The organism is Pseudomonas sp. SC11, assembly GCF_047039205.1.
Taxonomy (GTDB): Bacteria; Pseudomonadota; Gammaproteobacteria; order Pseudomonadales; family Pseudomonadaceae; genus Aquipseudomonas; species Aquipseudomonas boreofloridensis.
In genome coordinates, this window is record NZ_CP178183.1 from 1,139,693 (window position 1) to 1,195,633 (window position 55,941).

Sequence of the window (55,941 nt, forward strand, 5' to 3'; positions counted from 1 at the left end):
AGTGGACGGCGCTGCTCATGGCCGGTCTGACCCTGTGGGTGTTCGGCCTGCCCTACCTGCCGCGCGTGCTGCTGGGCCTGGCGGGCGCCAGCCTGGTGCTGGCGCCGCTGCTGGCGGTGTTCGCCGCGTGAGCGAGCCGGAACTCGACGAGGCCGGTGGTCGGGCGCGCTTCGTTCAGGTGTTCCTGGCCCAGCGTGGGCGCATGGAGGCCTTGGTCAGTCGACGCGTGGGCTGTCGCGCCACGGCTTCGGACCTGGTCCAGGAACTGTTCCTGCGCTTCTGGCGCCGACCTACGGTCAAGGTCGAAGCGTTGGACACCTACCTGCTGCGCTGCGCGGGTAACCTGGCCATCGACCACTTGCGCAGCGAAGGCAGTCGCGGGCGGGTGGCCGAGGGGCTTTATCTGGACGATGAAGAGCCGTCGGCCCAGGCGCCCGAGCAGGCGCTGGAGGTCGATCACGACCTGCGCCGAATCGAACAGGCCCTGCGCAATCTGCCCGAGCGCACCCGGCAGATTTTCCTGCTCAACCGTATTCACGGCTGCAAGTACGGCGAGATCGCCAAGGCCATGCAGCTGTCCCAGAGTGCGGTGGAAAAGCATATGATGCGCGCCCTAGAAGCGTGCAAGGCGAGTGTCGCCGAGCCCGCCACCGCAACGCGCAGGCCAGGGAGCGAGCGCCGATGAGTCCGTCCGAGCCGATCACCGCCGAGCAGTCGCGCATGGCCCTGGGCTGGCTGAGCCGTATCAACGAGCAGCCGGCCGCCGCCGACGGCGCAGCGTTCAAACGCTGGTTGCTGGCGCACCCGGCGCACCGTGACGCCTACGCCGAGGCCCAGGCACTGTGGCACCAGAGCGAGGGCCCGGCGCTGCGCCTGGCCGAAGAGGAGCAGGCGCAACTGCAGCAGTATCTCCAGGCCATGCGCCCGTCATCGACGCGTCGGCGCTGGCGGGGAGCCGCGCTGGCGACGGCGGCCTGCCTGGTGCTGGCGCTGGGCAGCCTGGCCGGCTGGCAGCCGCAGTTCTGGCTGCAGGATCTGCGCGCCGATTACCGCAGCGCGGCGCAGGTGCGGCAGGTCACGCTCAGCGACGGTTCGCGCCTGACCTTGGATGCCGGCAGCGCCGTGGCCCTGGACTTCGCCGCCGGCCAGCGCCGTGTGCGCCTGTTGCGCGGTGCGGCGTTCTTCGAGGTGACCCACACCGGCGCGCCATTCCTGGTGCAGGCCGCTGGCGGCGAAGTACGGGTGCTGGGCACGCAGTTCGAGGTGCGCGAGCGCGGCGACAGCGCCGAGGTCACCGTGCGCAGCGGACGCGTGGCGGTGACGCCGGCGCCGGGCGCGACACCGCGCGAACTGGTCGCCAATCAGCAACTGCGTTATGCCGATGGTCACGCCGGAGAAATGCAGACGGTGGACAGCGACAGCCGGCTGGCGTGGCGTCAGGGCTGGCTGAACTACTACCAAGTGCCGTTGGCGCAGGTGGTCGACGACCTGCAGCGCTATTACCCAGGACGCCTGCTGCTGCTCGACGACGCGTTGGCGCAGCGCCCGGTCAGCGGCAGTTTCCCGGTGCAGGAGCCGTTGCAGGCCCTGGCGTCGCTGGGCAAGGTGCTGGGTTTCACGCCGCAGACCTTCTTGGGCCGGGTGACGATCATTCGCTGAGTGCAGCAGGCCCGGGGCGCCGACGAAAAATATTTTCAAAAGCGGGTGAGGTGAAACGGGCTCGCATCCGTGTAGTGAGTGAAAGTGCGATTCATTCGCAACCAACCCGTTTCCTCACAGGTCTGCGTCCATGAAGTTCACCCCGCGTTGCGTCCCTCTCTGGTTCGGTCTTTGCGCCTCGTCCCTGCTGACGCAGGCGCCACTGGCCCGTGCGGCCGAGCAGGTCCAGCTGTTCACCTTCGCCCAGCCCGCCCAGCCTCTGGCCCAGGCACTGGCGGCGTTCAGCCAGACCACCGGGCAGAGCGTGGTGTACACCCTGGCGCTGTCCGGCCAGCAGGCACCGGCGCTGAACGGCGCATTGAGCGCCGAACAGGCCTTGCAGCAGTTGCTCGGCCAGTCGGGTTTGATCTGGCGTCGTCTCGACGCCCGCACCTTCACCCTGGAGGCGATGGATACCGCTGGCGCCGTCAGCCTGCAAGCCACCACCGTCACCTCGCAGTTGGACAACTTCAGTTACCAGCCGCCGGCCAGCGCCTCGATCATGCGCGGCCAGGGCCCGAACCTGGAGATCCCCCACGCGATCAACGTGGTGTCTGCCCAGGTGCTGCGCGACCAGGCCCCGCGCAACCTCGACGACGCGTTGGCCAACGTCAGCGGCATCACTCAGGGCAACAACTTCGGCGGCACCGCCGACACGGTGATGAAGCGCGGCTTCGGCGACAACCGCGACGGCTCGATCATGCGCGACGGCATGCCGCTGGTGCAGGGCCGCAGCCTCAACGCCACCACCGAGCGGGTCGAAGTGCTCAAAGGCCCGGCCTCGCTGCTCTACGGCATCCAGGATCCGGGTGGGGTGATCAACGTGGTCAGCAAGCGTCCACAGATGCAGCAGTACAACGCCTTGACCGTGCGTGGCTCCAGCTACGGCAGTGGCAAGAACGGCAGTGGCGGCAGCTTCGACAGTACCGGCGCGCTGGGCGACAGCAACCTGGCCTATCGCCTGATCGTCGACCACGAGGACGAAGACTACTGGCGCAATTTCGGCGTGCACCGCGAGTCGCTGGTGGCGCCGTCGCTGGCCTGGTACGGCGAAGACACCCAGGTGACTTTCGCCTACGAGCACCGCGAGTTCCTCTCGCCATTCGACCGTGGCACGGCGATCAGCAACCGCACCAACCACCCGCTGGACATCCCGGCCACGCGTCGCCTGGACGAGAAGTTCAACGACATGGAAGGGCGCTCGGACCTGTATCGCCTGGAAGTCGACCACCAGTTGGCCGACGACTGGAAAGTGCACATGGGTTACAGCTTCAACCGCGAAACCTACGATGCCAGCCAGGTGCGGGTGACCGGCGTCAACGATGCCCTTGGCACCTTGAACCGCAGTATCGACGGCACCCATGGCGCCATGAGTCGCGACCAGTTCGCCACCTTGAGCCTGACCGGCAACGTGCAACTGGCCGGCATGCAGCACGACCTGCTGCTGGGCATGGACCACGAAGACCGCAAGGTCTACCGCGCCGACCTGATCCGCCAGGCCAGCCGTTCGAGGTTCAGCTACCTGAACCCGATCTATGGTCGTGAGCCGGAAGGCACGACCGTGCGCGCCAGTGACAGCGACCAGACCGACAAGCTGCGCACCGACTCGCTGTTCGCCCAGGACGCCGTGCACCTGGACGATCACTGGATCGCCGTGGCTGGCGTGCGCCTGCAGCAGTACGACCAACTCGCCGGACGCGGACGCCCCTTCAACACCAATACCGATACCCGCGACCACGCCTGGACCCCGCATGCCTGGCTGGTCTACAAGGTCGACGAGCAGTTGTCGTTCTATGGCAGCTACAGCGAGTCGTTCAAGCCCAATTCCAGCATTGCGCCGTTGACCGGTGGGCGCGTGCTTGACGCCTCCATCGCGCCGGAGGAGGGCAAGGCCTGGGAGCTGGGCGCCAAGCTCGATATTCCGGGTCAGATCACCGGCACCCTGGCGCTGTTCGACATCACCAAGCGCAACGTGCTGGTGGCCAACCTCGATCCACGCTCGGGCGAAACCCTCTACAGCAACGCCGGCGAGGTCAATTCGCGCGGCGTCGAACTCGACCTGAGTGGCCAGCTCAGCGAGCGCTGGAGCCTGATCGGCAGCTACGCCTTCACCGACGCCGAAGTCACCAAGGATCCGGCGCTCAAGGGCAATCGCCTGCAGAACGTGGCGCGCCACAGCGGCTCGCTGTCGGCGGTGTATGACTACGGCAGCCTGTTCGGCGGCGACCGCCTGCGCCTGGGCGCCGGTGCGCGCTACGTGGGCGAGCGTGCCGGCAACCCGAGCAACGACTTCGACCTGCCGGCCTACACCGTGGCCGACGCCTTCGCCAGCTACGAAACCCAGTTGGACGCGCACAAGGTGCGCCTGCAACTGAACGTGAAGAACCTGTTCGACAAGGTCTACTACAGCTCGGCGGTGAACCGTTACTTCGTCGCCCTTGGCGATGCACGCCAGGTCAGTCTGTCGAGCACCTTGGAGTTCTGACTCTCCGCTGAGCGCGCAGGCTCAGGCGAACGCGGCGCGATACGCTCCCGGCGTAGCGCCGAGGGCCTGGCGGAAGCGGTTGCTGAAGTGACTGGCGCTGGCGAAGCCGCACAACAGCGCCACCTGCCCCAGCGGCAGGTCGCCCTGGCGCAGCAGGCGGCACGCCAGCTCCAGGCGCCGCGCCAGCAGGTACTGGTGCGGCGGCAGGCCGAAGCTTTCGCGGAACATCCGCGCGAAGTGGTATTCGGACAGGTGGCAACGCTGCGCCAGATCCGCCAGGGCCAGCGGCTGGTCGAGATGTGCCTCGATGTAGTCGGTCAGGTGCCTGCGCTGATGCGGCGCCAGCCCGCCTTTGAGCCGCAGGCCCTGGCGCAGTCCGACCTGGCCGAGCACGGCGTGGTCGACGATGGCATGCGCCAGACTGCTGGCCAGCAGGCGCTCGCCCGGCTCGTCCCAGCCCAGGTCGATCAATTGACGAAAGCGCAAGGCTTGCTGCGGCTCGTCGATGAAGATCGCTTCGTGCAACTGCATCTGCCGCGGCTCGCGGTCCAGCAGGCGCAGGCAACCGAGGGCGAAGCGTTCTTCGCTGATGTACAGGTGGGCCAGGCGGATGCTGCCGTCGATCACCCAGCTGGACTCATGGCCGGCCGGCATGATGCACAGCTTGCCCGGCGCGCCTTTGTCGGCGGGGCGCTGGCGGCGATAGGTGCCCGTGCCATCGGCGATGTAGCACGACAGCGTGTGGTGGCTCGGCGCTTGATAGTCGCGGGTGTCGTCCCGGTTGTTCCACAAGGCCACGGCCAGCCCCTCGCCGAGCTGCGCGCTGGACTCCAGGCGCGCACGCGGCGAGCTGTGCAGGGCATTGAACACGTGCAGTTGATGAAGTGGCGGCATCGGCGGGTTCCTCGTGACTCGCATCCTACTGCGCGGCGGGCGCGTTGCGCAGAGGGCGGAGCGCAAAAGCGCAAGTTTGTGCAAGCGCGGTGGCGCCAGCCGGTGAAGACTGCGGCGGTCGAGGTCGGGCCGCGTACGCCCAGCCGTCACTTCTCGCGCAAGGATCCACGCCATGAACCTGTCCCTGTACCTGCTCACCGTCCTGATCTGGGGCACCACTTGGATCGCCCTGAAGCTGCAATTGGGCGTGGTGGCCATCCCGGTTTCGATCGTCTACCGCTTCGCGCTGGCCGGGTTGATCCTGTTCGCCGTCCTGCTGCTGACCCGCCGCCTGCAACCGATGGGGCGGCGGGGGCACCTGATCTGTCTGGCCCAGGGCCTGTGCCTGTTCTGCGTCAACTTCATGTGTTTTCTCACCGCCAGCCAATGGATCGCCAGTGGGCTGATCGCCGTGGTGTTCTCCACGGCGACCTTGTGGAACGCCCTGAACGCGCGGCTGTTCTTCGGCCAGCGCATCGCTGCCAATGTGCTCGGCGGCGGTGCGCTGGGGCTGCTCGGCCTGGGGCTGCTGTTCTGGCCTGAACTGTCGGACCATACCGCCAGTACCGAAACCCTGGTCGGGCTGGCATTGGCGTTGTTCGGCACCTTGTGTTTCTCGGCGGGCAACTTGCTCTCCAGCCTGCAGCAGAAGGCGGGCCTGCGGCCGATGACCACCAACGCCTGGGGCATGGTCTACGGTGCGATTCTGCTGGGCCTGTACTGCCTGGTCAGCGGCGTGCCGTTCAGCGTGGAATGGAACGCGCGCTATATCGGCTCGCTGCTGTACCTGGTGATTCCCGGCTCGGTGATCGCCTTCACCGCCTACCTCACCCTGGTCGGGCGCCTGGGGCCGGAGCGTGCGGCGTACTGCACCGTGCTGTTCCCGCTGGTGGCGCTGAACGTCTCGGCCTTCGCCGAAGGTTACCAGTGGACGCCACCGGCGCTGCTGGGCCTGCTGGCGGTGATGGCCGGCAATGTGCTGGTGTTTCGCAAGCCACGACCGATCAAGGCACCAGGCGCGGCATTGGCGATGAAGTGACGGGCGTGCCTGGCGGGGTTGCAGCAGATGCCAGCGCGGGAGTGTCTACACTTGGCCCACTCCCCCAGATCTCGCCAGGTAGGTCATGCAGTCAGTCTCGTCATGGAATCGCCCGCTCACCCTGCGCCAGGCGCAGTTGATCTGCCTGTGTGCGCTGGCGTTGCATGTGTTGCCGCTGATCCTCGCCGACGCGATGTACCTCGACGATGTCTGGCGGGCGCAGACCGCCATCGGTCATTGGAGCGGCGAGGGCCGTCTGCTGACCCAGTGGCTGCACGCTGGGCTGAGCTTTGCCGGTGGTGCCATCAACCTGTTTCCTTTGCCCTTGCTCTTGGCCTTGCCCGTGGCGGCCTACGCGCTGGCACGACTGGCCGTGCACTATTTCATCGAGCCGCGACCCAGCGATCTGCTGGTGGTGCTGCCGCTGTGGTACAGCCCGTTCTTTTTGCAGAACCTGTCGTACCAGTACGACGGCCCGGCCATGGCGCTGGGGGTGTCGGCGATGGTCCTGGCCATTACCGTCCGGCCGCGCCGCCTGTTGGCTGGCGCGGCGCTCATCGCCTGCGGCCTGGGCTTTTATCAGGTGACGCTGAACCTGTTCGTCGGCCTGTGCTGCATCGAGGCGGTACGCGGGCTGCTGCGTGGCGATGAACTGACGAGGGTGCTCGGGGCAGCGGGGCGGCGGCTGCTTCAGGCGCTGTCGGGCGGGGTGCTGTACTTGCTGCTGGCGTTGCCGTGGATGTCCGGGCAGCGCCTGGCGTTGCTGGCGTTCGATTCGGCATGGCCCGGCGAAGTGCTGCGGCGGCTGGGCGTGGTGTTCGAGCATGTCGCGCTGCTGTTCACGCCCGGCAATGTGATGTTGGGCATCGGCCTTGTACTGTTGGCGCTGCTGGGCGGGTTGCGCGCGGCTCGCTCGTCGTTGCGTGAGCGCAGCGCTGTGGACTTGCTGATACGCGGTCTTGGGCTGGGGCTGGCAGTGCTGGTGCTGCTGGTCATGACCTCCGGGATCATGCTGGTGTTCGCTGACTTCAGCCATGGCGCGCGGACCTTGATGGGCTTCGCCTGCGTGCTGGTGCTGCTGTTCCTCCTTGCCAGACTCGGCCTGGACGAGGCTTCGCCTGATCGAGCTTTGATCCTTTGCCTACCGCTGTTGTCGATGCTGTCGCTGGCCTATGCCAATGGCCGCGTGCTGGAGGCGCAGAAAGCGCAGACGGCGGCCATCGCCCAGTACATCGGCCAGGATATCCTCAGTCATCGCGAACTGGACAAAGCCCAGCGATTCTATGTGCTGGACGCGCACCAGTCCGAGGGCTGGCTGCCCGCCGCTTCGGGAACCTTGGACCACGTCCCGGTACTGGCCTTCATCCGCAATTCGAACTTCGTACTGCTGCCCGAGATGATGACCCAGGTCGGCCTTGGCCAGTTCTACATCAACGTGCATACCAATCGAAGTCCGCCGCCTGCTTGGCAGATCGACACCCTGGCCGACGCTGCCCTCGCCCCGATCGTGGACAATCGGCTCTATCGCATTTATCTGGTCGGGGACGAGGGCTACGTGGTGACCAAGCCGCAGCGCCGCCCCTGGACACTGCCATGACCCTACCCGTGCATGGCTTGTGGCGGCAGATGCGTCGCTATGCCCTGGTCGGGGTGGGCAACACCTTGACCCACTGGGCGGTGTTCTTCGGCCTCTACCTGCTGCTGGGCCTGCGCCAGGCCATGAGCAACCTGCTGGCCTTCCTGGCCGCCGCGAGCCTGTCGTACTACGTCAACGCCCGCTACACCTTCGCCGCACGCCCCAGCAAGCGCCGCTACCTGCTCTTCATGTCCGGCATGGGCGCCTTGAGCCTGGCCCTGGGCGCAATTTCCGACTGGGCGCAACTGTCGCCGTGGTTGACGCTGTCGAGCTTTTCCGCGCTGAGCCTGGTGTTGGGCTACAGCTTTTCACGCCGTGTGGTCTTCAGAGGAAGGACGCCATGAACATCACCTTGATCGTGCCGGTGTACAACGAGCAGGACACCCTCGAGCACTTCTACCGCACCGTGCGCGCCGAGCCGTCGCTGCAGGGCATGACGGTGGAGATCCTGTTCGTCAACGACGGCAGCAGCGACGATACCGAAGCCCTGTGCGCGGAACTGGCGCTGCGCGACGAGTGGGTGACGGTGATCAACTTCTCGCGCAACTTCGGCAAGGAGTCGGCGCTGTTCGCCGGGCTGGAGTACGCCGATGGCGATGCCATGGTGCCGATCGACGTGGACCTGCAAGACCCCATCGAGCTGATCGCGCAGATGGTCGAGCGCTGGCGCCAGGGCGCTGACGTGGTCCTGGCCAAGCGCCGCAGCCGCAACGCCGACACCCCACTCAAACGCTGGACCGCGCGCCTGTACTACCGGCTGCACAACCGCATCGCGTCCACCCATATCGAGGAGAACGTCGGCGACTTCCGCCTGCTCGACCGCAAGGTGGTCGCGGCGATCCGCCAGTTGCCGGAGCAGCAGTTGTTCATGAAGGGCGTGCTGTCGTGGGTGGGTTTTCGCACCGAGATCATCGAGTACGACCGCCCGCCACGGGTGGCGGGGGAGAGTAAGTTCGGCCTGTGGCGGCTTTGGAACCTGGCGCTGGACGGCATCACCTCGTTCAGCACGGTGCCGCTGCGCTTGTGGACTTACATCGGCGCTGCGGTGTCGCTGTTCGCACTGTTCTTCGCCGTGTACCTGATCGTGCAGAAGGTGCTGTGGGGCGTGGACCTGCCAGGCTATCCGTCGCTGCTGTCGGCGATCCTGTTCCTCGGCGGGGTGCAACTGATCGGTATCGGCATCCTGGGCGAGTACGTGGGGCGCATCTACCAGGAGACCAAGCACCGTCCGCGCTACGTGGTGCGCAAGGTGCAGGGGCGGCGGCGGCAGCCGCGCGCCCCGGTGACGACGCCGTCCGTGTAGCCGGCGCTGATCGCCTCAGCCCTTCCACACCTGCGGATTGACCAGATCGCGCGGCCGCTCGCCGAGCAGCGCCGCCCGCAGGTTGTCGAGGGCGCGGTTGGCCATGGCCTCGCGGGTTTCGGCGGTGGCCGATCCTACGTGAGGCAGGGTCAGGGCGTTGGGCAGCGTGAACAGCGGCGAGTCGGCCAGGGGCTCTTTCTCGTACACGTCAAGTCCGGCGCCGCGAATCGTACCGGCTTGCAGCGCTTCGATCAGCGCTGCCTCGTCCACCACCGGGCCCCGGGCGATGTTGATCAGGAACGCGCTGGGCTTCATCAGTTTCAGTTCGCGGGCGCCGATCAGCTTGCGCGTAGCGTCGGACAGCGGCACCACGATGCAGACGAAATCGGCTTCGCCCAACAACTGCTCCAGGCTGCGGTATTGCGCGCCCAGTTCCTGCTCCAGCGCCGGCTTGCGGCTGTTGCCGGCGTACAACACCGACATGCCGAAGCCAAGCCGTCCGCGTCGGGCGATGGCCGCGCCGATGTTGCCCAGGCCGACGATGCCCAGGGTCTTGCCGTGCACGTCGCTGCCGAACTGCGCCGGTCCGACGCTGGCCTGCCAGTGCCCGGCCTTGGTCCAGGCATCGAGCTCGGCGGTGCGCCGGGCGCAGCCCATGATCAGTGAAAAGCCCAGGTCGGCGGTGCTTTCGGTGAGCACGTCGGGGGTATTGGTCAGGGCGATGCCGCGTTCGTTGAAGTAGTCCAGGTCGTAGTTGTCGTAGCCCACCGAGACGCTGGACACCACCTCGAGCTTGCCCGCGCCTTCGAGCTGCGCGCGGCCCAGCTTGCGGCCGACGCCGATCAGCCCGTGGGCCTCGGGCAGCGCCTCGTTGAACTGGGCGCTGATGTCGCCGAGCTTGGGGTTGGGCAGGATCACGTTGAAATCCTGCTGCAGGCGCTCGGCCATGGCCGGCGTGATACGGCTGAAAGCCAGGACGGTCTTTTTCATGGGCTACTCCTTGGGAAGCGCTACACGCTACGCGTTTACGGCGGCGAGAAAAAGCGGCGGCCGCTTTCTAAAGGTGGGTCTTGAGATCGGCCTCATGCGCGGCGAGGATCTCCGGCAGCGAATTGCGCAGGTACTCCACCCAGGTCTTGATCTTCGCGTCCAGGTACTGGCGCGAGGGGTAGATGGCGTAGAGGTTCAGCTCTTGCAGGCGGTACTCGGGCATCACCCGCACCAGGCTGCCGTCGCGCAGGCCGTCGATGGCTGAATAGATGGGCAGCACGCCCACGCCCATGCCGCTGCGGATCGCAGTCTTCATGGCGTCGGCGGAATTGACCTGGAACGGCGAGCTGGTGACGTTCACCACCTCTTGTCCTTCGGGGCCGTTGAACAGCCACTTCTCCAGGGCAATGACCGGACTGACCATGCGCAGGCATTGGTGCTTGAGCAGTTCGGCGGGCTTTTGCGCGCTGCCGTGGCGGGCCACGTAGTCCGGCGAGGCGCAGACGATGCTGTAGGTGATGCCCAGGCGCTGGGAAACGAAACCCGAGTCGGGGAGCTCGGTGGCCAGCACGATGGAGACGTCATAGCCCTCGTCGAGCAGGTCCGGCACGCGGTTGGCCATGGTCAGGTCGAAGGTGACGTCCGGGTGGGTTTCGCGGTAGCGGGCGATGGCATCGACCACGAAGTGCTGACCGACGCCGGTCATCGAATGCACTTTCAATTGCCCGGCCGGACGGGCATGGGCGTCGCTGGCCTCGGCCTCAGCTTCTTCGACGAAGGTGAGGATCTGTTCGCAGCGCATCAGGTAGCGCTTGCCGGCCTCGGTCAAGGCGATGCGGCGGGTGGTGCGGTTGAGCAGGCGGGTTTGCAGATGGGCTTCCAGGTTGGAGACCGCCCGCGACACGTTCGCGGTGGTGGTGTCCAATTGCCCGGCAGCGGCGGTGAAGCTGCCGAGCTGGGCGACGCAACTGAAAGCACGCATGTTTTGCAGGGTGTCCATGGGTCACTCTCGATTTAGAGGGCGAAATTGTGACATGCCGCGACAAAAAAGCACGTGCGACCAAAGCCGGATTATCGCTGTTTCGGTAACAAAGATTCGCAGGAATACGTGCTTATCGCCAATGAAACCCGCCCCTAGAATTGCCCGGCCCACCACCTCATCCTCGGGAAATCGCCGCAGTGCCGCGTCGCCACCTCGGAGCGTTTCGAACGCTCAGTGCCTGTGCCCTCAGTCTGACCTTGAGCGGCTGCATCGCCACCTTGGGCATCGCCCCGCAAAGCCACACCCTGCAACCCAATGAATTGAGCATCGACCACGCCATCGGCGCGGCCGCACAGGACGCCGCCTGGCCAGCCCAGCAGTGGTGGCGAGCCTACCGCGATCCGCAACTAGACCGCTGGATCGAACTGGCCCTGGCCGGCAGTCCGACCCTGGCCATGGCCGCCGCCCGTGTGCGTCAGGCCCGGTCCATGGCGGGCGTGGTCGAATCGCGCGAGCAGCTTCAGGGCGATGGCGCGCTCACCCTCAAGCGCCACAACTGGCCGGACGATCAGTTCTATGGCCCCGGCGCGCTGTCCGGCGCCAACACCTGGGACAACGATGCCCACCTCGGCCTGCGCTACGCCCTGGACCTGTGGGGCGCCGAGCGCAACGCCAGCGAGCAGGCCGTGGACCAGGCCCACGTGCGCGTGGCCGAAGCCCGGCAGGCGGCCCTGGAGCTGCAGAACAATGTGGTGCGTGCCTACATCGACCTGAGCCTGCAGTTCGCCCGGCGCGATATCGTCGCCGCCGAGCTGGCCCAGCAGCAGCAGATTCTCGACCTGGCCCAGCGTCGCCTGGCCGCCGGTATCGGTACCCACCTGGAAGTGAGCCAGGCCGAGGCGCCGCTGCCGGAAACCCATCGCCAGCTCGACGGCCTCGACGAGGCCATCGCCCTGAGTCGCAACCAACTGGCGGCGCTGGCCGGCAAAGGGCCGGGGGAGGGCGCCCGCCTGGCGCGGCCGAGCCTGTCGCTGGCAGCGCCGCTGGCCTTGCCGTCGGCGTTGCCCGCCGAGCTGATCGGCCAGCGCCCGGATGTGGTCGCCAGCCGCTGGCAGGTGCAAGCCCAGGCCCGGGGTATCGATGTGGCCCACGCCGCGTTCTTCCCCAATGTCGACCTGGTCGGCGGCCTGGGTTTCATGGCCACTGGCGGTGGCCCGCTGGCGTTTCTCAGCGGCCGCAAGTTCAGCTACAACGTGGGCCCTGCCATCAGCCTGCCGATCTTCGACGGCGGCCGCCTGCGCGCGCAGTTGGGCGCGGCCTCGGCCGAGTACGACCTGGCAGTGGCGCACTACAACGCCACGGTGATCGACGCCTTGAAAGCGGTGTCCGATCGACTGATCCGCCGCGAGTCGTTGCAGCAGCAGGCGCGTTTTGCCACCGAGTCGGTCGCCGCCGCGCAGAAGACCTACGACATGGCCACCCTCGCGTTCCAGCGCGGGCTCACCGATTACCTCGACGTGCTCAATGCCCAGACCCTGCTGTTTCGCCAGCAGCAGATACAGCAGCAGGTGCAGGCCGCGCGCCTGAGCGTGCATGCCGACCTGGTCACCGCGCTGGGTGGCGGCCTGGGCGCCGGCGCTGATGTGCCGTCGGAGCCGCCGCGATGAGGGACTGGCTGGCGCGCCTTGAGTGGCGCCGCGGTTTCTTCGCCTGGGCGCGCACCGACGGCGTCACCTGGATCTACATCTTCAAAGTGCTGGCCGCCGCCTTCCTGACCCTCTGGCTGGCCATGCGCCTGGAATTGCCGCAGCCGCGCACGGCGATGATCACGGTGTTCATCGTCATGCAGCCGCAGAGCGGTCATGTGTTCGCCAAGAGCTTCTACCGCCTGCTTGGCACCCTGGCCGGCTCGGCGATGATGGTCACGCTGATCGCGCTGTTCCCGCAGAACACCGAGCTGTTCCTGCCCAGCCTGGCGCTGTGGGTGGGCCTGTGCTCGGCCGGGGCCATGCGCTACCGCACCTTTCGCGCCTATGGGTTCGTGCTGGCCGGCTACACCGCCGCGATGATCGGCTTGCCGGTGCTGCAGCACCCGGACCAGGCGTTCATGGCGGCGGTGTGGCGCCTGCTGGAGATTTCCCTGGGCATCCTCGTCTCCACCCTGGTCAGTGCCGCGATCCTGCCGCAATCGGCCAGCGCGGCCATGCGCCACGCGCTCTACCAGCGCTTCGGCGTGTACGCCGGGGTGATGGTCGAAGCCTTGCGCGGCCACAGCGAGCGGGCCCAGCTCGAGACCCGCAACGTGCGCTTCATCGCCGAGGCCGTGGGGTTGGAAAGCCTGCGCAACGTCACCGCCTTCGAAGATCCGCACATGCGCCGCCGCTCCGGCCGGCTGATGCGCATGAACAGCGAGTTCATGGCCATCACCACCCGTTTCAACGCGCTGCACCGGCTGCTGGAGCGGCTGCGCGCGCGCGGGCCTGCGCAGATCGTCGTGGCCATCGAGCCAGGCGTGCAGACCCTGGTGGCGTTGCTCGAACCCTACGTGAACCGCTACCTGACCGACCCTGACGCCCTGCGCCTGACCCTGGAACTGGCCGCCTACAAGGACGGCCTGCAAACCCAGGTGCGCAGCCTGCGCGCTGCCTACCTGGAGACGTCACCCAGCGAAGCCGACCTACTGGATTTCCATACTACCTACGAGCTGCTCTATCGCCTGATCGACGAGCTCTACAGCTACGCCCAGACCCACGCGTCGCTGGCGGCGCACAACCACGAGCGCGAACGCTGGGACGAGCCCTACGTGGCCCAGACCAGTTGGCTGGTGTCGCTGGCCGCCGGGGTGCGCGGCGCCGCCGTGCTGTTGCTGCTGGGCAGCTATTGGCTGCTCAGCGACTGGCCCAGCGGCGCCATGATGACCTTGGTCGCCACGGTCACCGCCGGGCTCTCGGCGGCCTCGCCTAACCCGCGGCGGATGGCGTTCCAGATGGCCTGCGGCACCTTGCTCGGAGCCTTCATCGGCTTCTTCGAAACCTTCTTCGTATTCCCCTGGATCGACGGCTTCACCCTGCTGTGCCTGGTGCTGGCGCCGGTGTTCGCGCTCGGTGCGTTTCTCGCCTCGCGCCCGGCCTATGCCGGCTACGGGGTGGGTCTGCTGGTGTTCTTCTCGATCGGCTCGGTGCCGAACAACCTCACGGTCTACGACCCGTACAGCTTCATCAACGACTACCTGGGCATGGTCATCGGCATGCTGGTGTGCGCTGCGGCCGGGGCCATCATCCTGCCGCCGAACAGCCGCTGGCTGTGGAGCCGCTTGCAGCAGGCGCTGCGCGAGCAGGTGCTGTTCGCCATCGGCGGGCGCCTGCGCGGCCTGGGGTCGGCGTTCGAGAGCCGCACCCGCGACCTGCTGCACCAGGCCTACGGTCTGGCCGCTGGCAAGCCGCAGGTGCAGGCCGAACTGATGGACTGGATGTTCGTGGTGTCGGAGGTCGGCCACGCCATCATCGAGTTGCGCAAGGAGCAGGCCAACGCCCCGGTGCACCCGGCCTACGCCGAGTCGCAGGCGTGGCGCCAGGCGATCCGGGTGATGGGGCGGGCCTTGGCGCGGCTATTCCTGCAACCCAGTGCCGCCAACCACGAGCGTGCGCTGGTGGCCGTGGATCACGCCATCAGCCGTGTGCAGGCCACCGACGAACCGTTCGCCCGGCACTTCGACACTTCGGTGCTGCGCCGCGCCCAGAGTTACCTGCACTTCATCCGCAGCTCCCTGCTCGACCCCCAGTCACCCCTGGCCCCGGCCAAAGGATTGCACCATGCCCCGTGAGATCGCCTTCCATGGCGTGTACCTGCCCACCATGACCTTGATGTTCCTGCTCGCTGCGGGCCTGGCCTGGGGCCTGGACCGCTTCATCGCCAGCCATGACGGTTACCGTTTTTTCTGGCACCCGGCGCTGCTGCGCCTGTCCCTGTTCGTCTGCCTGTTCGGCGTGATGGCACTGTCGGTCTACTGGTGAGAATGCCCCGATGAAAAAGTTCTTCAGCCTGCTGGCCACCTTGCTGGTGCTCACCGCTGCGGTGGTGATCGGTCGCCAGTTGTGGCTGCACTACATGACCACCCCCTGGACCCGCGATGGCCGCGTACGCGCCGATATCATCAACGTCGCTGCCGACGTACCTGGCTATGTGGTCGAGGTGCCGGTGCACGATAACCAGCGGGTGAAGAAGGGCGATGTGCTGATTCGCATCGACCCCGAGCATTACCGGGTGGCGCTGGATCAGGCGCGCGCGCTGGTGGCTTCGCGCAAGGCCACTTGGGAGATGCGCAAGGACAACGCCCGCCGCCGCGCCGATCTGGACAATCTGGTGATCTCCAAGGAGAACCGCGACGACGCCAGCAACCTCGCCAACGCCGCGCTGGCCGATTACCAGCAGGCCCAGGCGCAGTTGGCGGCGGCTGAGCTGAACCTCAAGCGCACCGAGATCCTCGCCAGCGTCGACGGCTACGTGACCAACCTCAACGTTCATCAGGGCGACTACGCCCGCACCGGCGAGGCGGTGATGGCGGTGGTGGACGAGCAGTCGTTCTGGGTCTACGGGTTCTTCGAGGAGACCAAGCTGCCCCATGTGAAGCCGGGCGATCGAGCCGAGTTGCAGATGATGAGCGGCGAGGTGCTGCAGGGGCATGTGGAGAGCATCGCCCGAGGTATCTACGACCGCGACAACCCGCAGAGCCGCGAGCTGGTCGCGGACGTCAACCCGACCTTCAACTGGGTGCGCCTGGCCCAGCGGGTGCCAGTGCGCATTCACATCGACGAGGTGCCCGAGGGCTATCTGCTGGCGGCGGGCACCACCTGTACGGTGGTGGTGACGCCGAGCATTGAAGACTGAGTCCGCCGCGAAGCGGCCGCAACACCTGGCGACCGAAATCATCCTGAAACCCCGCGATGGCTGATGACGGCGCGCTGCGCGCCAGGCCTTCGCGACAGGCTGTGAGCAGGTGTCAGGACGCGGGGCAGACCAGCACTGGCACCTTCACCCGGTCGATCACCTTGGCACTGATCGACGGGTCCAGCAGTCGCCCCAGCCGCGACAGGTGCCGGTGGCCCATGACGATCAGGGCGCAGTCCAGTGCCTGGGCCTTGGCGACGATAGCGTCCTGTGGCTGCCCAGCGACCATGGCGCTCTCGCAGTCGAAGCCCGCCTCGCGCAAGGTGGCCACGGCCTGCTGCAGGGCGCGCTCGGCCAGTTGCTGCTCGTCGTAGGCCGCAGGATATTCCTCGCGCTCCTCTTCGGAGTAGGTCGCCGGGCGCGCGTGCACGGCGAAGGTCGGGTCGATGGCCAGGAGCACGTGCAGGCGGTGTTGGTCGGGACGGCAGTAGCGACGCGCGAGGTCGATCAGCGCGGTGCTGGCGGGGGAGGCGTCGATGGCGATGAGGATCGGCTGAGGCATGGAAACTCCTGGCGGGGTGGGGTTTGCCGCAGCGATTGACCCGCAAACGACCGCTCGCATTCTTGCGCCTTTGCCTGCCGCGATAAAGCGCCTGCCGCGCATGTCGTCATTGCACCAGACGCAATCGTGCGACCTGCTACCATCGCGCTTCACACACGGATCACGGTAATCGCCCATGCAACTTCCGGACATGAACCTGCTGGTCGCCCTCGACGCCTTGCTCGACGAGGGCAGCGTGGTGGGCGCGGCGCAGCGTATGAACCTGAGCCCTGCTGCGATGAGCCGGACCCTGGGGCGCATTCGCGAGGCGCTCGGCGACCCGATTCTGGTGCGCGCCGGGCGCGGTCTGGTGCCTACCCCTCGGGCGATGGCCCTGCGCGATCAGGTGCGGGCGCTGGTGGAGCAGGCCGGGCTGGTGTTCAACAGCGGCGAGGACGTAGACCTGTTAGGCCTGGAGCGCACGTTCAATATCCGCACCAACGACCTGTTCGTCGCCTTGTACGGCGCACGCCTGCTGCATGTCATGCAGGAGCAGGCGCCGCGCACGGTGCTGCGCTTCGTGCCGGAGGCGCATGGCGACGACGACATGGTGCTGCGCCAGGGCCAGATCGACCTGGTGGTGAGTTCGAGCATCGACCTGGGCCCGGAGATCAAGGTGCAGCATCTGTTCGACACCCATTTCGTCGGTCTGGCCCGCGAGCAGCATCCGATCTTCGCGCAGCCCATCACCCCCGAGCGCTTTACCCTCTATCCACAGATCAGCGTCTCGCGCCGTGGCCGCGCCAATGGCCCGATCGACGTGGAGCTGGCCAACCACAAGCTGCAACGGCGCATCGCGCTGATCACCCCCAGCTTCCACTCAGCGATGTTCTCGCTGCCAGTGTCGGACCTGATCCTGCCGATGCCGGCCAACATCCTCGGCAATGTCCTGGAATTCGGCCTGCCGCTGCGCGCCTTCGAGATCCCGGTCCCCCTGGAAAAAGTGCGAGTGATGCAAGCCTGGCACCCCCGCTTCGACAACGACCCCGCCCACCGCTGGCTACGCCGCACCGTCAAGGACTGCGCCGCCTAGCGGCGCTTAGCTTTAAGCTGCAAGCGGAAAAGGCGAGCTGCAAGCTGCAAGCTGCAAGCTGCAAGCTGCAAGCTGCAAGCTGCAAGAAAAATCAAAGGCGCCGCGATCCGCTCTTACTTGCCGCTTGCCGCTCGAAGCTTGCCGCTGGTTAGAGTTGCGCTACGCGCAACTCTAACCCTCCGACCTAGTGGCGCTTAGCTTTAAGCTGCAAGCTGCAAGAAAAATCAAAAGCGCCGCGATCCGCTTTTACTTGCCGCTTGCCGCTCGAAGCTTGCCGCTGGTTAGAGTTGCGCCCCGCGCAACTCTAACCTTCCAACAAGTCAGTTTTCGTAAGCATTGGCCGCCTCTAAAATCCCTCCAGCCAAGAATTGTTGCTGGAGATGTCTTAATCATGAGTGCCCTGACCGCACCTGCTATTGCCGCCCCGGTGGCCGCAGCGCCTGCGCAGTCGCCGTTTGGCCTGCGGGTGGTGGTGGGGCTGTTCGGCGTGCTGCTGGCGGTGCTGTGTGCCGGGCTCAATGAGGGGGTGACCAAGATTGCCCTGGCCGATATACGCGGGGCCATGGGCATCGGCGCCGATGAAGGGGCCTGGCTGCTGGCGGTGTATGCCGCGGCGTCGGTGTCGGCCATGGCCTTTTCGCCCTGGCTGGCCACCACCTTTTCCTTGCGCCGTTTCACCCTCATCGCCATTGCCGCCTTTGCCGGGCTCGGCCTGGTGCAGCCGTTCGCCCCCAACCTGCACAGCCTGATGCTGCTGCGCGTGTTGCAAGGCTTCGCCTCCGGCGCATTGCCGCCGATGCTGATGAGCGTGGCGCTGCGTTTTCTGCCGCCGGGGATCAAGGTCTATGGGCTGGCCTGCTATGCCCTCACCGCCACCTTCGGGCCGAACCTGGGCACGCCGCTGGCCGGGCTGTGGACCGAGTACGTCGGCTGGCAGTGGGCGTTCTGGCAGATCATCCTGCCGTCGCTGCTGGCCATGGGCTGCGTGGCCTGGGGGTTGCCGCAGGATCCGCTGCGCCTGGAACGCTTCGCCCAGTTCAACTGGCGCGGCGTGCTGCTGGGCTTGCCGGCCATCAGCAGCCTGGTGCTGGGCCTGTCGCTGGGCGACCGCTGGGGCTGGTTCGACTCGCCGCTCATCTGTTGGCTGCTCGGCGGCGGCAGCCTGCTGCTGGTGCTGTTCCTGTACAACGAATGGTCCGAACCGCTGCCGTTCTTCCAGTTGCGCCTGCTGTCGCGGCGCAACCTGAGTTTTGCCCTAGTGACGCTGGCCGGGGTGCTGATCGTGCTCTCGGGGGTGGCCAGCATTCCTTCGGCCTACCTGGCGCAGATCCAGGCCTATCGCCCGGCGCAGACCAGCCCGCTGATGCTGTTGGTGGCGCTGCCGCAACTGCTGGCCCTGCCGCTCACCGCCGCGCTGTGCAATATCCGCGCGGTGGACTGCCGCTGGGTGCTGGCGGCCGGGCTGGCGATGCTCGCAGCTTCGTGCCTGGGCAGCAGCCTGCTGACCAGCCAGTGGATTCGCGGCGACTTCTACCCGTATTACCTGTTGCAGGTGTTCGGTCAGCCGATGGCGGTGCTGCCGCTGCTGATGCTCTCCACCACCGGCATGAGTCCGCAGGATGGCCCGTTCGCCTCGGCCTGGTTCAACACGGTCAAAGGGCTGTCGGCGGCGGTCGCCGCCGGCCTGCTCGATGCGCTGGGCACCCTGCGCCGGCATTTCCATTCCAACCACCTGGTCGACAGCCTGGGCAACGCGCCGCTGGTGGATGACGCAGCAGCCAACCTGGCCGGGCGCCTGCATCAGCAGGCCCTGGTGCTGACCAGTGCCGACTTGTACCTGGTGATGGCGGCTGTCGCCGTTGCCCTGATCTGCCTGATTCCCTTCGTGCCTACCCGGGTCTACCCACCCCGTGCCGTGGCCTGACCCCGTTCGAGACAAGCGAAAATGACCCACACGCGCAAGACACTCATCATCGCGGCGGTGCTCGCCGTGGCCCTGCTGGCCGCCGTGGTCGGCCCCTGGCTGCTGGGCAGCGACCACCAGCAGCGCACCAACGACGCCTACGTCACCGCCGACTACACCGTGGTCGCGCCGAAGGTGGCGGGCTTCGTCAAGCAGGTGCTGGTGGAGGACAACCAGCAGGTCAAGGCTGGTCAGTTGCTGGCCACCCTCGACGCCCGCGATTACCAGGCCGCGCTGGATGCCGCCCAGGCCCAGTTGCTGGTGGCCAAGGCGCAGAGCCTGGATGCCCGCGCCACCCTGGATCGCCAGGCGGCGCTGATCGCCCAGGCCGAGGCGGCGGTGAAAGCGGCGCAGGCCGAAGTCGGTTTCGCCGACCATGAAGTGACCCGTTACAGCCGCCTGGCCGAGCAGGGCGCCGGCACGGTGCAGAACGCCCAGCAGGCGCGCAGCCGGGTCGACCAGGCGCGGGCACGGCTGGCCAACGCCCAGGCGGCGCTGCTGGCCACGCGCAAGCAGGTGGACATTCTCCAGGCCCAGGTCGCCAGTGCCGACGGCCAGCTCAAACGCGCCGAGGCCGGGGTGGAGAAGGCCGAGCTGGACCTGTCCTATACGCGCATCGTCGCGCCGGTGGACGGCATGGTCGGCGAACGCGCGTTGCGCGTGGGCGCCTACGTCAATCCAGGCGCGCGCTTGCTGTCGGTGGTGCCGCTGCAGCAGGCCTACGTGGTGGGCAACTTCCAGGAAACCCAGCTCACCCACGTCCAGCCGGGCCAAGCGGTGCGCATCAGCGTCGACACCTTTTCGGGCGAAACCTTGCACGGGCGGGTCGAGAGCATCGCTCCGGCTACCGGCGTGACCTTTGCCGCCGTCAAGCCCGACAACGCCACCGGCAACTTCACCAAGGTGGTGCAGCGCATCCCGGTGCGCATCGTCTTCGATGACGACCAGCCCTTGCGCGAGCGCCTGCGGGTGGGCATGTCGGTGGAGGCGACCATCGATACGCAGGATGACGGCCTCGCCGGTAAACAGGTGAGCGCACGATGAGCCGCCAGCCAGCCGTCACCCTGTTACTCGCCGCGCTGCTCAGCGGCTGCACCCTGGGCCCGGACTTCCAGCGCCCCGACAGTCAGGCGCCGCAGCAGTGGGGCGCCGTGCAAGGCGAGCAGGCCGCCAGCCAACCCCTGGCCGAGCCGCTGCAACAGCGTTGGTGGGAGAGCTTCCACGACCCGCGCCTGAGTGCCCTGATCGAGCAGGTGGCGGCCCGCAACCTGGATTTGCAGATGGCCAGCGCGCGCCTGCTGCAGAGCCGGGCGCTGCGCAGCAGCGTGGCCGCCGACCAGGCGCCGTCGGTGGCGGCCGATGCCGGCTACAGCCGCTCGCGCAACAGTGCCGAGGGCCTGAACGATCCGTCCGGCAACGCCGGCAAGTCGGCCTACAACCTCTGGCAGGGGGATCTGGTGGCCGGCTGGGAGCTGGACCTGTGGGGGCGCGTGCGGCGTCAGGTGGAGGCGGCCGATGCCAATGTCGCGGTGGCCGAGAACGACCGCAATGCCGTGCTGCTGGCGCTGCTGGCCGAAACCGCTGGCGACTACATTCAGTTGCGCGCCGTGCAGCACACCTTGCAGATCACCGAGGACAACCTCGACCTGGCCCGGCACAGCCTGACACTCTCCGAACAGCGTCAGGCCGAAGGCGTCGCCACCCGGCTCGACGTGGCCCAGGCCAACGCCCAGGTGGCGATGATCGAGGCGCGGCTGCCGACCTTGCAGGCGCGTCGCGACGACCTGATCAATGCCCTCAGCCTGCTGGCCGCCGAACCGCCGCGCAGCTTGCAGAGTACCCTGCTGGCGCCCGGCGAGCTGCCGGCGCCGCAGCAGCGCTTCGCCATCGGCATCCCGTCGCAACTGGCCGAGCGGCGCCCGGACATCCGCCAGGCCGAGGCCCGTCTGCACGCTGCCACCGCCAGCATCGGGGTGGCCAAGGCCGACTTCTACCCGAGCATTCGCTTGTCCGGCAGCGCCGGGTTCCAGTCGCTGCAGCTCGCCGACTTCGGCGCCTGGGATGCGCGGCGCTTCGCCTTCGGGCCGCAGGTGTCGTTGCCGATCTTCGAGGGTGGACGGCTCACAGGGCAGTTGCAGTTGCGCGAGGCCCAGCAACAGGAAGCGGCGCTGAACTACCGCAAGGTGGTGCTCGGCGCCTGGCACGAGATCGACGATGTACTGCGCCTGTACAACGCCAGCCAGTTGCGGCGCGACCATCTGGCCGAAGCGGTGAAGCAGAACCGCATCGCGCTGGAAACGGCGCAGCGTCAGTATGTGGAAGGGGCGGTGGACTTTCTCAACGTGCTGTCGGTGCAGTCGGCGCTGCTGGCCAGCGAAGAGCAGTGGATCGACAGTTCGGCGGCGGTGTCGCAGGCGCTGGTGGGACTGTACAAGGCGCTCGGTGGCGGCTGGCAGGCGTTCGATCTGGGTTGAGGTCGAGCGCCGCCGCGCAGCTTACAGCGGTCGCAGCAAGCCGAAGCGCTTGCGCAGCACCCAGTCCAGCAGCCGTCGCGGCAGCCACCGGGCAATCAGCGGCAGTGCGCTGCTGCCATTGCCCAAGCGTACCAGCGCCGGCACCGGCGAGCGCTGGGTAGCGGCCAGCAGCCCTTGGGCGAACACGCTGGCCGGGGTCGGGCGGTCCTGCGAAGCCCGCGCCCGTGCCTGCACCTGTTCGCGCAACGGCCACCATGGCGAGTCTGCCGCCAGCAACTGTTCGACCGAGTGCTGGGCATGGTTGGCGAACTGCGAAGCGATGGCCCCCGGCTGCACCTCCATGACCCGGATGCCGAACGGTGCCAGTTCCAGGCGCAGGGCATCGCTCAAGGCGTGCACCGCAGCCTTGGACGCGCAATAGGCCCCAGCGAACGGGGTGACCAGCACGCCGGACACGCTGCCGATGTTCACCACCAGGCCACGGGAGCGACGCAGCAGCGGGAACAGCGCGCGGGTCACGCCGACCAAGGCGAACAGGTTGGTTTCGAATTGCTGGCGCAGCGCCTCGACACCGCCGTCGAGCAGCGGTCCCATGGCGCCGTAACCGGCATTGTTGATGAGGATGTCGAGGTGCGGCAGCTCTTCGGCCAGGCGGTCGAGGGCCTGGGCGTCGTTGACATCGAGCTGGCGGGCGCTGAAGCCGGCCTCGTGCAGGCGCTGAACGTCGGCGTCTTTACGGGCGGTGGCCCAGACCTCGTGACCGGCATCGCGAAAGGCGTCGGCCAGGGCGCGGCCGATGCCGCTGGAGCAACCGGTGATGAGCACGGTAGTCATGGTCAAAGCCTTTAGTTGGGGCAGGTCGGATCAATTGGCGAACGTGCCTTGCAGATGCTCGGCGCGAAACTCCAGGGTTTGCGGCCGATACCCGGCGCGCAGCGGCGGCAGCGGCAGGCAGTCGTTCCACTCGGCCCCGGCCTGCAGCTCACCCGGCCCGCGATAGCGCGGCGCAGCGTAGGTGTTTTCAGCGAGGTTGACGGTATCGCCCGGCGCATAAGCGCCCACGCGCCAGCGCAGTTCGCTGAGCGGGGCTTGGTTGGCGTTTCTCATGCTGACGTGCAGCGCCCGATCGGCAGGACATTGCCCAGGCGCATAGCTCAGGCGAATGTCCAGTCGCGCCAGTTGCGAGGCTTCACGACTGTCCTGCCAGACCACGACCAGAGCGACCAGCCCCAGTCCGCACAGCGCCGCCAGCGAAATCGGCAAGGCCTTGCCCGGATAACGCAGCAGCAGCACCAACCAGGTAAGGATGAGAAACGCACCGATGATCATGACGTGCCCAGGCCTTCGGAAAGCTACAAGCTACAAGCTTGTAGCGGCAAGCGGCAAGCGGCAAGCGGCAAGCGACAAGAAAAAGCGGGACGGTGGAGTAGTGCTGTTCACTTGAGGAATGCTGGGGCTGCTGCGCAGCCCTTTCGCGGCACAAGACCGCTCCCACAACGTCCGCGTGAACCCGGAAACATGGGTTTATACAGCCCCTGTGGGAGCGGCCTTGCGCCGCGATGGGCTGCGCAGCAGCCCCAATTCCAGCTATGCACATCTTGAGTGAACTGCGTTAGGGCGGTGGTGAGCGCTCGCTTTCGAACGCCCCACCGGCCCGCTTCTACTTGCCGCTTGCCGCTTGCCGCTCGAAGCTGGCCGTAGGCCCAGGCCTACTGCGCGATCGTCTTGACCGAGACGCCGCGTTCGACCGGGGTGGAGGTGCGGCCGTAGACGTCCTCGAAGCGCTCGATGTCATCCTCGCCCAGGTAGCTGCCGGACTGCACCTCGATGATCTCCAGCGGGATCTTGCCCGGGTTGCGCAGGCGGTGCACCGACGCGATGGGGATGTAGGTCGACTGGTTCTCGGTGAGCAGGAACACGTTCTCGTCGCAGGTCACCTCGGCAGTGCCGCTCACCACGATCCAGTGTTCGGCGCGGTGGTGGTGCATCTGCAGCGACAGGCTGGCGCCGGGCTTGACCGTGATGTGCTTGACCTGGAAACGCCCGCCCATGTCCACCGAGTCGTAAGAGCCCCACGGACGGTAGACCTCCAGGTGATTCTGGGTCTCGCTGCGGCCCTGCTCGTCCAGGGTGTTGACCATCTGCTTGACGCCCTGGACCTTGTCCTTGTGGGCAATCATCATTGCGTCCTTGGTCTCGACCACCACGATGTTCTCCAGGCCGATCACCGACACCAGCTTGCCGTTGCCATGGATCATGCAGTTGTGGCTGTCCTGCACCACCACATCGCCCTTGGTCACGTTGCCGTTGTCGTCCTTCTCGTGTACATCCCACAGCGACGACCAGCAGCCCACGTCGCTCCAGCCGGCCGACAGCGGCACCACGCAGGCGCGCTGGGTCTTTTCCATCACCGCGTAGTCGATGGAGCTGTCCGGGCAGCAGGCGAAGGTGGCCTCGTCGATGCTCAGCGCATCGGCGTCTTCTTCGCTGCGCTCCAGGGTCAGCAGGCAGGTGTCGTAGATGTCCGGGTCGTGCTTTTTCAGTTCTTCGAGGAAGCGGCTGGCGCGGAACAGGAACATGCCGCTGTTCCAGAAGTAACCGCCGGCGCGGACGAACTCGTTGGCGCGTTTCTCATCGGGCTTCTCGACGAACTGCGCGACCCGCGCCACGCCCTCGGGCAGCAGCGCATCCTGGCTGGAGCGGATGTAGCCGTAGCCGGTCTCAGGCTTGGTCGCCGGCACACCGAACAGCACCATCTCGCCCCGCTCGGCGGCCACGGTGGCCAGGGCCAGGGCGCGTTGCAGGGCCTTCTGGTCCTCGATCACATGGTCGGCCGGCAGCACCAGCATCAGCTCGTCGCGCCCTTCGTTGACCAGCTTCATCGCGGTCATCGCCACCGCCGGCGCAGTGTTGCGGCCGAACGGCTCCATCAGGATCGCCTGGGTCTCGAGCTTCAGCGCGCCCAACTGTTCCTGGACGATGAACTTGTGGTCCTTGTTACAGACCACGATGGGGGTGTCCATGCCCTCGAACACCAGGCGCTCGATGGTTTGCTGGAACAGCGTGTGCTCGCCGGTCAGGGCCAGGAACTGCTTGGGGAACTGCTTGCGCGACAAAGGCCACAGGCGCGAACCGCTACCACCAGAAAGAATTACCGGGATCATCGTGTTTCTCCAATAGTCGTTGAGAGGCAGGGATCAGTTGCTAGCCACGGGGCGAGTGACCCACACCGGCGACAGGCGGGTGCCGGAACCGGTGACGTACAGCACGGCCGCTTCGCCGCGCTCCAGAGCGACGGGTTTGACGTCGCCGACTTTCTTGTTGCCTTCGAACAAGGCCAGGTTGACCTTGACCGGATTGATCTCGCGCTCGCCGCGCCCCTTGGCCGCCACCGACTTGACCACCTCGGTCTTGCCGTCGGCGGTCTTCAGGGTCAGGGCCTGATCGCTGAGGTTCTGCACCCGCACCAGCGCCTTCTGCTTGTTCTTGAACGGCGGTTCCTCGACCAGTTGTGGGGTGCCGCTGGCGTTGTTGACCAGGGTGTAGTACTTGTCCGCGGCCAGCTTGACCGGCACGCTCTTGCCGCCCACTTGGGCGGTGTAGTCGCCGCCGGGCAGGAAACTGAAGTCGCTGCTGGCCTGGGCGCCGACCTGCTTGATCTGGGTGTTGCCCACCGAGGCTGCCGTTGGTGCGGAGCCAGCGTTGTACAGGCGCACGAAGGTCGAGCCTTTCGGTGCGCTGGGGCCGTACAGGGCGGCGTCGGCGCCGGCGAAGGCCTGCAGCGATGCCAGGGACAGGCCGGCCGCGAGGGTGAGGGCTTTGGCGATGGATGGCTTGCGAGTCATGTGCGTGTTCCTCTCTTTCAGTGGGTCGTCCGGGTGGACGACAGGGCCAGGTGTGCTTCGGATTGACGGGTGTTCTTCAACTGCGCGATCCACTGCGGATCGAAGCTGCTGAGGTCGGTGCCCATGGGCAGGTAGCGTTCCGGGAATTCCCAGACCACCACCTGCGGCGGGGTGTTCTTGAAGGCGTCGCTCTGCAGGAACTTGAGCATCGGCTGGATGGGGCCATGGCCGTCTTCGGCGTAGTTGGCCACGTCGCTGTGCAGCGCCTGCTGCAGCGCGCCGAGGAAGTTCCAGTGCGGGTTGGCGCTGTAGCTGGTGCCCACCAGCGCGACCGGAATGGACGCGTCGGCGAACAGCGCGTCGTCGCCTTCGCCCTGGGTTTGGGCGGGGCGCGTGGTGCGCTGCTGCAGGGTGTCGGGGTGTGGCAGCAGGTCGCTGAACAGCGGGTCGAGCGGCAGGAAGTTGGTCAGGTCGCCCTTGTACGGCGCGCTCTTGCCCGCCTCGGTGATGTAGGCCTGGGGCTCGGCCTTGAGCAGTTGCTGGCGCTTGACCGCTTCGCCCAGGCTCTGCGCGACCACTTCGGCGCCCATCGGCGTCCAGTGCGTGTCGGTGCGCAGGAACACCTGGCCGCGCGCCTTGGCCTGCTGCAGCGGCGCCAGCAGGTCGGGGGCGAACACGTTGGCCTGGCGCGCCTGGGCGTGGAACTGGTTGAACAGCTCGCCGTGCAGGCTGGCCGGCTGTTCCTTGCCCAAGTACTCGGCGTACACCCGCGCTTTGGCCGGCACGATCGCCAGCACCAGCTCGATGTTGCGCTGCTGCAGGGTATCGCGCACGCCACGGATCAGCGCCAGGTTGTCCTGCATCTGCTGGCCGGCGCTGGCGTCGGGCTTGAACTCCTCGTCGCTGAACAGCCACTGGTCACGGCCCAGCACCACGCCGGGACGGCCTTCGTTGAACAGCGTGAAGTCCAGCGCCGCCCACAGGTTGGTGCCCACGCGCTTGATCGGGAACTGTTCGTCGTAGTGGGTCTCGGCGGCCTTGGCCAACTTGCCGTCGAGCAGGGTCATCTGTTGCGTGCGGGTAAAGCCGTCCAGGCCGCCCAGCGACCAGGCGCCCAACCCGACCAGCAGGCCCAGGAACGACAACGAATAAGTGATGCGAAGTGTCCGGTTCATGTCATCCCCTCAGAACTGGAAGTACAGGAACGGCGAGTAGCTCTGCGCCGAAAGCTTGAGGATCGAGGCAACGAACAGCAGCAGCACCAGGGCGCGGGTCATCACCCGGGTCCAGTCCAGGCTCAGGGTGCCGTCGCCGTGGACCTGCGCCGGCACGCGCGCCGCAATCGGCGGGGTGGCGTTGCGATAGAAGTCGCGCAGGCCGAAGAACGCCAGGCTCAGGTAGGCGACCACCAGGGTGGCCACTTGCAAGCCGGTGAGCTGGGCGCGGTTGAGTTCCGACAGTTGCCACTGGCCGAAGCTGAACATGGCGCCGTACATGCGACCGGCCACTTCCAGGTTCTCGGCGCGGAAGATCACCCAGCCGACCACCACCAGCAGGAAGGTGAAGGCCCACTTGATCGGATTGAAGCGCTGCGGGTTGGTGTCGATGCCCAGCGCCCGTTCGATGGCCAGCCACAGGCCATGCCAGGCGCCCCAGATGATGTAGGTGAAGTTGGCGCCGTGCCACAGACCGCCCAGCAGCATGGTCAGGAACAGGTTGCGGTAGGTGGCCAGGGTGCCTTTGCGGTTGCCGCCCAGGGTGATGTACAGGTAGTCGCGCAGCCAGGTCGACAGGCTGATGTGCCAGCGCCGCCAGAACTCGGTGATCGACTGGCTGATGTAGGGTTGCTTGAAGTTCTCCATGAAGCGGAAGCCCATCATCAGACCCAGGCCGATGGCCATGTCGCTGTAGCCGGAGAAGTCGAAGTACAACTGCGCGGTGTAGGCCAGCGCGCCGAGCCAGGCATCGCCCGTGGTCGGGTTCTGCAGGGCGAAGCAGTGGTCGGCGACCACCGCCAGGGTGTCGGCGATGAACACTTTCTTGATGAAGCCCTGCATGAAGCGGGTGCAGCCTTCGGAGAACTTGTCCAGGGTGTGGGTGCGGTGGTTGAACTGCTCCACCAGGTCCTTGAAGCGCAGCACGGGACCGGCGATCAGGTGCGGGAAGATCGCCACGAACGCGGCGAAGTCGATCAGGTTGCGCGTGGCCGGGGTGTCGCCGCGGTACACGTCGATGATGTAGCTGATCGACTCGAAGATGTAGAACGAGATGCCGATTGGCAGCAGCACATGGGTGAGGATGAAAGGTTCCAGGCCGAACGAGGCGATGATCGCGTTGAGGCTGTCGACGCCGAAGTTGGCGTACTTGAAGTAGCCGAGAATCGCCAGGTCCACGCCCACGCCCAGCAGCAACCAGCGCTGGGCAGGTTTGCTGCGCACGCCGGCGGCGCCGACTTTCAGGCCGATCCAGTAGTTCCACAGGGTCACGCCGGCGAACAGCGCGAGGAAGTCCACTCGCCACCAGGCGTAGAAGATGTAGCTGGCGACCAGCAGCAGCAGGTTGCGATAACGGTTGCCGCTCAAGTAGTACAAGCCGAGGAAAACCGGCAGGAACAGGAACAGGAACACGTTGGACGAAAAGACCATCCCGGTTCTCCTTTTTATTCACAGCAGCCAGGGCACAGCGCCCCCCAAACCCCCCACGAAAACGCGGCGGATCACCTTGGTCCCTGTGGAGCGGGCTTATCCCGCGATTGCGTCAGTCGATTCGCCGGTGTTGTCCAGTCGGACGCAATCGCGGGACAAGCCCGCTCCCACAGGGGTCATTTCATTTCTTGCGTTCTGCGTTCGGGTCGTACACCCGGGTCATGTCGCCGCCCATGCGGAAGCTGTTGAACGGCTGCATGCCGTGCTTGCGCTGCTGGGTGTCGCCGACGCACTGGTACAGCGCGCACCAGGGTTCGAGCCAGGCGTACTTGCTGTCGACCTTGAGGTCCTTGAGGTCCTGCTTGACCCCGGCGCGCTCGGCGAAGTGCACCGGGTCGCGAGCGCCGGCCAGCACGCCTTCGCCCAGACGCTGCAGGGCGAAATTGTTCTCGCTGCGCAGGTCGACGTCGTTGGCCTTGGCGAAGCTGGCGATCATCGCCAGCGGCGGCAGGGCGTAGTTGTGGTAGGCCAGGGCGCGCTGGCGGCGCTTGATCTCGTTGGGCAGGAAGCCTTGGTCGTCGATCTGGTTGATGCCGACCTTGTATTGCTTGACCGCCCAGTCGAACAGGTCGCGGCGGTCGGTGGCCACGGCAGTGGCCATCACCGACCAGGCCGCCCAGTAGCTGTGGTTGTTGATCTTCTCCAGCGGCAGGTCGCTCCAGTCGCGCACCGTCTGCTCGGCCAGCTTGGCGAACCAGCGCTCGATGCGCTGGGCCTCGGCGCGGTGCGCAGCCAGGGGCTGGGCGCTGGAGAATTTCAGGCGCAGCCAGGAGCCGCTCATGCTGCCCAGCGCCCATTTGCGCATGGACTTGCCGGTGTGGTTGAAGTCGGTGGACTCCAGCGCATCGGCCTCGGCCCAGCGGTCGAGCCAGCCGAGCACGCAGTCGAGCTGCGCCGGGCGTCCGTCGCGCATGTACTGACCGACCATCTTGCTGACGCCCTTCTCCAACGTGGTGATGTCGGCGGTGGACTGGTGGAAGGCTCGCTCGGAGGCCAGGTTCAGGGTGGCCCGGGCCTTGTCCGAGCCTTCGTACTTGCTGCGAAATTGCAGCGCGCCGGTGTAGGGCTTGGGCGCCGGTTCGCAGCGGAAGTTGCCGTCGCTGACCTTGAGCTTCTCGATGCCCTCGTAGTAGCCCTGGGGCGGGACCAGGGCCGCGTGGGCGACGCCGCCGAACAGGGCCAGGGTCAGTAATGCAGGACGCAGGGTGCGCGTGAATGCCGTCATGTTCGCCTCACTGGCCGGCTTGCGCGGTGTGGCGCGCGCTGCCGGCGAAGTTGTTGCGTTTGCAGAGTTTGGCCTCGACCTTCTGGGTGCCGCTTTCCGGTCCCTGGACTTCCAGGGCCAGCAGGTTCTGGCTGGCCCAGTCCTCGTCTTCGCGCATCTGGAAGACGAAGCGCCCGTCGGTGTCGGAGGTCTCCGGTTTCTCCAGCTTGATGTCCTCGTGGCGACCGTTGAGGTACCAGAGGGTGGCTTGCAGCACCTTGACCGACGGATCCTCGAAGCGGATGTCGAGCTGGTGGTTGCGGTTGACCAGGTCCTTGATCACGCCATTGCGACCGTTGACCAGCAATTCGTTCTTGCCGGGCTTGAGCGTGGCGCTGGCGCTCATCTGCGCGGGGCGGTCGTCGCAGCCGTCGTCGAGCAGGGCAAGGATCTGCCGCCAGATGGTTTCCTGGTCCAGGCGATAGAGCGGGGAGAATTCCCAGATCAGGATCTTCGGTGGGTTCTTGTGGAACTCCTCGCTGCCCAGGTACTGGATCATCGAGCCTTCCAGGCCGCCGCCGGGGAAGGCGACGTTGAGCACGTCGGCGCCGATGGCCTGTTCGAGGAAGCCTGCGAAGTTGTAGTTCTTGCCGCTGTGGCTGGTGCCGACCAGGGTGATCTGGGCGTTGCCCGAGTCGCCGAACAGGTCGTCGCCGCCGCTTTCGCCCTTCGGCTCGGTGGTGAACTGGTCCATGTACTGCACCGCGTAACTGGTGCCGCACAACTGCCCGGCAACGTTGTGCAGGGTGCCGGTCTTGCCCATGCGCCCGGATTTCTGGGTCTCGAATTCCTTGCGCGGGATGCCCTCGAACGCCGGCATCTGGTGCACCGTGTCGGCCACGATGCGCGCCGCGCGCTGGGCGCCGTAGGGCGTCCAGTGCTGGTCGCCGCGGAAGTAGAAGTCCTTGCCCTGGTCGGCGGCGGCCAACTGCTCGTTGGTCAGGGGCGACAGGTCAGGCACGTTGTAGCCCATCTTCGCGAAGCGCTGCAGCATGGCCTGGTAGTTGTGCAGGGCCTTCTGGTAGTCGAAGGCGGCCTTGTCTTCGGGCTTGAGCATGTTGCGGTTCACCAGGCCACGGGTGGGCTGGTACACCATCACCAGTTCGATGCCGCGCTTCTTGAACGCATCGTGCACCTGCTGCAGGCGCTTGTAGCCGCCGGGGGTGGTGTCGAACTCGGTGCGCAGGTCTTCGCGGGTACGGAACAGCCAGTCGCCCTGGGCCTGCACCAGCGTGGTGAAGTTCTGCTGGTAGCGGGTCACGTAGCGGCTGGCGTCATGCGCCTCGGGGCACAGTTGGCAGCAGGGCTCGGCGCTGAAGCTCGGCGCCTGCACCTGCTCGGCGCGCACGCCCTGGCTGATGGCCAGGAGGGCGGCGGACAGGCCGAGCAGTTTGATCAAGTGTGGGGTCATGGTCTGGGCTTCCTTAATCGATCAGTTCGCTCTGGCGCTCGACCGGGTCGATCAGCACGGCCTTCTGCTGGCGCACCAGCAGGTCGAGGATTTCGTCCTGGCGCTCGCCGAGCACGCCGTTGAGGCTGATGCCGCTGGACTTGCGCGGGGCGAGCATGGCCACCTTGTACAGCTCCACCGACAGGGGCGAGTCGATCGACAGCGGGCCGGAGCCGTTGGCGGTGAGTTCTCCGCCGACCACGATCAGCGAGACCTTGGCGTCGAAGGGGTCCAGGGCGATGTCGCGGTCGGTGTCGGTGAGGTCCTTGATGTGGCCGTAGACCCCGACCAGGCCGTTGGCCATGGCGATGTTCTCGTACAGGCGGATATTCACGCTGTTGCGCACGCGGATGCCGTGGCGGCGGTTGTTGATCACCTGGTTACCCCAGATCAGGTTGTCGCCGCTCTCGTAGAGGGTGATGCCGTCGGTGTGGTTGCGGTAGATCTCGTTGTAGGCCACCAGGTTGTTGATGCTGTTGCGGTCGATCACCACGCCCGAGAGCTTGTTGTCGAAGCTCTTGTTGTTGATGATCCAGCTGTCGTTGACCTCACGCGAGACGATGATGCCGTGCTTCTTCTGGGTGCCATGCACGGTGTTGCCAGCGATGATCAGGCCGTGCGAGCGGTCGTGCGGGTCGATGCCGTAGACGATGTTGTCGCGGTAGGTCGAGTCCTTGATCACGAAGCCCTGGGTCTCGTAGCAGTAGAAGCCGTACCACATGTCGCTGAATTCGGAGCCGATGATCCAGCCGGTCGGTTCGGGGCGGCCCATCTGCTTGGCCATGTTCGGCGTGTACTGGGAAATGCTCACCCCGTAGGACTTGGACTTGGCGTAGCCGAAGCTGGCCATCTTGCTGTTGACGATGTAGGTCTCGGTGCCGCCCCAACTGAGCAGGAACGGGCGGAATTCCTTGGGCGAGCGGAACGTGGCCGGGCCGTTGTCCTTTTCCCGCCAGCCGGTGACCTGGGTGTCGCGCACGAACAGCTTGCCGTCGTTGATCAGGAACGCGCCGCCCTCCTGGGACAGGCGCAGTTCCTTGACCTTGCCGTCGATCTCCAGCACGCCGTGGCGTCCGACCACGATCGGCAGGCGCGCCAGGTACACGCCCGGCGCGGTTTCGCGCAGGTACTGGGCGGGCACTTTGCGGCTCAGTTCGGTCAGGTCCACATGCCCGTCGTCGACGAAAATCGCCTGGGGAATGCCGTGTTGGCGCTGGACCCACTCGGCGGCCTTGTTGTCGCCGCCGATGAACTCCTTGAGCGCATCTTCCTGGAGCATGCGGCGCACGCTGACCTTGCCCTTGTGGCGACGGTCGATCTTGCGCTGCACGGCCTCGGCGGTGTAGCCGGAGAGGTCGGGCAGCGTCGGTGGGTCCATCTGCAACGGTTCGCTGGGCGCGGCGGCCACGGTGTAGGTCTTGGCCTGTTGCAGCCCCTTGGCGGTGAGCGCAGGTTCCGCGGCGGCCACACCGCAGGCCAGCAGCAGGGCGCTGGCCAGCAGGCTGTGGCGAAGGTTCGGGTGCAGGTTCATAAAAGTCCTTGGCCGGCCTTAGAAGCGCCAGATCACGTCGACGAAAGCGCGGTGCATGTACGAGTCCGCTTCCTTGCCGTAGGCATCGCCGGGCTTGAACACGCCGGCGCGCAGGCGTACCAGCGCCGAAGGCTCGTCGATCGACTGGCTCAGCGAGGCGGGCAGCAGGCCCTGCTTGAAGTACTTGGTCACCACCACGTCCATTTCCTGGCCCAGGTCTTTCTCGCCATTGACCAGCGGACGGTTGATGCCGTCGTCGTTGACCACCGCGTTGATACCGCTGGAGCCGATGTTCTGCTCACCGTCCACGCGCCAGAACTTGTGGTAGATGAAGCTGGCGTCGTAGTCCTCGCGCAGTTGCCAGGAAGCGAACAGGGTGGCTGCCTGCAGGTTGCCCAGCTCGCCACGGAAGGCTTCGCCGAAGCGGTGCACGCGCGAGCGGGTGCCGGTGAAGTTGGAGCGGTTGCTTTCAAGGCCGGTCTGCTCGAAGTTGTTCGAGCCGTCGCTGCCGCCGCCGCTGCCGCGGGCATAGGCCGCGCCGACCTGCCAGTTGGGGTCCAGGCGCAGGCGGATGCCCAGGTCGGTGGCCCAGGCGTTGACGTCGCCGCTGCGGGTGCCGGTGGCGACCTGCTCGTCGCCCACCAGTTGGCTGCTCAGGGTGTCGCGGTTGCCGGTCAGCCAGGTCAGGCTGCCCCAGTAGTTGACGGTATGGTCGTTGCGCCAGTTGTAGGCATCGCTGTTGGCTTCAAGGCCCAGCCAGGTGAGATCGCCGGTGCGGGTCTTGTCCAGGGCATCGACGCGCTCCCCAGGGTTGTTCAGGCTGCCGCTGTCGTGGGTGTGATGGGCGCGCAGGCCGACCCAGTGCCCGGGCGTCCACTGGGTGGCGACATTGCCGTAGACATGGGTGCGGTGCTTGTCTTCGGGGGCCAGTTCGGTGAGGTCGGTGCGGTATTCGCTGAAGCGCTGCGCCACGCCCAGGTCGGCCTTGAGCAGGGTGGTGTCGAAGCTCCAGTTCAGCGCCTCGATGTTGGTGTCGCGCCACATGCCGTCGTCGCTGCGCAGACGCTGGCGACCAAAGCGCAGTTGCTCGCCGGGGTAGGGCGTGAAGCCGCTGTAGCCGACCCAGAACTCGCGCAGGGCCAGGTAGCTCTTGTCCGGCTTGCGGCTGTCGTCGCCGGTGTCCACCGCGGTGCCGTCGTCGTTCTGGCGCAGGGTGTCGGTCTCGATGGTGTCGGTGGCCGTCACGGCCTGGCCCATGGCATAGGCGCTCCAGTTACCGCGTTCGCCATAGACCCAGGGGCGCAGGTCCAGGCCCAGGCCGTTGACGTCGCCGCCGGGACGGGTGCCCAGGTCGCGGTCGTCTTCGGACTGACCGGTGACTTTGACCTCCAGGCCGAAGTTCTTGGCGGCGGTCTCGGCGGCCAGGGTCGGCAGCGACCACAACAGGGCGAAGCTCAGGCCGATGCCGGCTTTCACGAAGGGGTTGAGCGTCATAGCGAATCCTCGGCGTCTGCGTCGTTCTGGTCGTTGCCGTCCTGCAGGGCGTCCAGGGCCAGGCTGCTGGTGCTGGCCTGGAGCATCCCGGCCCGCGCGGTCTTTTCCTGCTCCAGCAGGCGCTGGGCCTGACTGCGCTGCTCGGCGTCGAGCTGCGGTTCGAGCTGTTGCAGCAGCTCGCTGGACTGCTCAGTGGGGTTGAGCTGGGCGAGCTGGGCGAACACCCAGGCGTTGCCCGGATTGGGACGGATGCCGTGGCCTTCGCTGTACAACTGGGCCAGGGCATAGTCGGCGCTGAGCTGACCGCCACGGGCGGCGCTGAGCAGGTGATCGACCGCCTTCTGCGGTTCCACCTGACCCAGGTAGCCACGGCGGTAGAGCTGGCCGAGGTAGTAATGGGCGCTGATCTCGCCGGCATCGGCCGCGGCCTGCAGGTGCTGCTCGGCCTTGTGTGCATCGGCCGGCACCTGCTTGCCTTCGTAGTACAGACGGCCCAGCAGCAGGTCGGCGCGCGGCTGTTCGGCGTCGCGACCTTTGTCGAGGTAGGCCAGCAATTGCTCGGTGTCGCCCAGTTCGGGGAAGTCGTAGAGCAGTTGCGCCAGGCTCACCCAGGACGCGGGGTTGTTCGGGGCGACCGATTCGAGCAGGGCCTGGGCGGTCTTCTCGTCGGTCTGGCCGAGGCTGCGGTCGGCCAGCACCCGGGCGACGCTGTCGACCCGGGTGGCCGGCACCGTGCCACGGGCGTGGGCCGACTTGAGCTGGTCGAGCAGGGCGGCCTGGCGGTCGCCCTGGCCACGCTTCTGGTAGACGGTGGCCAGTTCCACGTAGCAGACATCGGCGGCGCTGAGCGCGGCCTGGCAGATCTGCTCGACGTCGTCCAGGTGCTGGTCGTAGCTGCCCTGGGTACGGTACAGCAGCACCTGGGCCAGGCCCGCCTCGGGGTTGCCGTCGGCGCGCCACTGGTCGATCTGGCGTTGGGCGTTGATGTCCGGGAAACTCTGCGGGTATTGCAGGTAGAGCATGGCCAGCGGAATCAGGGTATTGCCCTCGCCTTGCTGGGCGGCGAGCTTGAGCAGGGTTTCGGCTTCTTCGCGCTCGGCCTGGGTGCTGCCGGGCTTGGCCACCAGCAGGCGGCCCAGACGCGCCTGAGCCCGCGGCGAGGTGGCGGCGGCCGCGCGGTAGGTGGCTTCGGCCTGTTCGAGCTGCGCCGGATCGCGGCTGCCGACCTGGATGTCGGCCAGACCCACCTGGGCATCGCTGTAGCCCAGGTCGGCCAGGGCCTTGTAGTTGGCCTGGGCGGTGGCGATGTCGCCGCGTTTCAGCGCTTCGTTGGCCAGGCGCTGGTCGGGCAGGCCGGCGCAGCCGGCCAGGGCGATGGCGGCGGCCAGAGCGCACCAGGTCAGTGGGCGGGCGCTGCGCGCCCAGCCGCAGGACGAGCCCGCGCCCACAGCGGTCGTCTCCAGCGCCGTACCGGTGGGACCCAGCATCGCCCCCACAGAAGAAACACCGTTCAAAGGCTTCATCCCCGGTCCCCTTACAGCCCGCGCGCCACGGCGCGGTCGATCAGCCAGTCCATCGACGGGCCACGGTCGCTGTTCACCGAGGCCGGACGCCCGGCCAGCTCTGCGGGCAACGCGCCGTCAGGCTCGATCTGCACGCGGATGTCCGAGGCCAGGTTGTCGGTGTCCAGGCTGCTGCTGCCGACGATCACGCCGGTGCGCACTTGGTCTTCGCCAGCCACCTGGAAGTTGACCCGGGTACCGGGCTTGACCTCGTCGAACTGGCGATAGCTGAAGCGTGCTTCGACCGTTGGGTGGGTGGTGCGCGGGATCAACTGGTACACCGGCTGGCCTTTGCTGGCGTACTGGCCGTCGTCCACCAGTTGCCGCGCGACCACGCAGTCACAGGGGCTGGTGAGGGTGCCGGAGAGCTGCTTGCCGAACAGCTCCTCGACCTTGGCCGGCTCCAGTTGCGAGTCGTCCAGGTGGCCCTTGAGCAGGTCCAGCATGCTGGTGTTGAAGGTGGCCAGCGGCGCGCCCTTGCCGATCTGCGCGCCGGTCTGCACCAGGCCCTGCAGGCTGCCGTCGCGGGGCATGGTGATGGTGGTGGTGGGCACGGCGACCACTCCGGCTTCGGCGTGGCTGACGAAGTACAGGCCGTACAGCGACTTGGCGACGAAGCCGAAGGCGGCGATGCCGACCACGAACACGCCGAGGGTGACGCTGACCGCACGCAGGCGGGCGAAGGGCGACAGGCCGGAACCGGCGTCCTTTTGCTTGCGCGCCTTGGTGAAGTTGTCGCGCTGCAGGGTACTGAGCACGTCGCCGACGCTGATCAGCTCACCGGACAGGTGGCTGGTGATGATGTGGCGCAGGGTGGCGATGTCGCGCGGTTCCAGGTTCTGGAACTCGGCGCCGATGCGCCCGCTGCTCGTGTCGCTGGAGCGCACCAGCAGTTCGACGTCCATCGCCAGGCCGAGGTTGTCGACCACGAACTGCAGGCGGCCGCGCAGCAGTTCGCCGACCGGCAGAGCGCGCTTGGCATGGAACGACAGGCCGCCGGCGGACAGGTCGTCGACCTTGACCTCCTGTTGCTGGCGCTCGCCGTCGAGGTAGCGCAGCTTGGCGGGAATACGCACGCGAGCGTGCTGGCGCTGGGCCTCGGACTCATGCACGACGTTGACGTTGACAGCGTTATTCATGGCGATTTGTTCCTTTGCATCGATCCGGGTTGGGCTCACACGACCATGAACAGCACAGCGACGAAGATGCTGGCCGCCGAGAAGGTCATGGTCCGCGAGGACCAGGTGTTGAACCATTGTTGAAAGCTGGCGAGGTCACGCTTGAGGGCCGTCGGCTGACGGGTCCAGGACTGCTTGTCGAGGCGGAAGAACACGTAGATCTTCATCAGCGCGCCGACGATCTGGTTGTAATAGAGGATCAGCGGGTAGGCCGGGCCGACGCTGTGGCCCGAGCACAGCAGCATGACGGTGAGGATCAGGCGGGTGATGCCGATCCACAGCAGGTACACCAGCAGGAACTGCAGGCCGAACTTGAAGCTGGCGATCAGCGCCACGGTCAGGCCCAGCAGGCTGGTCCACATCGACACGCGCTGGTCGAACAGCACGATGCTGGTGAACAGCCCCAGGCGCCGCAGGCCCAGGCCCAGGGCGCGGGAGTTCTGCCGCAGGTTGTTGCCATACCAGCGGTACATCAGCTTGCGGCTGGCCTTGAGGAAGCTCTTTTCCGGTGGGTGTTCGACCGTGTTGATCGCCGCATCCGGCACGTAGAAGGTGTCGTAGCCCAGGCGCATCAGGCTGAACCAGCTGGACTTGTCGTCGCCGGTGAGGAACTTGAAGCGGCCCAGGCGCCAGTGCATCAACGAGTCGCTCTCGACGTCGGCGATGAACTCGGGGTTGGTGACCACGCTGGCGCGGAACATCGACATGCGCCCGGTCATGGTCAGCACGCGCTTGCTCAAGGCCATCGAGCACATGTTGATGTGGCGCTGGGCGAAGCGCAGCTTGTGCCACTCGCTCATGATGTAGCCGCCGCGCACTTCGCAGAATTCGTTGGTGGTCAGGCCACCGACGTTGGGGTAGAGCTTGAACCACGGCACGGTCTTGCGCACCACGCCTTCGGCCAGCACGGTATCGCCGTCGATCACCGCCACCACGGCGTTCTCGTCCGGCAGCGAGCGGGAGATGGCGCGAAAACCATAGGCCAGCCCGTCACGTTTGCCGGTGCCGGCGATGCGCACGAAGTCCAGCGCCACGTGCTCGGGCGGGTTGTACTTGGCCCACAGGCTCTTGACCAGCAACTCGTCGGACTTCTCCACCAGCGAGCAGACCACGGTGGTGGGGTAGCCGCAGTCGATCGCTTCGCGGATCACCGAGCTGTACACCTGGGCGGTGGTCAGCGCATCGATACGAAAGCTGGTGACCATCAGGTAGACGTGCGACGGATCGGCGGCCTTGCCCAGCTTCTGCACCTTGCGCCGCAGGTAGGGGTAGACCAGGTAGAGGAAGATCATGCCGCGGATGAAATGGGTGGCGCCCATGGAGTAGCGCCAGATGCCGACAGCGCCGACCAGGAAGATGAAGTGCTTCGATTGCGAGTCGAAGATATCGCTGGGCAGGGCCAGGGCGATCAGCATGAGCAGGCTCATGAAGAGCAGCCATCCGGCGCACTGCAGCAGCACTGTCTGGAGCCTTTGCATGTTCAGCATCCGTCGCGAGAAATCGGGAAAAGGCGGGGCCGGGTGGCCCCGCGTCGGGCTGGCTTACCAGCAGATGCCTTCGGTGCGGCTGGCGGTGCTGGTGGGCTTGCTCATGAAGCCGACCAGGTCGATCACCTGCTTGCCTGCCGGCGCCTGCTGGGCGAGGGCGCGGAACTGCTCGTCGCGGTTGCCGAGGACGATGATGTCGGCGCCGTCGATCACCTGCTGGAGGTCGGCGTTGAGCAGCGAGGACACGTGGGGGATCTTCGACTCGATGTAGTCTTTGTTGGCGCCGTGGACACGGGCGTACTCGACGTTCTGGTCGTAGATGTTCAGCTCGTAGCCCTTGCCGATCAGACGCTCGGCCAGTTCCACCAGCGGGCTTTCGCGCAGGTCGTCGGTGCCAGCCTTGAAGCTCAGGCCAAGCAGGGCGACCTTGCGCTTGTCGTGGCTTTCGATGATGTCGAAGGCGTTCTGCACCTGGGACTCGTTGCTGCGCATCAGCGAATCGAGCAGCGGTGCTTTGACGTCGAGGCTGGCGGCGCGGTAGGTGAGGGCGCGCACGTCCTTGGGCAAGCATGAGCCGCCGAAGGCGAAGCCTGGGCGCATGTAGTACTGCGACAGGTTCAGGGCCTTGTCCTGGCAGACCACCTCCATCACTTCGCGGCCATCGACGTCGACCGCCTTGGCGATGTTGCCGATTTCGTTGGCGAAGGTGACCTTGGTGGCGTGCCAGACGTTGCAGGTGTACTTGATCATCTCGGCCACTTCGATCGGCTTGCGGATGATCGGCGCGTCGAGCTCTTCGTAGATGGCTTGGAGCACGTCGCCGCTGGCGCTGTCCAGTTCGCCGATGACGGTCATCGGTGGCTGGTCGTAGTCCTTGATCGCGGTGCTTTCGCGCAGGAACTCGGGGTTGACCGCCACGCCGAAGTCGACGCCCGCTTTCTTGCCGGAGCAGTCTTCCAGGATCGGAATCACCACGTTCTTCACGGTGCCCGGCAGCACGGTGCTGCGCACCACGATGGTGTGGCGACGGGTGGTGTCGCGCAGCACATAGCCTATCTCGCGGCACACCGATTCGATGTACTCAAGGCCCAGGTCGCCATTTTTCTTGCTGGGGGTGCCGACGCAGATCATCGACACGTCGCTGGCGCGGATCGCTTCGGCGAAGTCAGTGGTGCCACGCAGTCGGCCAGTGGCGATGCCCTGTTGCAGCAATTGCTCCAGGCCCGGCTCGACGATGGGCGACTTGCCCTGATTGATCAGGTCGATCTTGGTGGTGGACACGTCCACGCCGATCACTTCATGACCGCGTGCCGACAAGCAACCTGCACAGACGGCACCTACGTAACCCAAACCAAAGATGCTGATACGCATCGTATTCACCTCGTGTGTATATCGCGCCGGTTCTTTCACAGAACCGAGCCGGGTTGATTGACCTGCTCTTGCAGGCGCACGGATCCATGGCGAAGTGACACTTCACCGGGCGCAGGCATGAACGAATCCGGAGCGCATACTGCAGTGCGCTCAAACTTGGCAATTAAATGGCCAGTAATTAAAAGGCGTGCCCTTGAATGCAGCCGTCTTTATTGCAACGCCTTATGCGGCGCGTTGCTGTGCTTGTTCTTTCAAGTGAGTAAATCCTTTGAAATCAACCACTAGGACGAGTAGTAAGGGGCGCGTCTCTCCTTCTTGGACCGGCCGCTGGGTATACCCGAAGCGGTAGCCGAAGTTGTCGGGGCCGGCAGTGGAAACCGGCCTTAAGTTAGCTGTAAGTCATCTCTCACGTTGTACGCTGGTGAATCGTTACGGGTGGTATGAGCGGTCCTCGGAAGGTAAGTTCCGGGGTGGGTTCGACGCAGATGAAAGATTTCTAAATATTTTTTCAATGATAAATACTTTCATTCTGATGGCACGGTCCGGTTTCGTCCCGATATATAAAGGGGCAAAACGAGGTGGGATGGTTATATGCCAGCATCGGAAATTTTTTTTCAAAAAAAGTCGGAAATTTACGAGTGGTCGTTCATGAACCTAGGCCACAGTCAGGGTTGATGGTTTTTTGGCGACCATTTTTTGGCGTTCCTGGTGTCGAATTTTCGCTGAGCTGACGACGACCACAGACGGCTGCATTTAACCGCCGGGTTTTTGTGGCTTTCGTGACCAGGGATCGAGGCTCATTGTTCGTGACGATACGTGGACCTCCCGCAGGTGACGGGCGTGCAGGTCCAGGGCCTGGAGGCGGGGTGGGTGTGGGTCACCGATTAGCCCCGCCTGGGAGTGGCGGGGCGGTGGGGTCAGGGCTCGGGCTGGTCGCGCAGGAACACCAAATGGTCTGGCCGCGACTGCTCGGCACTGTAGTAGTAGCCCTGGACGTCGAAGCCCTTGAGCTGCTCGGGATCGGCGATGCGCTCCTGGATCACGAAGCGGCTCATCAGGCCACGGGCTTTCTTGGCGTAGAAACTGATGATCTTGTATTGGCCGTTCTTCAGGTCCTTGAAGTCGACGTCGATCACCCGCGCCTTGAGCGCGTTTTTCTTCACCGCACCGAAGTACTCGTTGCTGGCCAGGTTCAGCAGCAGGTCATCGCCCTGGTCGGCCAGGGCCTGGTTCAGCCATTCGCTGATGCGCGTGTCCCAGAAGGCGTAGAGGTCCTTGCCGCGAGCGTTTGCCAGCTTGGTGCCCATCTCCAGGCGATAGGGCTGCATCAGGTCCAGCGGACGCAGCAGCCCGTACAGGCCCGAGAGCATGCGCAGGTGCTGCTGGGCGTAGGCGAAGTCGTCTTCGCTCAGGCTTTCGGCGTCCAGCCCGGTGTACACGTCGCCCTTGAAGGCCAGCAGCGCCTGCTTGGCGTTGGTGGGGGTGAAGTCGGCCGTCCAACTGCCGAAGCGGGCGGCGTTGAGGCCGGCGAGCTTGTCGGACAGGTGCATCAGTTCGGCGATCTGCGCCGGCGAAAAATCGCGCAGTTGCTCGATGAGGATCTGCGCATGATCCAGGTGCTGGGGCAGGGTATGACGCTGGGTGACGGGTGGGGTGTCGTAGTCGAGGGTCTTGGCGGGGGAAATCACCGTCAACATGAGGTCGGCTCCTGGAAAGGTTGTCGTGATTCTACGGGGGCCTGCGCTGGTGCGCCAAACTATGCCCGCCATAGGCACAGACCATCGGCGGCTGTGACGCTATAGTGCGTCAGTTCACTTCGTGGAGACTGCTCGTGCGCATCGCCCTCGCTCTTCTGTTCGCGCTGTTCGCTACGGCGGCGCAGGCTGCCCCGCCGCTGGCGGTCAGTTTCGACCGCAGCCTGTGGCCGGAACAGCTCGACAGCCCGGTCCTGTTCGATGTGGCCTCGCGGGCGCAGATCCTCTCCTTCGCCCAGGTGCTGCATGAAAGCGAGATGCTCGATGAGGGCAGCCTGGCGGCGCGCCTGGGGCTGCGCCAGATCAACCTGTCGGTGGTGCGCGCGGTGCGGGCGCGGATGTGGCAGCGCCTGTGGGAGAACTACCAGCAGGCGCAACTGAGCTGCGAGGAGGATGCGTCGTTCTGCTACGCCGTGGACTCGATGGCGGATCTGCGCACGCGCTCGGCGACCTTCGCCAGCGAGGTGGGCGAGTTCTACCAGGGGTGGGTCGAGCCCAGTCATCGCTTCAACCAGCGCTACCTGGACGAGCAATTGCGCAAGGCCGCGCTGTTTCCGCAGACCAGCAGCGAGGTCGAACGTCTCTCCAGCCGCGAGCGCAGCGGCGACGAGCTCAACGATCGGGTGTTCCTGCTGACCTTCGCCGGAGGCCCGGGCCCGGTGGGCAGCAGCAGCGATACACTCGCCGACTACCTGCGCCGGCAGAAGCTGGGCGGCACCTTCTTCGTGCTCGGCAGCCGCGTGCAGCAGCGCCGCGACGCCAACCAGGGCGCGGATGTGGCGAGCTTGTACGCCGGGCAGTGCGTGGGCATCCAGGGCTGGGAATACCGCTCGCATGCCCAGTGGCAGGACTGGCAGGACTCGCTGCGGCGCAGCCAGGCGCAGGTGCAAGCGTTGATGCCCGAGCAGTACGTCCCCCTGTTTCGACCGCCCTATGGCCAGCGCCGCGCCGATGGCGAAGGCTTCATGACCGCGCAGGGGCTACAGGTTTCGTTGTGGGACATCGATGCCCAGGACGACACCGCGTTGGACGCCGAGCAATCGGCGCAGCGCGTGCTGACGCTGATGCTGTTGTGGCGCAAGGGCGTGATCCAGTTCCACGACAGCCAGCCCAAGGTCCAGCCTGCGCTCGACTGGCTGCTGCAGCACACGGCGCAGAGCGGCATCGGATGGGAAGACTGCCACGCCTACGCGAGGGCGCGCTGACGGTCGTGCAGGAGAAAAAACGGCTCCATCCCTGACTGTAGTCGTCGTTGCGGATCACGCCAAGGGCGCTTCGTCATTCAGCAAAATAAACTTCATGTGCGCGTAAAAAGTCTTTTTTTCGTCACGCTTTTTGCGGTATGAAAGAGCCAGACAGCCGATTCCTGCAGCACAGGTGGCGTCATCCAGGCCCTCCTTCTGCCAGGTGCGCTCCCCGCCCGTAACGACGCGGATACGGGGAGAACGGCGGTCACTCTGCGGCGCAGTACGCCTGTGCCGTCCTGCTTTCACATAAGGTGACCGAGTATGGATGACCAAGGACGCAACCCTTCCTCCAACAAGCCCATCCTGTATGTCCTCGATACCAACGTCCTGATACACGACCCCAACGCCTTGCTCAATTTCGAGGAGCACCATGTCGCTATCCCGATGACGGTGCTGGAGGAACTCGACAAGCTCAAGACCGGCAAGCAGACCATCGCCGCCGAATGCCGCCAGGCCATCCGCCTGATCGACCAGACCCTGGGCGAGGCCTCGCCCACCGACGTCGAACAGGGCGTGCCGATCCAGCGTGGCAAGAGCGGCCCCAAGGGTTTCCTGTCGATCCTGATGAGTCCGCGCCACGAGCCGTCGCGGCTGCTGCCCGAACACCTGAACGACAACATCATCATCAACCAGTTGCTGGAGCTGCGGGCTCGGCGCGGCGACCTGGACGTGGTGCTGGTGACCAAGGACATCAACATGCGCCTGAAGGCGCGGGCCTGCGGCATCGCCGCCGAGGACTACAGCACCGACCAGTTGGTCGACGACGTGTCGCTGTTGTCCAAGGGCTACCATTCGGTCAGTGGCTCGTTCTGGGATCGCGTGAGCAAGGTCGACACCCGCCAGGAGCGCGGCCGTACCTGGCATCGCGTGCAACTGAGCGAGCCGCTGCCGGCGGTGCACGTGAACGAGTTCATCATCGACGAGCAAGGTTTCGTCGGCTGGATCAAAGGGGTGCGCGAAGGCGAACTGCTGCTGCTGGACCTGCACCAGGAGCCATTGCTGCACCAGGAGGCCTGGGGCCTGAAGCCGCGCGACATCCATCAGAGCCTGGCGCTGTTCGCCCTGCTCGACCCGGACATCCACCTGGTCAACCTGACCGGCGCCGCCGGCTCGGGCAAGACCATCCTGGCGCTGGCCGCTGCCATCGAGCAGACCATGGTCAGCAAGCGCTACCGGCGCATCATCGCCACCCGCAGCGTGCAGGGCCTGGACCAGGAGATCGGTTTCCTGCCGGGCACCGAGGCGGAGAAGATGGAGCCTTGGCTGGGCGCCATCACCGACAACCTCGAAGCCTTGCACATGGATGACGAGAGCACCCATGGCAGTGTGGAGTACATCCTCGAGCGCGTGCCGTTGCAGTTCAAGTCGCTGAACTACATTCGCGGGCGCAGCTTCCAGCAGAGCCTGATCCTCATCGATGAATGCCAGAACCTCACCCCGCACCAGATGAAGACCATCATCACCCGTGCCGGCTCCGGCTCGAAAGTGGTATGTCTGGGCAACCTGGCACAGATCGACACCCCCTACCTGTCCGCCACCAGCTCGGGCCTGACCTACCTCACCGAGCGCTTCAAGGACTTCCCCCACGGCGTGCACATCACCCTGCAGGGTGTGCCGCGCTCGGTGCTGGCCGAGTACGCCGAGTCGCATATGTAGCCCCCAACGCCTCAACGCCGGTTCGCCGGCGCTGGGGCGCTTTGCCTGCACATTCGCCCAGTAGCGGTTTACACTCTGCACTCTCTTCACAGGAGCAGAGCAGTGCTGACTCATCTCGATTCCCAGGGGCGCGCCAACATGGTCGACGTCACTGAAAAGGCCGTGACCTCACGTGAGGCCAGCGCCGAGGCGCGGGTGCGCATGTTGCCGGCCACGCTGCGCATGATCGTCGAGGGCGAGCACCCCAAGGGTGATGTGTTCGCCGTGGCGCGCATCGCGGGTATCCAGGCGGCGAAGAAAACCAGCGACCTGATCCCACTGTGCCATCCGCTGATGCTTACCAGCGTCAAGGTGGAGCTGCGCGCCGACGGTGAAGACGCCGTGCACATCCTCGCCCGCTGCAAGCTGGCTGGGCAAACCGGGGTGGAGATGGAGGCGCTGACTGCCGCGAGTGTCGCCGCCCTGACGATCTACGACATGTGCAAGGCCGTTGACAAAGGCATGGTCATCGAGCAGGTGCGCCTGCTGGAGAAGATCGGCGGCAAGAGCGGCCATTACCAGGTGTCTGTGTGATGAAGATCAGGACGTTGTATTTCGCCCGCTACCGCGAGCGGCTCGGGCTCGACGGCGAGTCGCTCGACGGCGATTTCCAGGTGCTCGACGACGTGCGCCAGGCGTTGCTGGCCAAGGGCGGCGCCTACGCGGTGCTGGCCGAGCAGAACTTGATGTGCGCCCGCAACGAGGAATTGTGCCGGCTCGACGAGCCCGTGGAGGAGGGCGACCAAGTGGCCTTTTTCCCACCGGTAACGGGAGGCTGAGCATGGCCATACGGGTTCAGCAGGCCGTCTTCGATGCGGGCTACGAGCTCAATGCCCTGCACGCGGCGAATGTCGGCGTGGGTGCGGTGGTGGGATTCGTTGGCTACGTGCGCGACTTCAACGACGGGCGCGAGGTGGCGGGGATGTTCCTCGAGCACTATCCGGGCATGACCGAGAAGGCGCTGGGCAAGATCGTCGACGAGGCGCAGCAGCGCTGGCCGTTGTTGAAGGTCGAGGTGCTGCATCGCATCGGCGCGCTGGAGCCGGGCGAGCCGATCGTCTTCGTCGGCGTGGCCAGCGCGCATCGGCAGGCGGCGTTCGACGCCTGCAATTTCATCATGGACTACCTCAAGACCCGCGCGCCCTTCTGGAAGAAGGAAACCACCCAGGAGGGGCCACGCTGGGTGGAAGGCCGCCAGAGCGACCAGGACGCGGTCGAGCGCTGGCAGTAGCCAGGCGCGTCTACACCGACGGGTTGGCGCTCGCCTGGGCCTTGCGCGGCACCGGCGTAAGCAACGCGTCCGGCGGCATCTCGCATTTGATCTTGCGCCCCAGCAGTTCCTCGATCGCCGGCAGTTGGTAGGCGTCGTCTTCGCCGGCGAAGCTGATCGACACCCCGCTGGTGCCCGCACGCCCGGTGCGGCCGATGCGGTGCACGTAGTCGTCCGGGTCTTCCGGCAGGGTGAAGTTGATCACATGGCTGATGCCGTCGATGTGAATGCCGCGTCCGGCCACGTCGGTGGCCACCAGCACGGTGACGCGCCCTTCACGGAAGTTCTCCAGGGTGCGGATCCGCTTGTGCTGCGGCACGTCGCCGGACAGTTGCGCGGCGTTGACGCCATCGCGCACCAGGCGCTCCTCGATGCGCCGCACCTCGTCCTTGCGGTTGGCGAAGACCATCACCCGCTGCCAGCCGTTCTGCGTCACCAGGTTGTACAGCAGCTTGTACTTGTCGCTGCCGGCCACGGCATAGACGTGCTGCTCGACGGTTTCGCTGGCCACGTTCTCCGGCTCGATCTCGACGATGGCAGGATCGGTGGTCCACTGCTTGGCCAGGTTCATCACATCGTCGGTGAAGGTGGCGGAGAACAGCAGGGTCTGACGTTCGCTCTTGGGTGGGGTCTGACGGATGATCTGCCGCACCTGCGGAATGAAGCCCATGTCGAGCATGCGATCGGCCTCGTCAAGCACCATCACCTCGACCATGTCCAGGTGCACTTCGCCGCGTTGCTGGAAGTCCAGCAGGCGCCCGGGCGTGGCCACCAGAATATCGCAGTGGCGTTTCTCCAGGGCCTTGAGCTGCTTGTCGTATTCCATGCCGCCGACGAAGCTCATCACGCTGAGCCCGCTGTAGCGGGTCAGGGCTTCGGCGTCCTTGGCGATCTGCACCACCAGTTCACGGGTGGGCGCGATGATCAATGCGCGCGGCTCGCCCATGTAGCGTTCCTTGGGCGGCGGCGTCTGTTGCAGTTGCGCAATGATCGAGATGAGGAACGCGGCGGTCTTGCCGGTGCCGGTCTGGGCCCGACCGATGGCGTCCTGGCCGCGTAGGGTGTGGCCCAGCACCTGCGCCTGGATCGGCGTGCAGTAGGGGAAACCCAGGTCGTGGATGGCATGCATCAACGTGTCGGAGAGCTTGAAGTCGTGGAAGCGGGTCTTGCCTTCCTGGGGTTCGACCACGAAATCTTCCGGTTTCCACAGGCTGGCCTGCGGCTTGGGTTTGCGCTCGCGGCGCGGTTTTTCCCGCGGGGTCCGGGCGACCGGTGCAGTGGCCTGAGGCGCTGGCTCCGGCTGAGGGCTGGGCGCGCTGGCGCGCTCGGGCTTGGGCGGGTGAGCGGCAGTGGGCTGCGGCGTTTGGGCTGTCACGGGGGCAGAGGGCGCGACGGCCTGCGGGGCGGCGTCGGCTTTGCCGAATATCTTCTTGAGTGCCTTGAGCACGGTCGTCTCGTCAATTGATTAAGGAATGTACGCCGGGCAGTGTAATGCAAGAACCCCACTCGGCGTAGTGCAATGCGCCCGCGACTACAGGCGCGTGGGAAATCACTGAAGCCGCTGCGCCAGCCAGTCGTGGATGTCGCTCAGTTCTTCCACCAGCACTTCGTGCTCCATGGGGTATTCGTGCCAGCGCGCAGCCACGCCCCAGGTATTGAGGTACTCGAACGCCGTGCGCCCCATGGAAGGAATGACCACCGGGTCGTGCACGCCATGCAGGCACAGGGCAGGCGTGCGCTGCTGGCAGGCACTGAGCTGGTGCGTGTCGCTGAAGGTCGGGGCGTAGGTCGACAGGGCGATGACGCCGCCCAGGGCCTCTTGCCACTTTATATACGCGGTGTGCAGCACCACTGCGCCGCCCTGGGAGAAACCGGCCAGGACGATGCGGGCCAGGTCGATGCCCTTGGCCTGTTCGGCTTCGATCAAGTCGATGACCTGCGCGGCGGAGGCGTCCAGTTGCGCTTCGTCGATGGCCCGCGCCGGGCTCATGGCCTTGATGTCGTACCAGCTGGGCATGGCATAGCCGCCGTTGATGGTCACCGGGCGGGTCGGCGCCTGGGGCATGATGAAGCGCGTGCTGTGCAGTCGTTCCTGAAGAAATTCGGCCACCGGTAGGAAGTCGTAACGGTCGGCGCCCAGGCCGTGCAACCAGATCACACAGGCATCGGCCGTATTCTGGGGTTCGAGGATCAACGGTTGGGTCATGAATGCTCCGAAAAAGTGCGTGGGAACTCATTGAGTGCGTGAAAAGGCGGCGTGGATGGCGAGGGCCATAACTGCATGTCGCAACGCTGCAACTTTACCCTCTTGACGTCTGCTTAAACGCTTTAGGCGGTCACTGTGGTACGCCCCTTGCTATGTCCATGTCGCTGCACGGGGCGAAACCGGACCGGTAACACCGTCCACTTGCAGGAAAGGCTGTCACAGAACGGCCCGTTGCGCCAATTGACCCGAATAACACGCCAACCAGGGTCGGATGCGCCTCATGAGGGCGCGGTGCAATTCCGGCTCGATACAACAAGAGCATTTGGAGGTTGTTGATGAAGATGTTGAAAACCACGCTGGCAGTCCTGACCGCTGCCGCCGCCTTCGGTGCCGTGAGCACCGCACAGGCCGGGGCCACGCTCGATGCGGTGCAGAAGAAGGGCTTCGTCCAGTGTGGCGTGAGCGACGGCCTCCCGGGCTTCTCCGTCCCTGACGCCCAGGGCAAGATCGTCGGCATCGACGCCGATGTCTGCCGCGCCGTGGCGGCGGCCGTGTTCGGCGATGCCAGCAAGGTCAAGTTCAGCCAGCTCAACGCCAAGGAGCGCTTCACCGCGCTGCAGTCCGGTGAAGTCGATGTGCTGTCGCGCAACACCACCTGGACCAGCTCGCGCGATTCCGGCATGGGCCTGGTGTTCACCGGCGTTACCTACTACGACGGCATCGGTTTCCTGGTGAGCAACAAGCTCCCCGTGAAAAGCGCCAAGGAACTCGACGGCGCCACCATCTGCATCCAGGCCGGCACCACCACCGAACTGAACGTTTCCGACTACTTCCGCGCCAACGGCATGAAATACACCCCGATCACCTTCGATACCTCCGACGAGAGCGCCAAGTCGCTCGAGTCCGGGCGTTGCGACGTGCTCACCTCGGACAAGTCGCAGCTCTACGCACAGCGCTCCAAGCTGGCCGCGCCGGGCGACTACGTGGTACTGCCGGAAACCATTTCCAAGGAGCCCCTCGGCCCGGTAGTGCGCAAGGGTGACGAAGACTGGTTCAGCATCGTGCGCTGGACGCTGTTCGCCATGCTCAATGCCGAGGAAGCCGGCGTGACCTCCAAGAACGTCGAAGCCGAGGCCAAGTCCACCAAGAACCCGGACGTGGCGCGCATGCTCGGCGCCGACGGTGAGTACGGCAAGGACCTCAAGCTGCCCAAGGACTGGGTGGTGCAGATCGTCAAACAGGTGGGCAACTACGGCGAAGTGTTCGAGAAGAACCTGGGCAAGAGTACGCCGCTGCAGATCGACCGCGGGCTGAACGCCCTGTGGAACAACGGCGGCATCCAGTACGCGCCACCGGTGCGCTGATCGCCGTCACCCGCGACGGCATGTGGCCGTCGCGGGTCGTTCCACTTCCTTGCTTTCGGTGCCTTTCATGAACAATCCAACCGGCGCGCGCAAAGGGCTGTCCCTGAGCGATCCGCGCGTGCGTGCGTGGCTGTTCCAGGTCGTCACGGTCGTGGCCGTGATCGCCCTGGGCTGGTTCCTCATTCACAACACCCAAACCAACATGCAGCACCGGGGGATCACCTCGGGCTTCGATTTCCTCGAGCGCAGTGCCGGCTTCGGCATCGCCCAGCACCTGATCGACTACAACGAGACCGACACCTATGCTCGCGTGCTGTTGGTGGGGTTGCTCAATACCCTGCTGGCCAGTGCCATCGGCATCGTCCTGGCCACCGTGCTCGGCTTCATCATCGGCGTGGCGCGGCTGTCGTCGAACTGGGTGATCGGCAAGCTGGCGGCGGTGTACGTCGAGACCTTCCGCAACATCCCGCCGTTGCTGCAAATCCTGTTCTGGTACTTCGCCGTGTTCACGGCGCTGCCGGGACCGCGCGGCAGCATCAACATCGATGACCTGTTCTTCATCAGCAGCCGCGGTGTGAACATGCCCGGTGCGTCGATGGGCGAAGGCTTCTGGCCGTTCGTGGTGTCCCTGTTGCTGGCGCTGTTGGCAATCGTGGTGATGGTGCGCCAGGCCAACCGGCGTTTCGATGAAACCGGCCAGCCGTTTCACAAATTCTGGGTCGGCCTGCTGCTGTTGGTCGGTATCCCGGGGGTGTGCGTGCTGCTGTTCGGCAACCCGCTGCAGTGGCAGGTGCCGCAGCTCAAAGGGTTCAACTTCACCGGCGGCTGGGTGCTGATTCCCGAGTTCCTGGCGTTGACCCTGGCGCTGTCGATCTACACCGCTGCGTTCATCGCCGAGATCGTTCGCGCCGGCATCCGCTCGGTCAGCCATGGCCAGACCGAGGCGGCGCGCTCGCTGGGGCTGCGCGAAGGGCCGACCCTGCGCAAGGTGATCATCCCCCAGGCCATGCGGGTGATCATTCCACCGCTGACCAGCCAGTACCTGAACCTGACCAAGAACTCGTCGCTGGCGGCGGTGATCGGCTACCCCGAACTGGTGTCGCTGTTCGCCGGTACGGTGCTGAACCAGACCGGCCAGTCGGTGGAGGTGATGGCGATCACCATGGGCGTATATCTGACCATCAGTATCAGCATCTCGTTGCTGATGAACGGGTACAACAAGCGCATTGCGCTGATCGAACGGTGAGGGCCGGCGCATGACTACCCATGTTTTCAAACCCGACATGCCGCCACCGGTGAAGACCGTCGGCGTGCTCGCCTGGCTGCGGGCCAACCTGTTTTCCAGTTGGGCCAATACCCTGCTGACGCTGTTCGCGCTGTACCTGATCTGGCTGATCGTGCCGCCGCTGCTGCACTGGGCGTTCCTCGACGCCAGTTGGACCGGCAGTACCCGCGCCGACTGCAGCGGGCAGGGCGCTTGCTGGGTGTTCATCCAGCAGCGTTTCGGCCAGTTCATGTACGGCTACTACCCCAGCGAGTTGCGCTGGCGGGTGGACTTGAGCGTGTGGCTGGGCGTGATTGGCGCCGCGCCGCTGTTCATCCGGCGTTTTCCGCGAAAACTGCCCTACGGCCTGTGCTACCTGGTGCTGTATCCGATCCTCGCCTACCTGTTGCTGCACGGCGGCAGCTTCGGCCTGAGCAGCGTGCCGACTTCGCAGTGGGGCGGGCTGATGCTGACGCTGGTGATCGCCACCGTGGGCATCGCCGCTGCCTTGCCACTGGGGATTCTGCTGGCGCTGGGCCGGCGCTCGAACATGCCGGTGGTCAAGGCGGTCTCGGTGACCTTCATCGAGTTCTGGCGCGGCATTCCGCTGATTACCGTGCTGTTCATGTCGTCGGTGATGCTGCCGCTGTTCATGCCCGAGGGCACCAGCTTCGACAAACTGCTGCGGGCCATGATCTTCGTCATCCTGTTCGAGTCGGCGTACATCGCCGAAGTGGTGCGTGGCGGCTTGCAGGCCATCCCCAAAGGGCAGTACGAGGCCGCCGCCGCCATGGGCCTGGGCTACTGGCGGGCCATGGGCCTGGTGATCCTGCCCCAGGCCTTGAAGCTGGTGATTCCGGGCATCGTCAACACCTTCATCGCGCTGTTCAAGGACACCAGCCTGGTGATCATCATCGGCCTGTTCGACTTGCTCAACAGCACCCGCCAGGCCACGGCAGACCCTGCCTGGCTGGGCATGGCCACCGAGGGCTACGTATTCGCCGCCCTGGTCTACTGGATTTTCTGTTTCGCCATGTCGCGCTACTCCATGCACCTGGAGCGCAAGCTGGACACTGGCCACAAGCGTTAGGAGTTTCGAGATGAGTGAAGCGATCAGACACAGCGCCGGCCCCGAAGGCATCATCCAGATGCAGGGCGTCAACAAGTGGTACGGCCAGTTCCATGTGCTCAAGGACATCAACCTCAACGTGCGCCAGGGCGAGCGCATCGTCCTGTGCGGTCCGTCGGGCTCGGGCAAGTCCACCACCATCCGCTGCCTCAACCGGCTGGAGGAACACCAGCAGGGGCGCATCGTGGTCGATGGCGTGGAGTTGACCAACGACCTCAAGCAGATCGAGGCGATCCGTCGCGAGGTCGGCATGGTGTTCCAGCACTTCAACCTGTTCCCGCACCTGAGCATTCTGGAGAACTGCACCTTGGCGCCGATGTGGGTGCGCAAGCTGCCACGGCGCAAGGCCGAGGAAATCGCCATGCATTACCTGGAGCGGGTGCGCATTCCCGAGCAGGCGCACAAGTATCCGGGGCAGTTGTCCGGTGGTCAGCAGCAGCGGGTGGCCATCGCCCGCGCGCTGTGCATGAAACCCAAGATCATGCTGTTCGACGAGCCGACGTCGGCGCTGGATCCGGAAATGGTCAAGGAGGTGCTCGACACCATGGTCGGACTGGCCGAAGACGGCATGACCATGCTCTGCGTGACCCACGAGATGGGCTTTGCCCGCACCGTGGCGAATCGGGTGATCTTCATGGACAGGGGCGAGATCGTCGAGCAGGCCGCGCCGGACGACTTCTTCGACCGCCCGCGCAGCGACCGCACCAAGCTGTTCCTGAGCCAGATCCTGCACTGATGACGCGGGGCCTTCCAGAAGCGGTTTGCCCGCTTCTGGAGGCGTGGGGTTGGCTTACTTCTCTTCCTGCTTGGCCACCGGCGCCGGTGGCGGGCGCAGGCCCACTTCGGCGATCAGCTTGAGCTGCTTGCCATTGCGCATCACCTCGATGCTGATCTTCTCGTTCGGCTTGATCCGCGCCACCTGGTTCATCGACTTGCGGCCATCACCGGCCGGCTCGCCGTTGATGCTCAGGATCACATCACCCAGTTGCAGGCCCGCGCGCTGGGCCGGACCGTCACGGAAGATGCCGGCCACGACGATGCCAGGACGCCCCTGCATGCCGAACGACTCGGCCAGTTCCTGCGACAACGGCTGCACTTCGATGCCCAGCCAGCCGCGAATCACTTGGCCGTGCTCGACGATCGACTTCATGACCTCCAACGCCAGCTTGGCCGGGATGGCGAAGCCAATGCCCTGGGAACCGCCGGATTTGGAGAAGATCGCGGTGTTGATGCCAATCAGGTTGCCGTCGGCATCGACCAGCGCGCCGCCGGAGTTGCCCGGATTGATGGCCGCGTCGGTCTGGATGAAGTCTTCGTAGTTGTTCAGCCCCAGTTGGTTGCGGCCCGTGGCGCTGATGATGCCCATGGTCACGGTCTGGCCGACGCCGAAGGGGTTGCCGATGGCCAGGCAGACATCGCCGATGTGCACGTTGTCGGAGCGGCCGATGGTGATGGCCGGCAGGTCTTTGAGGTCGATCTTCAGCACCGCCAGGTCGGTTTCCGGGTCGCTGCCGATCACCCGCGCCAGGGTTTCGCGGCCGTCCTTGAGCGCCACCACGATCTGGTCCGCGCCGCTGGTGACGTGGTTGTTGGTCAGCAGGTAGCCTTCGCGGCTCATGATTACCGCCGAGCCCAGGCTCGACTCCCAGCGCCGTTGCTTGGGCAGGTTGTCGCCGAAGAAGCGGCGGAATTGCGGGTCTTCGAACAGCGGGTGAGCGTTCTTGTTCACCGCTTTGGTGGTGTACAGGTTGGCCACGGCTGGGGCAGCGACGGTGACGGCGTCGGCATAGCTGACCGGGCCCTGCACGATCCGCGAAGTCTGCGGCGCCTGCTGCAGGTTGACGTCCTGGCTGGGCAGGCCGACCCATTCCGGGAACCGCTGGATGATCAGTGCGGCGATCAGCACGCCAGTGAGCAGGGGCCAGCCAAAGTAACGCAGAGCCTTGAACATCGAAAAAATCCTGGAGTGGGGCGGGGGCCTGAACGCGAACGCGCGCGATGATACACCTGTAGGCGCGGCTTTGCCCGCGCCGCAGGCTCCGGTTCCCCCGGCTACCGCGACAGCCCATAATGGCGGCCAGTATACGAGGCCTTGCGCCCGTTGAAGCAGCGAATTACGAGGAGATATGTGGATGGCCGTCGCCCTGAGCACCCTGGTCGAGGAAGCCGAGCGCTACCTCGGCAGCGCCAAGATCCAGGATTACTGCCCCAATGGCTTGCAGGTCGAAGGGCGTGCGCAGGTCAGGCGCATCGTCACCGGCGTAACCGCCAGCCAGGCCTTGCTCGACGCGGCGGTCGAGGCCGATGCCGACCTGGTGCTGGTACACCACGGTTACTTCTGGAAGGGCGAAAGCCCTTGTATCACCGGTATCAAGCAGCGCCGCATCAAGACCCTGCTCAAGCACGACATCAGCCTGCTGGCGTTTCACCTGCCGCTGGACGTGCACCCGGAAGTCGGCAACAACGTGCAGTTGGCACGCCAGCTCGACATCACCGTCGAAGGCCCGCTCGATCCGGACAACCCACGGGTGATCGGCCTGATCGGTTCGCTGGCCGAGCCCATGGCCGCCAGCGATGTCGCCCGTCGCGTGCATGAGGCGCTGGGCCGTGAGCCGCTATTGATCGAGGGCCCGGGCCTGATTCGCCGGGTGGGCTGGTGCACCGGCGGCGGGCAGGGCTATATCGATGCTGCCATCGCTGCCGGTGTGGACCTGTTCATCAGTGGCGAGGCGTCCGAGCAGACCTTCCACAGTGCCCGCGAGAACGGCGTCAGCTTCATCGCCGCCGGGCATCACGCCACCGAGCGCTATGGCGTGCAGGCGCTGGGCGACTATCTGGCCAGGCGCTTCGCCCTCGAACACCTGTTCATCGACTGCCCCAATCCGATTTGAATACCGCGTAAGAGGGCCAAACCGGCAGTCATATCATTAGACCGTTTCGATCTAGCTGACCGCCTAAATAGAATCAGACGCTGTGATAAAGTGCTCCGCTCGAACACGGCCCGCTGGCCGTCCATAAGATCGTTTTTCGTGAGTAGCCATGGTCGACAAACTGACGCACTTGAAACAGCTGGAGGCGGAAAGCATCCACATCATCCGCGAGGTGGCCGCCGAGTTCGACAATCCGGTGATGCTGTACTCGATCGGCAAGGACTCCGCCGTGATGCTGCACCTGGCGCGCAAGGCCTTCTTCCCGGGCAAGCTGCCGTTTCCGGTGATGCACGTCGACACGCGCTGGAAATTCCAGGAGATGTACCGCTTCCGCGACAAGATGGTCGAGGAAATGGGCCTGGAGCTGATCACCCACGTCAACCCCGAGGGTGTGGCGCAGGGCATCAACCCCTTCACCCACGGCAGTGCCAAGCACACCGACATCATGAAGACCCAGGGCCTCAAGCAGGCGCTGGACAAGCATGGCTTCGACGCCGCCTTCGGCGGTGCGCGCCGCGACGAAGAGAAGTCGCGGGCCAAGGAGCGCGTGTATTCGTTCCGCGACAGCAAGCACCGCTGGGATCCGAAGAACCAGCGTCCGGAGCTGTGGAACGTCTACAACGGCAAGGTCAACAAGGGCGAGTCGATCCGCGTCTTCCCGTTGTCGAACTGGACCGAGCTGGACATCTGGCAGTACATCTACCTCGAAGGCATCCCGATCGTGCCGCTGTACTTCGCCGCCGAGCGCGAAGTCATCGAGAAGAACGGCACCCTGATCATGATCGACGACGAGCGCATCCTCGAGCATCTCACCGATGAAGAGAAAGCCCGCATCGTCAAGAAGAAGGTGCGTTTCCGAACCCTGGGCTGCTACCCACTGACAGGTGCTGTCGAGTCGGAAGCCGAGACGCTCACCGACATCATTCAGGAAATGCTCCTGACGCGCACGTCCGAACGCCAGGGCCGTGTCATCGACCACGATGGCGCCGGATCCATGGAAGACAAGAAACGCCAAGGGTATTTCTAAGCTTCAAGTTACAAGCGGCAAGCTGCAAGACAGAAGCTGAACGCGTAGCGTTTGAGACTTGTGGATTGCCGCCGTATTGCGGGCGGCTCGGAGTGCTCGTAATGGATTTTGAGAAGCTGGCAGTTTGGCAACGAAGTAAGCGTT

General features: G+C 65.6%; 50 protein-coding genes (2 of these 50 only partly in view). 28 read left to right on the top strand and 22 right to left on the bottom strand.

Annotated elements, in window-relative coordinates; genetic code table 11:
* From ACK2SD_RS05255 to ACK2SD_RS05270, 4 genes are all read left to right on the top strand, one after another.
* Positions 1-131: the final stretch of a DUF3325 domain-containing protein gene (locus tag ACK2SD_RS05255; RefSeq protein ID WP_412461546.1), read on the top strand. 196 nt of this gene lie to the left of the window's left edge; the window shows 131 of its 327 coding nt (coding positions 197-327); its start codon lies beyond the left edge, outside the window; the stop codon is at positions 129-131.
* Positions 128-685 carry an RNA polymerase sigma factor gene (locus ACK2SD_RS05260; RefSeq protein WP_412461547.1) on the top strand — a complete coding sequence of 186 codons (558 nt, stop codon included), beginning with the start codon at positions 128-130 and terminating at the stop codon, positions 683-685. Before ACK2SD_RS05255 ends, ACK2SD_RS05260 begins: the two co-directional genes overlap by 4 nt.
* Positions 682-1,659 carry a FecR family protein gene (locus tag ACK2SD_RS05265; RefSeq protein ID WP_304484587.1) on the top strand — a complete coding sequence of 326 codons (978 nt, stop codon included), beginning with the start codon at positions 682-684 and terminating at the stop codon, positions 1,657-1,659. Before ACK2SD_RS05260 ends, ACK2SD_RS05265 begins: the two co-directional genes overlap by 4 nt.
* A gap of 130 nt (positions 1,660-1,789) precedes the next feature.
* Positions 1,790-4,183, top strand: a complete 2,394-nt coding sequence (locus ACK2SD_RS05270; RefSeq protein ID WP_412461548.1) for a TonB-dependent siderophore receptor — start codon at positions 1,790-1,792, stop codon at positions 4,181-4,183.
* A gap of 21 nt (positions 4,184-4,204) precedes the next feature.
* Here the strand turns inward: ACK2SD_RS05270 and ACK2SD_RS05275 are convergent, their stop codons facing one another.
* Positions 4,205-5,077, bottom strand: a complete 873-nt coding sequence (locus ACK2SD_RS05275; protein ID WP_412461549.1) for a helix-turn-helix domain-containing protein — start codon at positions 5,075-5,077, stop codon at positions 4,205-4,207.
* 172 nt (positions 5,078-5,249) lie between these two features.
* On the opposite strand from ACK2SD_RS05275, the gene ACK2SD_RS05280 reads away from it, so the two are divergent.
* From ACK2SD_RS05280 to ACK2SD_RS05295, 4 genes are all read left to right on the top strand, one after another.
* Positions 5,250-6,155, top strand: coding sequence for a DMT family transporter (locus ACK2SD_RS05280; RefSeq protein WP_342650606.1), 906 nt, complete (start codon positions 5,250-5,252; stop codon positions 6,153-6,155).
* An 85-nt stretch (positions 6,156-6,240) separates the two neighbouring features.
* Complete coding sequence (locus tag ACK2SD_RS05285) at positions 6,241-7,752, top strand: glucosyltransferase domain-containing protein (RefSeq protein WP_412461550.1); 1,512 nt, start codon at positions 6,241-6,243, stop codon at positions 7,750-7,752.
* Positions 7,749-8,135 carry a GtrA family protein gene (locus tag ACK2SD_RS05290; RefSeq protein ID WP_412461551.1) on the top strand — a complete coding sequence of 129 codons (387 nt, stop codon included), beginning with the start codon at positions 7,749-7,751 and terminating at the stop codon, positions 8,133-8,135. The genes ACK2SD_RS05285 and ACK2SD_RS05290 overlap by 4 nt, the downstream gene beginning before the upstream one ends.
* Positions 8,132-9,094: a glycosyltransferase family 2 protein gene (locus ACK2SD_RS05295; protein ID WP_039579988.1), complete on the top strand. Its 963-nt coding sequence runs from the start codon at positions 8,132-8,134 to the stop codon at positions 9,092-9,094. The genes ACK2SD_RS05290 and ACK2SD_RS05295 overlap by 4 nt, the downstream gene beginning before the upstream one ends.
* Positions 9,095-9,109: 15 nt before the next feature.
* Here ACK2SD_RS05295 and ACK2SD_RS05300 read toward each other — a convergent pair whose 3' ends face one another.
* Both ACK2SD_RS05300 and ACK2SD_RS05305 read right to left on the bottom strand, forming a co-directional pair.
* Positions 9,110-10,084 (bottom strand): 2-hydroxyacid dehydrogenase, encoded by a 975-nt coding sequence (locus tag ACK2SD_RS05300; RefSeq protein WP_039579986.1) that lies wholly within the window; start codon positions 10,082-10,084, stop codon positions 9,110-9,112.
* Between the two features lie 67 nt (positions 10,085-10,151).
* Positions 10,152-11,084 carry a LysR family transcriptional regulator gene (locus ACK2SD_RS05305; protein ID WP_039579983.1) on the bottom strand — a complete coding sequence of 311 codons (933 nt, stop codon included), beginning with the start codon at positions 11,082-11,084 and terminating at the stop codon, positions 10,152-10,154.
* 179 nt (positions 11,085-11,263) lie between these two features.
* Here ACK2SD_RS05305 and ACK2SD_RS05310 point away from each other — a divergent pair, with 179 nt between their 5' ends.
* Genes ACK2SD_RS05310 through ACK2SD_RS05325 form a run of 4 tightly spaced genes read left to right on the top strand, consistent with a single transcriptional unit; the run spans position 11,264 to position 15,953 of the window.
* Positions 11,264-12,733 carry an efflux transporter outer membrane subunit gene (locus ACK2SD_RS05310; RefSeq protein ID WP_412461552.1) on the top strand — a complete coding sequence of 490 codons (1,470 nt, stop codon included), beginning with the start codon at positions 11,264-11,266 and terminating at the stop codon, positions 12,731-12,733.
* A complete protein-coding gene (locus tag ACK2SD_RS05315) occupies positions 12,730-14,889 on the top strand; it encodes an FUSC family protein (RefSeq protein ID WP_039579969.1) in 2,160 nt (719 codons plus the stop codon). The genes ACK2SD_RS05310 and ACK2SD_RS05315 overlap by 4 nt, the downstream gene beginning before the upstream one ends.
* Positions 14,879-15,079, top strand: a complete 201-nt coding sequence (locus ACK2SD_RS05320; RefSeq protein ID WP_029614886.1) for a DUF1656 domain-containing protein — start codon at positions 14,879-14,881, stop codon at positions 15,077-15,079. The genes ACK2SD_RS05315 and ACK2SD_RS05320 overlap by 11 nt, the downstream gene beginning before the upstream one ends.
* A gap of 10 nt (positions 15,080-15,089) precedes the next feature.
* The gene (locus ACK2SD_RS05325; protein ID WP_412461553.1) at positions 15,090-15,953 is read left to right on the top strand and encodes an efflux RND transporter periplasmic adaptor subunit; all 864 of its coding nucleotides are present in this window, start codon (positions 15,090-15,092) and stop codon (positions 15,951-15,953) included.
* Between the two features lie 112 nt (positions 15,954-16,065).
* Here ACK2SD_RS05325 and ACK2SD_RS05330 read toward each other — a convergent pair whose 3' ends face one another.
* Complete coding sequence (locus tag ACK2SD_RS05330) at positions 16,066-16,515, bottom strand: universal stress protein (RefSeq protein WP_412461554.1); 450 nt, start codon at positions 16,513-16,515, stop codon at positions 16,066-16,068.
* Between the two features lie 175 nt (positions 16,516-16,690).
* On the opposite strand from ACK2SD_RS05330, the gene ACK2SD_RS05335 reads away from it, so the two are divergent.
* The 4 genes from ACK2SD_RS05335 (at position 16,691) to ACK2SD_RS05350 (ending at position 22,024) form a co-directional block, all read left to right on the top strand.
* Positions 16,691-17,587, top strand: coding sequence for a LysR family transcriptional regulator (locus ACK2SD_RS05335; RefSeq protein WP_412461555.1), 897 nt, complete (start codon positions 16,691-16,693; stop codon positions 17,585-17,587).
* A 391-nt stretch (positions 17,588-17,978) separates the two neighbouring features.
* Entirely contained in the window at positions 17,979-19,511 is a 1,533-nt protein-coding gene (locus ACK2SD_RS05340; RefSeq protein ID WP_412461556.1) for an MFS transporter, read from the top strand.
* 21 nt (positions 19,512-19,532) lie between these two features.
* Complete coding sequence (locus tag ACK2SD_RS05345; RefSeq protein WP_039579956.1) at positions 19,533-20,594, top strand: HlyD family secretion protein; 1,062 nt, start codon at positions 19,533-19,535, stop codon at positions 20,592-20,594.
* Positions 20,591-22,024 (top strand): efflux transporter outer membrane subunit, encoded by a 1,434-nt coding sequence (locus ACK2SD_RS05350; RefSeq protein WP_412461557.1) that lies wholly within the window; start codon positions 20,591-20,593, stop codon positions 22,022-22,024. Before ACK2SD_RS05345 ends, ACK2SD_RS05350 begins: the two co-directional genes overlap by 4 nt.
* Before the next feature lie 21 nt (positions 22,025-22,045).
* On the opposite strand, the gene ACK2SD_RS05355 is transcribed toward ACK2SD_RS05350, so the two are convergent.
* The 15 genes from ACK2SD_RS05355 to yaaA form a co-directional block, all read right to left on the bottom strand.
* Positions 22,046-22,858: an SDR family oxidoreductase gene (locus ACK2SD_RS05355; RefSeq protein WP_412461558.1), complete on the bottom strand. Its 813-nt coding sequence runs from the start codon at positions 22,856-22,858 to the stop codon at positions 22,046-22,048.
* Between the two features lie 30 nt (positions 22,859-22,888).
* A complete protein-coding gene (locus ACK2SD_RS05360; protein WP_029615254.1) occupies positions 22,889-23,353 on the bottom strand; it encodes a hypothetical protein in 465 nt (154 codons plus the stop codon).
* Between the two features lie 380 nt (positions 23,354-23,733).
* Complete coding sequence (locus ACK2SD_RS05365) at positions 23,734-25,188, bottom strand: mannose-1-phosphate guanylyltransferase/mannose-6-phosphate isomerase (protein ID WP_412461559.1); 1,455 nt, start codon at positions 25,186-25,188, stop codon at positions 23,734-23,736.
* Positions 25,189-25,221: 33 nt separating this feature from the next.
* Complete coding sequence (locus ACK2SD_RS05370) at positions 25,222-25,869, bottom strand: alginate O-acetyltransferase AlgF (protein WP_412461560.1); 648 nt, start codon at positions 25,867-25,869, stop codon at positions 25,222-25,224.
* A 17-nt stretch (positions 25,870-25,886) separates the two neighbouring features.
* The gene (locus tag ACK2SD_RS05375; protein ID WP_304484598.1) at positions 25,887-27,044 is read right to left on the bottom strand and encodes an alginate O-acetyltransferase; all 1,158 of its coding nucleotides are present in this window, start codon (positions 27,042-27,044) and stop codon (positions 25,887-25,889) included.
* A gap of 9 nt (positions 27,045-27,053) precedes the next feature.
* Positions 27,054-28,514, bottom strand: a complete 1,461-nt coding sequence (locus ACK2SD_RS05380; protein ID WP_116889038.1) for an MBOAT family O-acyltransferase — start codon at positions 28,512-28,514, stop codon at positions 27,054-27,056.
* A 181-nt stretch (positions 28,515-28,695) separates the two neighbouring features.
* Entirely contained in the window at positions 28,696-29,799 is a 1,104-nt protein-coding gene (locus ACK2SD_RS05385; protein ID WP_412461561.1) for a mannuronate-specific alginate lyase, read from the bottom strand.
* A gap of 7 nt (positions 29,800-29,806) precedes the next feature.
* Positions 29,807-31,249, bottom strand: coding sequence for an alginate O-acetyltransferase (locus tag ACK2SD_RS05390; protein ID WP_116889036.1), 1,443 nt, complete (start codon positions 31,247-31,249; stop codon positions 29,807-29,809).
* Positions 31,250-31,262: 13 nt separating this feature from the next.
* Positions 31,263-32,819 (bottom strand): mannuronan 5-epimerase AlgG, encoded by a 1,557-nt coding sequence (algG, locus tag ACK2SD_RS05395; protein ID WP_412461562.1) that lies wholly within the window; start codon positions 32,817-32,819, stop codon positions 31,263-31,265.
* An 18-nt stretch (positions 32,820-32,837) separates the two neighbouring features.
* Positions 32,838-34,313 (bottom strand): alginate export family protein, encoded by a 1,476-nt coding sequence (locus ACK2SD_RS05400; protein WP_412461563.1) that lies wholly within the window; start codon positions 34,311-34,313, stop codon positions 32,838-32,840.
* A complete protein-coding gene (algK, locus tag ACK2SD_RS05405) occupies positions 34,310-35,836 on the bottom strand; it encodes an alginate biosynthesis TPR repeat lipoprotein AlgK (protein ID WP_412461564.1) in 1,527 nt (508 codons plus the stop codon). Before algK ends, ACK2SD_RS05400 begins: the two co-directional genes overlap by 4 nt.
* An 11-nt stretch (positions 35,837-35,847) precedes the next feature.
* Positions 35,848-37,014, bottom strand: coding sequence for a PilZ domain-containing protein (locus ACK2SD_RS05410; RefSeq protein WP_412461565.1), 1,167 nt, complete (start codon positions 37,012-37,014; stop codon positions 35,848-35,850).
* Between the two features lie 35 nt (positions 37,015-37,049).
* Positions 37,050-38,531 (bottom strand): mannuronan synthase, encoded by a 1,482-nt coding sequence (gene alg8 / locus ACK2SD_RS05415; RefSeq protein ID WP_317871674.1) that lies wholly within the window; start codon positions 38,529-38,531, stop codon positions 37,050-37,052.
* 63 nt (positions 38,532-38,594) lie between these two features.
* Positions 38,595-39,911 carry a nucleotide sugar dehydrogenase gene (locus tag ACK2SD_RS05420; RefSeq protein ID WP_412461566.1) on the bottom strand — a complete coding sequence of 439 codons (1,317 nt, stop codon included), beginning with the start codon at positions 39,909-39,911 and terminating at the stop codon, positions 38,595-38,597.
* 917 nt (positions 39,912-40,828) lie between these two features.
* Positions 40,829-41,608 carry a peroxide stress protein YaaA gene (gene yaaA / locus ACK2SD_RS05425; protein WP_039579921.1) on the bottom strand — a complete coding sequence of 260 codons (780 nt, stop codon included), beginning with the start codon at positions 41,606-41,608 and terminating at the stop codon, positions 40,829-40,831.
* Positions 41,609-41,742: 134 nt separating this feature from the next.
* Here yaaA and ACK2SD_RS05430 point away from each other — a divergent pair, with 134 nt between their 5' ends.
* From ACK2SD_RS05430 to moaE, 5 genes are all read left to right on the top strand, one after another.
* Positions 41,743-42,870, top strand: a complete 1,128-nt coding sequence (locus ACK2SD_RS05430; protein ID WP_412461567.1) for a polysaccharide deacetylase family protein — start codon at positions 41,743-41,745, stop codon at positions 42,868-42,870.
* Between the two features lie 303 nt (positions 42,871-43,173).
* Complete coding sequence (locus ACK2SD_RS05435) at positions 43,174-44,568, top strand: PhoH family protein (RefSeq protein ID WP_039579916.1); 1,395 nt, start codon at positions 43,174-43,176, stop codon at positions 44,566-44,568.
* A 102-nt stretch (positions 44,569-44,670) separates the two neighbouring features.
* A complete protein-coding gene (gene moaC / locus ACK2SD_RS05440) occupies positions 44,671-45,141 on the top strand; it encodes a cyclic pyranopterin monophosphate synthase MoaC (RefSeq protein ID WP_412461568.1) in 471 nt (156 codons plus the stop codon).
* A complete protein-coding gene (locus ACK2SD_RS05445) occupies positions 45,141-45,386 on the top strand; it encodes a MoaD/ThiS family protein (protein ID WP_029614993.1) in 246 nt (81 codons plus the stop codon). Before moaC ends, ACK2SD_RS05445 begins: the two co-directional genes overlap by 1 nt.
* A 2-nt stretch (positions 45,387-45,388) precedes the next feature.
* Positions 45,389-45,838 (top strand): molybdopterin synthase catalytic subunit MoaE, encoded by a 450-nt coding sequence (gene moaE, locus ACK2SD_RS05450; RefSeq protein WP_029614992.1) that lies wholly within the window; start codon positions 45,389-45,391, stop codon positions 45,836-45,838.
* A 10-nt stretch (positions 45,839-45,848) separates the two neighbouring features.
* On the opposite strand, the gene rhlB is transcribed toward moaE, so the two are convergent.
* The gene (gene rhlB / locus ACK2SD_RS05455) at positions 45,849-47,324 is read right to left on the bottom strand and encodes an ATP-dependent RNA helicase RhlB (protein ID WP_412461569.1); all 1,476 of its coding nucleotides are present in this window, start codon (positions 47,322-47,324) and stop codon (positions 45,849-45,851) included.
* Between the two features lie 102 nt (positions 47,325-47,426).
* On the bottom strand, positions 47,427-48,083 hold the full coding sequence (locus ACK2SD_RS05460; RefSeq protein ID WP_039579906.1) for an alpha/beta hydrolase: 657 nt from the start codon (positions 48,081-48,083) through the stop codon (positions 47,427-47,429).
* A gap of 335 nt (positions 48,084-48,418) precedes the next feature.
* Between ACK2SD_RS05460 and ACK2SD_RS05465 the strand changes: the two genes are divergently transcribed.
* The 4 genes from ACK2SD_RS05465 (at position 48,419) to ACK2SD_RS05480 (ending at position 52,576) form a co-directional block, all read left to right on the top strand.
* Positions 48,419-49,447 carry an amino acid ABC transporter substrate-binding protein gene (locus tag ACK2SD_RS05465; protein ID WP_412461570.1) on the top strand — a complete coding sequence of 343 codons (1,029 nt, stop codon included), beginning with the start codon at positions 48,419-48,421 and terminating at the stop codon, positions 49,445-49,447.
* A 67-nt stretch (positions 49,448-49,514) separates the two neighbouring features.
* Positions 49,515-50,693 (top strand): amino acid ABC transporter permease, encoded by a 1,179-nt coding sequence (locus tag ACK2SD_RS05470; protein WP_412461571.1) that lies wholly within the window; start codon positions 49,515-49,517, stop codon positions 50,691-50,693.
* A gap of 10 nt (positions 50,694-50,703) precedes the next feature.
* Entirely contained in the window at positions 50,704-51,801 is a 1,098-nt protein-coding gene (locus ACK2SD_RS05475) for an amino acid ABC transporter permease (protein WP_317871669.1), read from the top strand.
* A 10-nt stretch (positions 51,802-51,811) separates the two neighbouring features.
* Positions 51,812-52,576: an amino acid ABC transporter ATP-binding protein gene (locus ACK2SD_RS05480; protein ID WP_412461572.1), complete on the top strand. Its 765-nt coding sequence runs from the start codon at positions 51,812-51,814 to the stop codon at positions 52,574-52,576.
* A gap of 54 nt (positions 52,577-52,630) precedes the next feature.
* On the opposite strand, the gene algW is transcribed toward ACK2SD_RS05480, so the two are convergent.
* Complete coding sequence (algW, locus tag ACK2SD_RS05485; RefSeq protein WP_039579893.1) at positions 52,631-53,791, bottom strand: Do family serine endopeptidase AlgW; 1,161 nt, start codon at positions 53,789-53,791, stop codon at positions 52,631-52,633.
* Between the two features lie 181 nt (positions 53,792-53,972).
* On the opposite strand from algW, the gene ACK2SD_RS05490 reads away from it, so the two are divergent.
* The 3 genes from ACK2SD_RS05490 to ACK2SD_RS05500 form a co-directional block, all read left to right on the top strand.
* Complete coding sequence (locus tag ACK2SD_RS05490; protein WP_317871668.1) at positions 53,973-54,731, top strand: Nif3-like dinuclear metal center hexameric protein; 759 nt, start codon at positions 53,973-53,975, stop codon at positions 54,729-54,731.
* A gap of 148 nt (positions 54,732-54,879) precedes the next feature.
* Positions 54,880-55,797 carry a sulfate adenylyltransferase subunit CysD gene (gene cysD / locus ACK2SD_RS05495; protein ID WP_029612121.1) on the top strand — a complete coding sequence of 306 codons (918 nt, stop codon included), beginning with the start codon at positions 54,880-54,882 and terminating at the stop codon, positions 55,795-55,797.
* 101 nt (positions 55,798-55,898) lie between these two features.
* Positions 55,899-55,941: the start of a four helix bundle protein gene (locus tag ACK2SD_RS05500; protein ID WP_029612122.1), read on the top strand. 299 nt of this gene lie beyond the right edge of the window; the window shows 43 of its 342 coding nt (coding positions 1-43); the start codon lies at positions 55,899-55,901; its stop codon lies off the right edge, out of view.

What these genes read in the sequence shown, in the direction of transcription:
- ACK2SD_RS05265 (WP_304484587.1), top strand. Translation starts at nt 682, where the DNA reads ATGAGTCCGTCCGAGCCGATCACCGCCGAGCAGTCGCGCATGGCCCTG.
- ACK2SD_RS05270 (WP_412461548.1), top strand. Translation starts at nt 1,790, where the DNA reads ATGAAGTTCACCCCGCGTTGCGTCCCTCTCTGGTTCGGTCTTTGCGCC.
- ACK2SD_RS05275 (WP_412461549.1), bottom strand. Translation starts at nt 5,077, where the DNA reads ATGCCGCCACTTCATCAACTGCACGTGTTCAATGCCCTGCACAGCTCG.
- ACK2SD_RS05280 (WP_342650606.1), top strand. Translation starts at nt 5,250, where the DNA reads ATGAACCTGTCCCTGTACCTGCTCACCGTCCTGATCTGGGGCACCACT.
- ACK2SD_RS05285 (WP_412461550.1), top strand. Translation starts at nt 6,241, where the DNA reads ATGCAGTCAGTCTCGTCATGGAATCGCCCGCTCACCCTGCGCCAGGCG.
- ACK2SD_RS05290 (WP_412461551.1), top strand. Translation starts at nt 7,749, where the DNA reads ATGACCCTACCCGTGCATGGCTTGTGGCGGCAGATGCGTCGCTATGCC.
- ACK2SD_RS05295 (WP_039579988.1), top strand. Translation starts at nt 8,132, where the DNA reads ATGAACATCACCTTGATCGTGCCGGTGTACAACGAGCAGGACACCCTC.
- ACK2SD_RS05300 (WP_039579986.1), bottom strand. Translation starts at nt 10,084, where the DNA reads ATGAAAAAGACCGTCCTGGCTTTCAGCCGTATCACGCCGGCCATGGCC.
- ACK2SD_RS05305 (WP_039579983.1), bottom strand. Translation starts at nt 11,084, where the DNA reads ATGGACACCCTGCAAAACATGCGTGCTTTCAGTTGCGTCGCCCAGCTC.
- ACK2SD_RS05315 (WP_039579969.1), top strand. Translation starts at nt 12,730, where the DNA reads ATGAGGGACTGGCTGGCGCGCCTTGAGTGGCGCCGCGGTTTCTTCGCC.
- ACK2SD_RS05320 (WP_029614886.1), top strand. Translation starts at nt 14,879, where the DNA reads ATGCCCCGTGAGATCGCCTTCCATGGCGTGTACCTGCCCACCATGACC.
- ACK2SD_RS05325 (WP_412461553.1), top strand. Translation starts at nt 15,090, where the DNA reads ATGAAAAAGTTCTTCAGCCTGCTGGCCACCTTGCTGGTGCTCACCGCT.
- ACK2SD_RS05330 (WP_412461554.1), bottom strand. Translation starts at nt 16,515, where the DNA reads ATGCCTCAGCCGATCCTCATCGCCATCGACGCCTCCCCCGCCAGCACC.
- ACK2SD_RS05335 (WP_412461555.1), top strand. Translation starts at nt 16,691, where the DNA reads ATGCAACTTCCGGACATGAACCTGCTGGTCGCCCTCGACGCCTTGCTC.
- ACK2SD_RS05340 (WP_412461556.1), top strand. Translation starts at nt 17,979, where the DNA reads ATGAGTGCCCTGACCGCACCTGCTATTGCCGCCCCGGTGGCCGCAGCG.
- ACK2SD_RS05345 (WP_039579956.1), top strand. Translation starts at nt 19,533, where the DNA reads ATGACCCACACGCGCAAGACACTCATCATCGCGGCGGTGCTCGCCGTG.
- ACK2SD_RS05350 (WP_412461557.1), top strand. Translation starts at nt 20,591, where the DNA reads ATGAGCCGCCAGCCAGCCGTCACCCTGTTACTCGCCGCGCTGCTCAGC.
- ACK2SD_RS05355 (WP_412461558.1), bottom strand. Translation starts at nt 22,858, where the DNA reads ATGACTACCGTGCTCATCACCGGTTGCTCCAGCGGCATCGGCCGCGCC.
- ACK2SD_RS05360 (WP_029615254.1), bottom strand. Translation starts at nt 23,353, where the DNA reads ATGATCATCGGTGCGTTTCTCATCCTTACCTGGTTGGTGCTGCTGCTG.
- ACK2SD_RS05365 (WP_412461559.1), bottom strand. Translation starts at nt 25,188, where the DNA reads ATGATCCCGGTAATTCTTTCTGGTGGTAGCGGTTCGCGCCTGTGGCCT.
- ACK2SD_RS05370 (WP_412461560.1), bottom strand. Translation starts at nt 25,869, where the DNA reads ATGACTCGCAAGCCATCCATCGCCAAAGCCCTCACCCTCGCGGCCGGC.
- ACK2SD_RS05375 (WP_304484598.1), bottom strand. Translation starts at nt 27,044, where the DNA reads ATGAACCGGACACTTCGCATCACTTATTCGTTGTCGTTCCTGGGCCTG.
- ACK2SD_RS05380 (WP_116889038.1), bottom strand. Translation starts at nt 28,514, where the DNA reads ATGGTCTTTTCGTCCAACGTGTTCCTGTTCCTGTTCCTGCCGGTTTTC.
- ACK2SD_RS05385 (WP_412461561.1), bottom strand. Translation starts at nt 29,799, where the DNA reads ATGACGGCATTCACGCGCACCCTGCGTCCTGCATTACTGACCCTGGCC.
- ACK2SD_RS05390 (WP_116889036.1), bottom strand. Translation starts at nt 31,249, where the DNA reads ATGACCCCACACTTGATCAAACTGCTCGGCCTGTCCGCCGCCCTCCTG.
- algG (WP_412461562.1), bottom strand. Translation starts at nt 32,819, where the DNA reads ATGAACCTGCACCCGAACCTTCGCCACAGCCTGCTGGCCAGCGCCCTG.
- ACK2SD_RS05400 (WP_412461563.1), bottom strand. Translation starts at nt 34,313, where the DNA reads ATGACGCTCAACCCCTTCGTGAAAGCCGGCATCGGCCTGAGCTTCGCC.
- algK (WP_412461564.1), bottom strand. Translation starts at nt 35,836, where the DNA reads ATGAAGCCTTTGAACGGTGTTTCTTCTGTGGGGGCGATGCTGGGTCCC.
- ACK2SD_RS05410 (WP_412461565.1), bottom strand. Translation starts at nt 37,014, where the DNA reads ATGAATAACGCTGTCAACGTCAACGTCGTGCATGAGTCCGAGGCCCAG.
- alg8 (WP_317871674.1), bottom strand. Translation starts at nt 38,531, where the DNA reads ATGCAAAGGCTCCAGACAGTGCTGCTGCAGTGCGCCGGATGGCTGCTC.
- ACK2SD_RS05420 (WP_412461566.1), bottom strand. Translation starts at nt 39,911, where the DNA reads ATGCGTATCAGCATCTTTGGTTTGGGTTACGTAGGTGCCGTCTGTGCA.
- yaaA (WP_039579921.1), bottom strand. Translation starts at nt 41,608, where the DNA reads ATGTTGACGGTGATTTCCCCCGCCAAGACCCTCGACTACGACACCCCA.
- ACK2SD_RS05435 (WP_039579916.1), top strand. Translation starts at nt 43,174, where the DNA reads ATGGATGACCAAGGACGCAACCCTTCCTCCAACAAGCCCATCCTGTAT.
- ACK2SD_RS05445 (WP_029614993.1), top strand. Translation starts at nt 45,141, where the DNA reads ATGAAGATCAGGACGTTGTATTTCGCCCGCTACCGCGAGCGGCTCGGG.
- moaE (WP_029614992.1), top strand. Translation starts at nt 45,389, where the DNA reads ATGGCCATACGGGTTCAGCAGGCCGTCTTCGATGCGGGCTACGAGCTC.
- ACK2SD_RS05460 (WP_039579906.1), bottom strand. Translation starts at nt 48,083, where the DNA reads ATGACCCAACCGTTGATCCTCGAACCCCAGAATACGGCCGATGCCTGT.
- ACK2SD_RS05465 (WP_412461570.1), top strand. Translation starts at nt 48,419, where the DNA reads ATGAAGATGTTGAAAACCACGCTGGCAGTCCTGACCGCTGCCGCCGCC.
- ACK2SD_RS05470 (WP_412461571.1), top strand. Translation starts at nt 49,515, where the DNA reads ATGAACAATCCAACCGGCGCGCGCAAAGGGCTGTCCCTGAGCGATCCG.
- ACK2SD_RS05475 (WP_317871669.1), top strand. Translation starts at nt 50,704, where the DNA reads ATGACTACCCATGTTTTCAAACCCGACATGCCGCCACCGGTGAAGACC.
- ACK2SD_RS05480 (WP_412461572.1), top strand. Translation starts at nt 51,812, where the DNA reads ATGAGTGAAGCGATCAGACACAGCGCCGGCCCCGAAGGCATCATCCAG.
- algW (WP_039579893.1), bottom strand. Translation starts at nt 53,791, where the DNA reads ATGTTCAAGGCTCTGCGTTACTTTGGCTGGCCCCTGCTCACTGGCGTG.
- ACK2SD_RS05490 (WP_317871668.1), top strand. Translation starts at nt 53,973, where the DNA reads ATGGCCGTCGCCCTGAGCACCCTGGTCGAGGAAGCCGAGCGCTACCTC.
- cysD (WP_029612121.1), top strand. Translation starts at nt 54,880, where the DNA reads ATGGTCGACAAACTGACGCACTTGAAACAGCTGGAGGCGGAAAGCATC.